The organism is Olleya sp. 1-3 (assembly GCF_002836085.1).
Lineage (GTDB): Bacteria > Bacteroidota > Bacteroidia > Flavobacteriales > Flavobacteriaceae > Olleya > Olleya namhaensis.
In genome coordinates this window covers 1-57,671 of sequence record NZ_PJBW01000011.1, presented here as the reverse complement: position 1 = coordinate 57,671, position 57,671 = coordinate 1, and the positions used below count along the sequence as shown (strand labels likewise).

Annotated in this window: 50 protein-coding genes and 2 tRNA genes (1 of these 52 running past the window's edge); 16 read left to right on the top strand and 36 right to left on the bottom strand. The window is 32.4% G+C overall.

Going from position 1 to position 57,671, the window contains the following annotated elements:
• From CXF54_RS11745 to CXF54_RS11665, 17 genes are all read right to left on the bottom strand, one after another.
• Positions 1-140: the 5' end (the start) of a DMT family transporter gene (locus tag CXF54_RS11745; RefSeq protein WP_232782612.1), read on the bottom strand. Its footprint begins 700 nt before the window's first position; 140 of the gene's 840 nt are visible here — the first part of the coding sequence; its start codon is at positions 138-140; the stop codon falls past the left edge of the window.
• Between the two features lie 67 nt (positions 141-207).
• Positions 208-873: a bifunctional 4-hydroxy-2-oxoglutarate aldolase/2-dehydro-3-deoxy-phosphogluconate aldolase gene (locus CXF54_RS11740; RefSeq protein ID WP_090841888.1), complete on the bottom strand. Its 666-nt coding sequence runs from the start codon at positions 871-873 to the stop codon at positions 208-210.
• A gap of 10 nt (positions 874-883) precedes the next feature.
• Entirely contained in the window at positions 884-1,906 is a 1,023-nt protein-coding gene (locus CXF54_RS11735) for a sugar kinase (RefSeq protein WP_090841886.1), read from the bottom strand.
• 214 nt (positions 1,907-2,120) lie between these two features.
• Positions 2,121-2,885, bottom strand: a complete 765-nt coding sequence (locus CXF54_RS11730) for an SDR family NAD(P)-dependent oxidoreductase (protein WP_090841884.1) — start codon at positions 2,883-2,885, stop codon at positions 2,121-2,123.
• 64 nt (positions 2,886-2,949) lie between these two features.
• The gene (locus CXF54_RS11725) at positions 2,950-4,251 is read right to left on the bottom strand and encodes an MFS transporter (RefSeq protein ID WP_090841882.1); all 1,302 of its coding nucleotides are present in this window, start codon (positions 4,249-4,251) and stop codon (positions 2,950-2,952) included.
• A 142-nt stretch (positions 4,252-4,393) separates the two neighbouring features.
• A complete protein-coding gene (locus CXF54_RS11720) occupies positions 4,394-5,095 on the bottom strand; it encodes a FadR/GntR family transcriptional regulator (protein ID WP_101203681.1) in 702 nt (233 codons plus the stop codon).
• Between the two features lie 147 nt (positions 5,096-5,242).
• The gene (locus CXF54_RS11715) at positions 5,243-6,148 is read right to left on the bottom strand and encodes a polysaccharide lyase family 7 protein (protein ID WP_101203680.1); all 906 of its coding nucleotides are present in this window, start codon (positions 6,146-6,148) and stop codon (positions 5,243-5,245) included.
• A gap of 32 nt (positions 6,149-6,180) precedes the next feature.
• Positions 6,181-7,053 (bottom strand): PKD domain-containing protein, encoded by an 873-nt coding sequence (locus CXF54_RS11710; RefSeq protein WP_101203679.1) that lies wholly within the window; start codon positions 7,051-7,053, stop codon positions 6,181-6,183.
• A gap of 18 nt (positions 7,054-7,071) precedes the next feature.
• The gene (locus CXF54_RS11705) at positions 7,072-8,499 is read right to left on the bottom strand and encodes a RagB/SusD family nutrient uptake outer membrane protein (protein WP_101203678.1); all 1,428 of its coding nucleotides are present in this window, start codon (positions 8,497-8,499) and stop codon (positions 7,072-7,074) included.
• A gap of 17 nt (positions 8,500-8,516) precedes the next feature.
• Positions 8,517-11,579 carry a SusC/RagA family TonB-linked outer membrane protein gene (locus tag CXF54_RS11700; RefSeq protein WP_101203677.1) on the bottom strand — a complete coding sequence of 1,021 codons (3,063 nt, stop codon included), beginning with the start codon at positions 11,577-11,579 and terminating at the stop codon, positions 8,517-8,519.
• 378 nt (positions 11,580-11,957) lie between these two features.
• Complete coding sequence (locus CXF54_RS11695; protein ID WP_090841869.1) at positions 11,958-12,329, bottom strand: cupin domain-containing protein; 372 nt, start codon at positions 12,327-12,329, stop codon at positions 11,958-11,960.
• 60 nt (positions 12,330-12,389) lie between these two features.
• Positions 12,390-14,669, bottom strand: a complete 2,280-nt coding sequence (locus CXF54_RS11690) for an alginate lyase family protein (RefSeq protein WP_101203676.1) — start codon at positions 14,667-14,669, stop codon at positions 12,390-12,392.
• Positions 14,670-14,938: 269 nt separating this feature from the next.
• Positions 14,939-16,213, bottom strand: coding sequence for an Nramp family divalent metal transporter (locus tag CXF54_RS11685; protein ID WP_101203675.1), 1,275 nt, complete (start codon positions 16,211-16,213; stop codon positions 14,939-14,941).
• 37 nt (positions 16,214-16,250) lie between these two features.
• Positions 16,251-18,134 (bottom strand): NADP-dependent phosphogluconate dehydrogenase, encoded by a 1,884-nt coding sequence (gndA, locus tag CXF54_RS11680; RefSeq protein ID WP_101203674.1) that lies wholly within the window; start codon positions 18,132-18,134, stop codon positions 16,251-16,253.
• 178 nt (positions 18,135-18,312) lie between these two features.
• Complete coding sequence (locus tag CXF54_RS11675; RefSeq protein WP_101203673.1) at positions 18,313-19,332, bottom strand: polysaccharide lyase family 7 protein; 1,020 nt, start codon at positions 19,330-19,332, stop codon at positions 18,313-18,315.
• 26 nt (positions 19,333-19,358) lie between these two features.
• The gene (locus tag CXF54_RS11670; protein ID WP_101203672.1) at positions 19,359-21,665 is read right to left on the bottom strand and encodes a chondroitinase-B domain-containing protein; all 2,307 of its coding nucleotides are present in this window, start codon (positions 21,663-21,665) and stop codon (positions 19,359-19,361) included.
• 79 nt (positions 21,666-21,744) lie between these two features.
• Positions 21,745-22,674, bottom strand: a complete 930-nt coding sequence (locus CXF54_RS11665) for a polysaccharide lyase family 7 protein (protein WP_101203671.1) — start codon at positions 22,672-22,674, stop codon at positions 21,745-21,747.
• Positions 22,675-23,082: 408 nt separating this feature from the next.
• Between CXF54_RS11665 and CXF54_RS11660 the strand changes: the two genes are divergently transcribed.
• Complete coding sequence (locus tag CXF54_RS11660) at positions 23,083-23,505, top strand: hypothetical protein (RefSeq protein WP_198551063.1); 423 nt, start codon at positions 23,083-23,085, stop codon at positions 23,503-23,505.
• A gap of 176 nt (positions 23,506-23,681) precedes the next feature.
• Here the strand turns inward: CXF54_RS11660 and CXF54_RS11655 are convergent.
• The 3 genes from CXF54_RS11655 to mutS form a co-directional block, all read right to left on the bottom strand.
• Positions 23,682-23,765, bottom strand: a tRNA-Leu gene (locus CXF54_RS11655).
• A 27-nt stretch (positions 23,766-23,792) separates the two neighbouring features.
• Positions 23,793-23,864 (bottom strand) — tRNA-Gly (locus CXF54_RS11650).
• 95 nt (positions 23,865-23,959) lie between these two features.
• Positions 23,960-26,572: a DNA mismatch repair protein MutS gene (gene mutS / locus CXF54_RS11645; RefSeq protein WP_101203670.1), complete on the bottom strand. Its 2,613-nt coding sequence runs from the start codon at positions 26,570-26,572 to the stop codon at positions 23,960-23,962.
• A gap of 99 nt (positions 26,573-26,671) precedes the next feature.
• On the opposite strand from mutS, the gene CXF54_RS11640 reads away from it, so the two are divergent.
• Positions 26,672-27,208 carry an RNA methyltransferase gene (locus CXF54_RS11640; RefSeq protein WP_090841853.1) on the top strand — a complete coding sequence of 179 codons (537 nt, stop codon included), beginning with the start codon at positions 26,672-26,674 and terminating at the stop codon, positions 27,206-27,208.
• Between the two features lie 78 nt (positions 27,209-27,286).
• On the opposite strand, the gene CXF54_RS11635 is transcribed toward CXF54_RS11640, so the two are convergent.
• Both CXF54_RS11635 and folK read right to left on the bottom strand, forming a co-directional pair.
• The gene (locus CXF54_RS11635) at positions 27,287-27,769 is read right to left on the bottom strand and encodes a GyrI-like domain-containing protein (RefSeq protein WP_101203669.1); all 483 of its coding nucleotides are present in this window, start codon (positions 27,767-27,769) and stop codon (positions 27,287-27,289) included.
• The gene (folK, locus tag CXF54_RS11630) at positions 27,759-28,895 is read right to left on the bottom strand and encodes a 2-amino-4-hydroxy-6-hydroxymethyldihydropteridine diphosphokinase (protein WP_090841849.1); all 1,137 of its coding nucleotides are present in this window, start codon (positions 28,893-28,895) and stop codon (positions 27,759-27,761) included. The genes CXF54_RS11635 and folK overlap by 11 nt, the downstream gene beginning before the upstream one ends.
• Positions 28,896-28,967: 72 nt before the next feature.
• Between folK and CXF54_RS11625 the strand changes: the two genes are divergently transcribed.
• From CXF54_RS11625 to rpsU, 4 genes are all read left to right on the top strand, one after another.
• The gene (locus CXF54_RS11625; protein ID WP_101203668.1) at positions 28,968-29,672 is read left to right on the top strand and encodes a queuosine precursor transporter; all 705 of its coding nucleotides are present in this window, start codon (positions 28,968-28,970) and stop codon (positions 29,670-29,672) included.
• 89 nt (positions 29,673-29,761) lie between these two features.
• Positions 29,762-32,425, top strand: coding sequence for an AsmA-like C-terminal region-containing protein (locus CXF54_RS11620; protein ID WP_101203667.1), 2,664 nt, complete (start codon positions 29,762-29,764; stop codon positions 32,423-32,425).
• Positions 32,426-32,586: 161 nt separating this feature from the next.
• Positions 32,587-33,450, top strand: a complete 864-nt coding sequence (locus CXF54_RS11615) for an RNA polymerase sigma factor RpoD/SigA (protein WP_090841843.1) — start codon at positions 32,587-32,589, stop codon at positions 33,448-33,450.
• Between the two features lie 103 nt (positions 33,451-33,553).
• Positions 33,554-33,748 (top strand): 30S ribosomal protein S21, encoded by a 195-nt coding sequence (gene rpsU / locus CXF54_RS11610; protein WP_090841842.1) that lies wholly within the window; start codon positions 33,554-33,556, stop codon positions 33,746-33,748.
• Between the two features lie 208 nt (positions 33,749-33,956).
• Here the strand turns inward: rpsU and murI are convergent, their stop codons facing one another.
• The 8 genes from murI to CXF54_RS11570 form a co-directional block, all read right to left on the bottom strand.
• Positions 33,957-34,736 (bottom strand): glutamate racemase, encoded by a 780-nt coding sequence (murI, locus tag CXF54_RS11605; RefSeq protein WP_101203666.1) that lies wholly within the window; start codon positions 34,734-34,736, stop codon positions 33,957-33,959.
• A gap of 66 nt (positions 34,737-34,802) precedes the next feature.
• Positions 34,803-35,312: an OmpH family outer membrane protein gene (locus tag CXF54_RS11600; RefSeq protein WP_101203665.1), complete on the bottom strand. Its 510-nt coding sequence runs from the start codon at positions 35,310-35,312 to the stop codon at positions 34,803-34,805.
• Positions 35,313-35,355: 43 nt separating this feature from the next.
• A complete protein-coding gene (locus CXF54_RS11595) occupies positions 35,356-36,363 on the bottom strand; it encodes an OmpH family outer membrane protein (protein WP_101203664.1) in 1,008 nt (335 codons plus the stop codon).
• Positions 36,364-36,595: 232 nt separating this feature from the next.
• A complete protein-coding gene (locus tag CXF54_RS11590; RefSeq protein ID WP_101203663.1) occupies positions 36,596-39,250 on the bottom strand; it encodes an outer membrane protein assembly factor in 2,655 nt (884 codons plus the stop codon).
• On the bottom strand, positions 39,183-39,866 hold the full coding sequence (locus CXF54_RS11585) for an isoprenyl transferase (RefSeq protein WP_394364791.1): 684 nt from the start codon (positions 39,864-39,866) through the stop codon (positions 39,183-39,185). The genes CXF54_RS11590 and CXF54_RS11585 overlap by 68 nt, the downstream gene beginning before the upstream one ends.
• A gap of 58 nt (positions 39,867-39,924) precedes the next feature.
• Positions 39,925-40,614 carry a DUF6089 family protein gene (locus CXF54_RS11580; protein ID WP_101203662.1) on the bottom strand — a complete coding sequence of 230 codons (690 nt, stop codon included), beginning with the start codon at positions 40,612-40,614 and terminating at the stop codon, positions 39,925-39,927.
• 98 nt (positions 40,615-40,712) lie between these two features.
• The gene (locus CXF54_RS11575; protein WP_232782613.1) at positions 40,713-41,582 is read right to left on the bottom strand and encodes an NAD kinase; all 870 of its coding nucleotides are present in this window, start codon (positions 41,580-41,582) and stop codon (positions 40,713-40,715) included.
• Between the two features lie 2 nt (positions 41,583-41,584).
• Positions 41,585-42,244, bottom strand: a complete 660-nt coding sequence (locus CXF54_RS11570) for a CBS domain-containing protein (RefSeq protein ID WP_090841829.1) — start codon at positions 42,242-42,244, stop codon at positions 41,585-41,587.
• Positions 42,245-42,337: 93 nt separating this feature from the next.
• On the opposite strand from CXF54_RS11570, the gene CXF54_RS11565 reads away from it, so the two are divergent.
• The 6 genes from CXF54_RS11565 to clpX all read left to right on the top strand — a co-directional run bounded on the left by CXF54_RS11565 (position 42,338) and on the right by clpX (position 47,779).
• A complete protein-coding gene (locus CXF54_RS11565; protein WP_101203661.1) occupies positions 42,338-43,051 on the top strand; it encodes a pyridoxine 5'-phosphate synthase in 714 nt (237 codons plus the stop codon).
• A gap of 6 nt (positions 43,052-43,057) precedes the next feature.
• On the top strand, positions 43,058-43,819 hold the full coding sequence (locus CXF54_RS11560; RefSeq protein ID WP_101203660.1) for an alpha/beta fold hydrolase: 762 nt from the start codon (positions 43,058-43,060) through the stop codon (positions 43,817-43,819).
• Between the two features lie 24 nt (positions 43,820-43,843).
• The gene (locus CXF54_RS11555) at positions 43,844-44,197 is read left to right on the top strand and encodes a phage holin family protein (protein ID WP_090841823.1); all 354 of its coding nucleotides are present in this window, start codon (positions 43,844-43,846) and stop codon (positions 44,195-44,197) included.
• 131 nt (positions 44,198-44,328) lie between these two features.
• A complete protein-coding gene (tig, locus tag CXF54_RS11550; RefSeq protein ID WP_090841821.1) occupies positions 44,329-45,657 on the top strand; it encodes a trigger factor in 1,329 nt (442 codons plus the stop codon).
• 140 nt (positions 45,658-45,797) lie between these two features.
• Positions 45,798-46,472, top strand: a complete 675-nt coding sequence (gene clpP, locus CXF54_RS11545) for an ATP-dependent Clp endopeptidase proteolytic subunit ClpP (RefSeq protein WP_090841819.1) — start codon at positions 45,798-45,800, stop codon at positions 46,470-46,472.
• A 74-nt stretch (positions 46,473-46,546) separates the two neighbouring features.
• Complete coding sequence (gene clpX / locus CXF54_RS11540) at positions 46,547-47,779, top strand: ATP-dependent Clp protease ATP-binding subunit ClpX (protein WP_090841817.1); 1,233 nt, start codon at positions 46,547-46,549, stop codon at positions 47,777-47,779.
• Between the two features lie 80 nt (positions 47,780-47,859).
• On the opposite strand, the gene CXF54_RS11535 is transcribed toward clpX, so the two are convergent.
• The gene (locus CXF54_RS11535; protein ID WP_157823440.1) at positions 47,860-48,453 is read right to left on the bottom strand and encodes a hypothetical protein; all 594 of its coding nucleotides are present in this window, start codon (positions 48,451-48,453) and stop codon (positions 47,860-47,862) included.
• A 274-nt stretch (positions 48,454-48,727) separates the two neighbouring features.
• Positions 48,728-50,242 carry a GH3 auxin-responsive promoter family protein gene (locus CXF54_RS11530; RefSeq protein ID WP_101203658.1) on the bottom strand — a complete coding sequence of 505 codons (1,515 nt, stop codon included), beginning with the start codon at positions 50,240-50,242 and terminating at the stop codon, positions 48,728-48,730.
• 42 nt (positions 50,243-50,284) lie between these two features.
• Here CXF54_RS11530 and CXF54_RS11525 point away from each other — a divergent pair, with 42 nt between their 5' ends.
• A complete protein-coding gene (locus tag CXF54_RS11525; protein WP_090841811.1) occupies positions 50,285-51,079 on the top strand; it encodes a DUF2797 domain-containing protein in 795 nt (264 codons plus the stop codon).
• A gap of 30 nt (positions 51,080-51,109) precedes the next feature.
• A complete protein-coding gene (locus tag CXF54_RS11520; RefSeq protein ID WP_090841809.1) occupies positions 51,110-51,475 on the top strand; it encodes a hypothetical protein in 366 nt (121 codons plus the stop codon).
• Between the two features lie 111 nt (positions 51,476-51,586).
• On the opposite strand, the gene CXF54_RS11515 is transcribed toward CXF54_RS11520, so the two are convergent.
• From CXF54_RS11515 to CXF54_RS11500, 4 genes are all read right to left on the bottom strand, one after another.
• Positions 51,587-52,102: a gamma carbonic anhydrase family protein gene (locus CXF54_RS11515; protein WP_090841807.1), complete on the bottom strand. Its 516-nt coding sequence runs from the start codon at positions 52,100-52,102 to the stop codon at positions 51,587-51,589.
• Between the two features lie 70 nt (positions 52,103-52,172).
• A complete protein-coding gene (locus CXF54_RS11510; protein ID WP_101203657.1) occupies positions 52,173-52,907 on the bottom strand; it encodes a LytR/AlgR family response regulator transcription factor in 735 nt (244 codons plus the stop codon).
• 2 nt (positions 52,908-52,909) lie between these two features.
• Entirely contained in the window at positions 52,910-55,072 is a 2,163-nt protein-coding gene (locus CXF54_RS11505) for a histidine kinase (RefSeq protein WP_101203656.1), read from the bottom strand.
• Positions 55,073-55,314: 242 nt separating this feature from the next.
• Positions 55,315-56,325, bottom strand: coding sequence for a type IX secretion system membrane protein PorP/SprF (locus tag CXF54_RS11500; protein WP_090841799.1), 1,011 nt, complete (start codon positions 56,323-56,325; stop codon positions 55,315-55,317).
• 257 nt (positions 56,326-56,582) lie between these two features.
• Here CXF54_RS11500 and CXF54_RS11495 point away from each other — a divergent pair, with 257 nt between their 5' ends.
• Together CXF54_RS11495 and CXF54_RS11490 are read left to right on the top strand one after the other, a co-directional pair.
• A complete protein-coding gene (locus CXF54_RS11495; protein WP_090841797.1) occupies positions 56,583-57,485 on the top strand; it encodes a NifU family protein in 903 nt (300 codons plus the stop codon).
• A gap of 122 nt (positions 57,486-57,607) precedes the next feature.
• On the top strand, positions 57,608-57,671 hold a 64-nt coding region (locus CXF54_RS11490; RefSeq protein WP_198551065.1), incomplete at its 3' end, for a dodecin domain-containing protein.

Sequence of the window (57,671 nt, the reverse complement as noted above, 5' to 3'; positions counted from 1 at the left end):
GTAAAAGCTAATGTACCGATGGCTCTAAAAAAAACAATTTGATACACACCAAACCCATTTAGATATTTGACTAACAAATTCATAAGTGCAAAAGCTAATGCACTTACAACCATAAATATGATGGACTTATTATAATTCATTTTCAAGTAAAAAATCCCTTCAATAAAAAATATTGAAGGGATATATTTAATAGCGCTAAATAACGTATTATTTTAACGAATCTATAATTTTTAAAGTACTTTCTGTTGTAGATTTTATTTTATCTAAATCATAACTACCATCAGCACCCTTTGCGATAAGCTTAGAACCTATCCCTACGCAAGTTACACCTGCCTTAAACCAAGCTTCTAAACTATCTCTAGTTGGAGAGACACCACCTGTAGGCATTATACTTGTCCATGGTTGCGGACCTTTAATAGCTTTTACAAAATCAGCACCGTATGTTCCACCCGGAAACAGTTTTACTATCTCACAACCTAACTCTTCAGCACGACAAATCTCAGTCAAAGTTCCACAACCCGGAGACCACATCACTTTACGTCTATTACAAACCAATGCTATGTCTTCTCTTAAAACTGGGGTAACAATAAAATTAGCTCCTAAAGCCATATATCTAGATGCTGAAGCAGCGTCTGTAACAGACCCAACTCCCATTATCATTCCTGGTAATTCTTTTGCTACATACTTACTTAAAGCGTCAAAAACTTCGTGAGCAAAATCGCCACGAGCTGTAAACTCTAATAAACGTGCACCACCATCATAAACAGCTTTTACGACTGATTTACTAATTTCTATATCGTCATTATAAAACAAAGGAACTAATCCTGTTTGCTTCATAACTTCTGCTACTTGTATTCTTGTAAAATTTGCCATTTTGTATTTTTTATCTGGAAACTTTCCCTGAGGAATCTCCACTTAATAATTTTTCGATATCAGCTAGTGTTATTAAATTACAATCACCAGAAATGGTGTGTTTTAAGCAACAAGCTGCTACTGCAATATTTAAAGCACGCTGTTTATCGTTATCATTGTTTACTAATCCGTAAATTAATCCTCCCATAAAAGCATCTCCACTACCAACTCTATCCACTACCGGTGTCACTTCTTTAACATCTGCATTATACACAGATTTTCCGTCATACAAGATACCACCAATACGCTGGTGAGATGCACTAACAGAATACCTTAAGGTCGTCGCTACTGTTTTTAGATTAGGACACGATTTAAATATTTGATCGTATAAGATGGGTAATGATTTTTCATTTTGGTAATTAGGATTAACCTTATCTTTACCTAGCATGAAAAATGCTGTATCAATATCTCCTAAAATAATATTACTATATTTTAAAAGCTCTGGCATTATTTGATTTGGTTCTTTACCATATTGCCATAATTTAGATCTATAATTTAAATCTGAAGAAATAGTAATCCCTAATTTATGAGCAACTTTTATAGCCTCTAGACATTCGTCAGCAGCAGATTGAGAAATTGCAGGGGTAATCCCACTCCAATGAAACCATGTTGCATCTTTTAAGACGTCTTCCCAGTTTATAGCGCCTTTAGTAATTGTTGACATAGAACTATGTGCTCTATCATAAACTACATTACTACCACGTGTACCAGCTCCCGTTTCTAGATAATAAATACCTAATCGGTCACCACCATAAATCACGTTTTTGGACTCTACATTAAATTTACGCATTTCTTTTAACGCGCAAGCGCCAATTTCGTTATCAGGTAACCTGGTAACAAACTCGGCAGGAATACCATAATTTGCTAATGATACTGCTACATTAAACTCTCCACCACCATAGGAAGCAGCGAATTTATTTGCTTGAGAAAATCTTAAGTGACGCTCTGTCGAGAGCCTTAACATAATTTCTCCGAATGTGACAATTTTACTCATTTTATAAATTTGATTACTATTCTATTTAAAAAAACCAAATAGTTTTATTTTTTAAAACCTTTTTTTAACAATCAATAGACGTTAAAAAAAAATGGTACAAAAAATAAAACTATCCAGTTTACTATAACTTATAACATTAGTTAGTTAAATCTATTATCTCATTACTTGTAATAATGAACTAAGTCTGATTTATTTCTAACTAAGATACTTAAAATTAAATTCCTAAAGCTTGACCACCACCAATTTGGATCGTTTCAGCTGTAATGAAAGACGCATCCTTACTTGCTAAGAATGAGATTACTCCAGCAACATCTTCTGGCTGACCTAATCTACCTAACATAATATTGTTTGCCCAAGAAGCAAAAACCTCTGGCTTAGTTGCTTTAATCTGTGCATGGAAAGGTGTATCAATAGTCCCTGGAGACACTGCATTAACTCTAATACCATATTCAGCTAAATCTTTAGCTAAAGCTCTAGTAATTGCGTGTACACCTGCTTTAGACGTACCGTAAATACCTGCACCTGGTCCACCTGCAGTCCATCCTGCATTAGATGTATAGTTAATTATTGAAGGGTGCTCTCCTTTTTTAAGGAAAGGGATAGCTGCTCTTGAAGCAAAAAATACTGAATCTAAGTTTAAAGCCATTACATTTCTGTAAAACTCAGTTGTCATTTCTTCAAATCTAGATCGACCACCTAATCCACCTGCATTATTTACAAGCACATCAATTCTACCATATTTTTCACCAATCTTAACGATGTTAGCTGTTACTTGCTCTTCGCTAGTTACATCAAAACCGTAATATTCTGCAGTGATCCCATCAGCTTTTAATTGCGCTAATTTTTCAGCTCCAGCTTTATCATCAATACCGTTTAAAACTACAGTATATCCATCTTTTCCTAATCTTTTTGCTACTTCAAAACCGATTCCTCCTGTGGCACCTGTTACTATAGCTACTTTTCCGTTTGTATTACTCATTTTTATATGTGTTTAATTTTAATTTATTCTTGTTTTAATATTGAACTAGATTAACTATTCTTATTTAATTTCTAGGTTTTAATGGTTCGATTTTAGGACATAATACCCAAACCGATAATAACGCAATTATTGCTAATGCTCCTCCTATTAAAAATGCAGGTGTATAATTACCTCCTGTAGTAATAAACGTCACTAAAAGAGTTAATCCTGCTGCACCAAGCTTAGCTGCCATACCTGCAAAACCAGATAGCGTACCAACTATTTTTCCTCCAAAAAGATCACTAGGTAGTGTCTGTATGTTACCAATAGCAATTTGGAAACCAAAAAGCAATACTGCCATAATAATAACTGCTGTTGTTGCTGATCCAGGTGCTTTTAATAAAAAGAAACAAGGAATCATAATTAAACACCCTAAAGTAATAACCATTTTTCTTGTCTTATCTACTGACCAACCAGCCGTAAGTCTATTTTGTGCAATAAGCCCTCCTGCCCATGCACCAATCATAGCTCCAACATAAGGTAACCATGCAGAAAATGCAATCTCTTTAACATTTAAACCAAATACTTCAGACAAGTAGATTGGTATCCAAACTATAAATAACCACCAAATAGGATCTAATGCTGCAGAAGCAATAATAACTCCCCAACTTTCTTTATGTTTTAATAACTCAGTTGTAGTAGGTACATATCCGTCATCATAATTACCATCTTCATCAATATCTTGATTTTTTTGTCCAGAAAGAATATACTTTCTTTCATCATCCGATAACCAAGGATGTGTTTTTGGTCCTGATTTCACAATATATAACCAAGGTAATAACCATAATAATCCTAGCGCTCCCACAACTATAAAAATAGCTTTCCACTCTAAATAAGCAGATAGTAATCCAATAACTGGATACGCTACTATACCTCCAATTGCTGCTCCAGAATTAAAAACACCTTGTGCAAGTGCTCTTTCTTTTGTTGGAAACCACTCTGCATTAGCTTTAGCAGCTCCAGGCCAATTACCTGCCTCTGCTAAACCTAATATTGATCTGAAAATTGAAAAACTTAACATTCCCTGAGCAAAGGCATGCAACATCGTTGCAATAGACCACACACCAATAGAAAGTGCAAAACCCATTCTTGTACCAATCCAATCAAATATTTTTCCAAAAAGCGCTTGACCACCAGCATACGATAGTATAAAAACTGTAGATATGGTTCCAAAAATAACTTTATGTCCATCTTTATCCATCTCTGGAAATAAGTCATTTGCAATGTCAGGCCATAGTGCTCCAAAAGCTTGTCTATCTATGTAATTAACAACTGCAGCCAAAGCCACAAGTCCTACTACCCACCATCTTAATCCTTTTGTTTTCATATCCTTTTTTTAAAAATTTTAAAATAGAAATTCTAAGCCTATAGATAGTAAAACACTAACTATAAGTCTAATAGACTATTTTTCTAAAATTTTGATTTATTGTAATTTAAGTCCTTATATCTTAAATTATTATTTGTTTTTTCTATAAATTATAACAGTATTTGTATAATTCGTTAAAATGGTTTTTCATTGCTTTTTTAGCTTCAACCGGATCTTGTTTTTTTATAGCCTCAAAAATTAATTGATGCTCTGTAATTGCACTTGCTGATAACCCTTTATGACAAACATGATATTTTTCAAAATTTGTTATAATTTCTGGCGTAATAATTAGCATGAACGTATTCATAGAACTATTACCACTTGCTCTTGCTATTGCCAGATGAAATAATAAATCTTCTTGAACAGCATCCTCTTTGTTTTTTACTTTATTACTATAAGCATCTAAAGCTTCTTTCAATTTTATTAAATCTTCTTCTGTACGTCTTAAAGCAGCTAATTTTACTGTTTTAAGTTCTAAAAGAATTCTGGTTTCTACTAACGATTTAAATTCAGGATCTTCTAATCTTAAAATATCTTCGATCATTCCATTTAATGCAATAACCCCAATATTTGCGACAAACGTCCCACTTTGAGGAATAGACTTTAATAACCCATAAAATTCTAATTTTTGAATTGCTTCCCTTACACTACTTCTAGAAACTTCAAATTTTTCTGACAGTACACGTTCCGCTGGTAATTTATCCCCTGGCTCAAGATTCTTAACATTTATTAAATCTCTTATCTTGGCAATAATCTGCTTCTGTATACTAAAATTTTCGTTTTTTGTAAGGACCTCTAACTTCATATAAATTATATATTTTAAGTATCATTTATCATTGGTAAATTTACTAAAAACTTAACAATATTCTTTTAATAATTATTAAGCTAAACTTCAAGGTCTATTAAAGACCTCTAAAGCTTAACTTAATTAAAAAGACTAATCAAAATATTATTAATGTTTTACTTCTAGATCGTAATATCGAACCTTAGCAAACGCACCTTCATCTCTGGTTTGTAAATAGTTTCCTGCTTTAAAATAGTTTTCAAAAATGCCCCACTTTTTCATATGGATATTATCATATACTTTAAACTCATTTTTATTTAAAACAACAACCATTTTACCATCCGAAACTTCTACTTCTAATGTAAATTTCCTAAAACCAACTTCCTGTTCAAAATTAAAACCTTCATCATCTCCCCATGCGTCTTCATGTAACATTTGTTCTGGCGTAGCATTTAGATTTTTAAGCACCTTAGTTTTAACTCTAATTTTACCTTTATCCCAATAAATTTTAAGCATTGGAGGTGCATTATTATCTTTTTCACCTACTAAATCTCGCTGTTCATTGGTTAATCTACCATGAATTTGCATGATTATGACACGGTGATATTTACCTTTACTATCTTTTGATATATCATCAATAGCTAATTTTCCTTTCATGTAACCACCTTCTTTAAATGTCCAATTAACATTATTCTCCCCAGACACCATTTGTTCTCTAAGCTCTGATCTAGAATATTTTGTATTGGCAGTAGTTGCTTTACTAGGAAAAGCATAAAAAACGATAGCTCCTCTTGTAGAATCATTATACATATAAGGCTTTAAAGCTTCATTAGTGGCATAATCCATTATCTCTGGAGGAGAAACCTCTTGAGGTTTTTTTCCATCACCCGCAGGTGTCGTTACTTTCCAGTGTGTTAAATCTATTTCCGGAAGTTTAAACTTCTTCTTTTTTTTCTTCTTCTTTTTAGTTTTAGTTTCTGCATTATCTTCTGTAACAACCTTACTAGATTGACAGTTAGCATTTAAAACTGAAACAAACACAAACAAGACAATTAATTTAAGTTTTATACGCATATGTTTCAGTCTTTAAATGTTTTATTAAATTATTAGTTTGCCATGATAGCAAAATTATCAATTCTAGCTTCTTCTCCTTGATTTGTTACAAGAATTGAAATTGTAGAATTTGCTCCTGAATTAAACATAACATTCGCAGCAACATAGTCATTAGAACTTGTTTGATCTGAACCTTCGAAATCTTCAATAGTTGCAGCTAATGCAGTTGTTAAATCTGTATGACCACCTCCTGCTAAAACTGAAACAGTTATAGAACCAGGGTTATTAGTCTTTAAAGTATAAAAATACGTTAAAGTGTAATCTGAGTTAGGTGATACTGTTAATTCTTGGTAAGCAATACGATCACCTGCTGAAGGAAACTTAGCTGCTTGAGAACCTTCGTGAACAGGGCTTGAAGTAATCTGAATAACACCTCCTAAATCACTATTTCTCCAACAATCACGTCCGTCTGCAGCAGTACCACAAGCGTCACTTCCATCTTCGAAACCTTGTTCTCCGATAGTAGGTACTATAGCTAAAGGCACTTCTGGTTCAACTACTTCAATTGTTTCTGTAAATGTACTTGAAACTCCTAAATCATCTGAAGCAGTTAAAGTAACAGTATACATACCTTCTGCTGGATAAACTGTTGTTGGTTCAAACTCTGTTGATGTTGTTCCGTTTCCTAAATCCCAACTATATGTTGTTGAGCTAGCAGATAAATTTCCGAAAGAATAATTCATCCATTCATCTCCATTTGTACCTTCTCCTTGCGAATAAGAAAAACTAGCTGTAGGAGGTGTAGCATCTGCAATAGAGTTAGCACCTATAGGCTCAAATTTTTCAAATTCGTCACATGATTGGATTGACGCAGCCATTACTATAGAGGTTGCAATCCAAATTATTTTTTTTACTTGTTTTTTCATCTTACAATATTTTTAAAATTAATAACCAGGATTTTGCCCTAAAGCACCTTGACTTAAGTTTATTTCTCTTTGTGGGATTGGTAATAACAAATCTGAAACACTAAAATTATAACCGTTATTATCTGAAAAAGTAGAAAGTACATCTTGAGCTACATTAAAACGAACTAAATCGAAAAAACGTTGATTTTCAAAAGCTAACTCTACACGTCTTTCATCTAGTAATTCTTGTTTAGTAATTGTACCATCCGCATCACCAACTAATCCTGCACGCAATCTTACTTCTTCAAAAGAATCTAAAGCTGCTTGTGCTGATGTTGATTGCTGTCCTGCCATAATAGCCTCAACATGCATAAGTAAAACATCTGCATACCTAAGTACTATTAAATCATTACCTGCTAACGTTGGATTACTTGAAGTCGCTGCAATACCTAATGTATCATCTCCATTTGGTATAAATTTAGCTACCTGAAATTGAGATAATAATAAAGGATCTTGTCTATAAGAATATAATGTTCTGTCTCCTCCTAGAGCATCTAATGCATCTCTAACTTCTTGAGTTGTATAATTAACACCTGCTGTTCTTCCTACTGCATTTAACCATTCTGCAGAAAAGTTTTGACTATCTGCTGAAGAATCACCTACATAGTCTATAGCGAAAATAATCTCGTTATTTAATTCAGAATAAAACACATCTTTAAAATTTGGTTCTAAAACAAACCCTTCACCCATTACAGACTCACATAATGTTTGTGCTAAACCATAATTAGTACCTGTTGTTAAATACACTTTAGCTAATAAAGCTTGCGCTGCAGCTTTAGACGCTCTAGTTTTATACGTATTATCTAAACCAGCAACTGCTGTTGTTAAGTCATCAATAATTACATCGTAAATTAAATCAGAATCTACTCTTGTAAATTGGATTGCTGTATCAGCAATACCAATTACACTTGTTACTAAAGGCACATCTCCAAATGAACGTACTAAATTAAAGTAAGCATATGCTCTAACAAATTTAGCTTCTGCTTCAAATCTAGAAGCAGCACTACCAGCTACACTTAAGTTTTCTAAAACAACATTAGCTCTATAAATAGTTTGATAATTACTTCTATAATAATCATCTACAATACCATTTGTTGCTTCTACAGTAAAGCTTTCAAATTGAGCAGACTCTCCTTCTCCTCCTACATTCTTTGATCTTGTATTATCGCTTAACATTTCTTGAACGTAAAAATCAACCTGCGCACCGTGATTGTCATTTGTTGATGTAGAGTTTACTCCTTGCATAGCATCATACAATGCTATTGCTGCCAGTTCTAAATCAGCTTCAGACTCAAAAAATGTTTCTGCATTTGATACAGATGTTGGTTCTGGTGATAAAAAATCTTCACAAGAAGAGGCTAATAAAACGACCAATAAAACCGTCGATATTTTTATATATTTTTTCATTTTATCTTTTTTTAAAATTAAAATTCTAGGTTTAATCCAACAGAAATTGTTCTTTGAATAGGAGAACCTCCTCTTTGATAACCGTAAGTAGTAGCCGACGTATTATCTACAGACTCTGGGTTAAAACCTGTATAATCACTTGCTGTTACATACAATAAGTTTTGCCCTGTAGCATAAACTCTTGCTTTAGAAAATAATGTTTTATCTAATAATTTATCAGTAAAATCATACCCAATACTTACAGTTCTTAAAGCTACGTATGAAGCGTCTTGAATAATATCATCAGTAAATATTTTCTGCTTTATAAATTGTTGGTTTGGTGTTGAAGAAATAAAATCTTGAGAAGAATTAAAATGGTTAAATAAATATTGATCTCCCATATTTCTCACCTCTGCACCATGACTACCTTGAAACATAAAGCTTAAATCCACATCTCCAAATTGGAAATCGTTTGTAAAACTCCATACAATATCCGGGTAAGGATCTCCTAATTTAGTTTTATCATCATCATCAATTACACCATCACCATTTAAATCTTTTACATAAACATCTTGTGCTTCCCCTCCGATTGGATGGTATGGATTAGCGATATACTCTAATGGAATATCAGACTCAACTACCCAACCGTAAAATGAAGATATTGGCTGACCAACTTGATTTATCCATTCTGCAGCTCTTTTAGAATCTACATTTAAAATTTGACCATTAGAATCTGCAAAGTCAATTAACTCATTTTTATTTCTAGAAGCCAACATTGTTGATGTCCATTTAAAATCCTGAGTATTAACATTCTTAGTTCTAAGTTCTAATTCAATACCTCTGTTTTCCACTTTACCAATATTTACTAAAGCTTCACTAAATCCAGTTGTGTTAGATATAGGGTTAGATAATAATAATTGATCACTTGTACGCTTGTACACATCTACAGAACCTGTAATTCTATTATTAAAAAGACCAAAATCAATACCTGGATTTATTTCGACAGAACGTTCCCATTTTAAATCAGGGTTAGCAATATTAATTGCACTTATAGCCGAATCTCCTGCATAACTAAAATTAGACGCTAAAGATAATGATGGGTAATAGTTAATTAATGCATTGTTATCTAACACAGAGTTAGAAGCTATTCTTAGTGCATTGTTACCTGTAACACCATAACTTACTCTAAATTTAAGATTATTAACTACTTCGCTTTCAGACAAAAAGTCTTCTTTAGAAATATTCCAACCTAAAGATGCTGCTGGAAATGTTCCATATTTATTGTCTTCTCCAAAAACAGAACTTCCATCACGTCTTAAACTGATTGATGCTAAATACTTATCATCATATGCGTAGTTTACTCTTAAAAAATAAGAAAACAAAGCTTGCTTATATTCAAATTGGTTACCAGCTCCAACAGTTGTAGTACCACCTAAAGTACCTTCTAACTCAGAGTTGTAACCTGTTAATCTAGTTGCTTTATACTCTCCTTTTTGTAATTCTGAAGACGCCCCTAATACTGCAGAAACATCATGATTACCAAATCCTTTATTATATGATAAGAAATTATCAGAAACTAATCTAGATACGTTAAGTACTTCTTCATCATATTGAACTGCAGACTCACCATTACGACTAGCTAAAGGACCTTGATTTCTTTCTCTAACTGTATTTTGGTAATCTCCTCCAATTGTACTTTTAAATGATAAATTATCATTAAAGTCATATTTACCATATAAACTAGCTCTTAATTTAAGCTTGTACTCGTTTCTTTGACGCTCTAAAACTTTTGCAGCTGGATTTGTATTAGACGTATTACTAATATCTACTAATGTACTACCGTCTCCATATAAATCATAATTATCAAAATGACGTTGTGTTGCGTAATCACCAACTTGAACATCAGGATAAGTCCCTCTGTCTACAAATCTAATTGTGTTTTCATCATGATAAACAGGTAACCAAGAGGTCTGTCTTAAAATATCATGAGTTGATCCATCAAAACGTCTTTTATCATTAAAAGAAGGGTTAAGATTAATCCCCATAGAAAGCTTATCTGTTAACTTAGTATCTAATCTTAATTTGTAACTATAGTTTTTAACTTCATCAGTTAATAATACACCTTCATCATGAATATACCCTAAAGATGTACTAAATTTAGTTTTATCATCTCCACCTCTAGCACTAAATGAGTGTGTAGTAATAACTCCACCATCAAAAATAATATTTTGCCAGTCGTTATCAATACCTATTAACTGCTTGTATTTTGTTCTATCAGACAATGTTCCAGTTGCAGCTAATTCTGCAGCAGCAGTTTCTGCTACTGAAAAATAGTAATCTTCACTTTGTCTTGCTTCTTTAAAACCTGTTAACGTATTATATGTGAATTTTGTTTTTCCTGATTTACCTTCTTTAGTTGTAATCATGATAACTCCATTACCTCCACGAGAACCATAAATAGCAGCAGAAGCTGCATCTTTAAGCACCTCAAAAGAAGCAACATCATTCATATTTAACGACCCTAAGTAATCATTATCAACAACAAGACCATCAACAACAATTAATGGATCAGAACTACCAGATACAGAACCTGTACCTCTAATTCTAATCGTAGGAGCAGAACCCGCTTCCCCTTGTGTTGCTGCGATATTTACACCAGAAACTTGTCCTACTAAAGCATCATCTACTCTAGAAACAGCAATCTGATCTAAATCTTCGTTTGTCACTTTAGATATAGAACCTGTTAAATGACTTTTCTTTTGTGTTCCATACCCCACAATCACTACTTCTTCCAAAGTATTAGCATCTACACCTAGAGCTACATTAACGGTTGTTTGAGCACCAACAATAACGGTCTTTGCAGTATATCCAATATATGAGAATTGTATAACATCTCCTTTTTTGGCTTGTATTTGATAGTTACCATCAAAATCTGTACTTGCCCCAGTACTAGTTCCTACAATAATAACATTTACATTAGGTAATGGCATGCTGTACTCTGCATCAACCACTGCTCCTTTTATTGTTACACTGTCTTGCGCAAAAGCAGCAATACACATGAAGAGCATTGCAAATAGTGCCGATTTAGCTTTTAAATTCATAATTAATTTTTAAGTTATTAGTTAATTAATTTGTTTTACTAAAAACACAATTATTAGGCAAGTATCAATATGTTTGTTACTTTTGTAATGTTATGTTTTTAACATAATTACTTCCCGTCGAAGAAGTATTTTTATTAAAAGGGTAGGCTTTAAAACCTATCCTTTTTTTGTGGTTAAACACCTGATAGGAATTGGTTTACCAATCTGGTTTACCAAATATATGTAAAATTTTGTTAATTACAACGTTTTCGTAATTTTTAAATGTTAAAATAGAGGATATTGGTGTTAAAATAGCAAACATTAGTGCGTTGTATTGCTGATTTACTAGTATTTAGTAACATCTAGACTAGAAAACAATAAAACAACTAAATGCTTTATTTATTTATCTGCAAAATAAGATGGCCCAACGCCAGTTAAAAAGTCTTCTCTTACAGGACTAAATGTATCTATTAACTGTCCTTCTTCTAAACAAACCGCACTATGTAGTAAATTAGGCTCAATATAAACACCATCTCCGGCTTCTACTATTTGCTTTACACCATCAATTTCAAATTCAAATTTACCTGACACGCAATAAGTAGCTTGCGTATGAAAATGTTGATGTGGCGCTCCTAAAGCTCCTTTATCAAATTTAACACTCACCATCATTATTTGATTATCGTAACCTAAAAATTTTCTTGATACTCCTCCACCAAGCACTTCCCATTCCATGTCTTTTGTTACTATGTACTTTTCGCTAAATCTTTTCATAATATTTATATTTAATTTTTTTGAGCACTTCAACTGTACTCAGTCTGACATTTATTTTATTTATTCAAAATAATAAGAACCTGACCACTCATAATTCTTATCATTAATTTTTACATTATGTTTTACTTTTTTAGAATCTTCTTCATTTGAAGTTATAAACAGTTTTACATTGCCTTTTATAGTCGTAATCTGCACTGCCGTATAATCTGCAGAATCTAAAACCACTTTTAATTCTTTTATGTTACTGTTTGAATTTATTGCAGATTCTGTAACTGGACTATAACTTCCGTGCGCTTCAATAGTAGATACAAAAATTGTGTTTTTAGAATCTTTACGTCTCAACATTAATGCTGCCTCTCTTCTTAAATTAAATTCTGGATCGTTTGCTCCAATTCTAGTAAAAAGCAATTGATCTTTATCATTAGTTACAGATGTTAAAGTGTAAAACTCACCTTTATTTAACCATGATAATTTACTATTATCGCTAGATGCTTTTGCAGTCCCTTCTACAAATAGATGTTGATATCCGTTTTTATCCCCTAAAGTAGTTAACACCTTAGGTACGCTATACTTAAAATTTGTTTGCACTACTTGTCCTAAAAAGTAATATGGAAAATCATACTTATTAGCTTTATCCGAAGTCACCTTCATAATATCTAACACATATGGTTTTTCAAAATCTTCGTCTTTAATAATTGCCATAGTACGCAGCATTTCCGTCCCTGGATAAGCATTAACTTCTTTAGCACTTGCAACTTGCACATTTTGATTTTCTGAAGAAAAATAGTTTAACACCGAGTGATGCTTACTACCTATTTCATATTTGGCATTAAAATGAGATGTTTCATTTTGTGTTACCGTATTGTGTGCAATAGTTTGTTTTGCCCAAGTCTTGTTTTCCTTTAGGTAATTACCACCTCCTTTTTGTTCGATATTAACAAAACGCGCTAAACCATAATCTTGAATAACTTCTTCTCCTTTTTCGTATAAAGAATACGACAACTTATCATAATGCCCGTGACTTGACCCTTGAGCAGCATACTTAAATACCAACTCTACATCGTCGTTTCTCAAAATAGCAACACCTCCTTGTGTTCCTTTTGGTCCATCAGACAGGTTAATAGATTTTTTATTGAAAGGTTCCGATTTACCATTCTTAATACCTAATGCAACTGCCAACCCTGAATCGTCTAATAATACACGATCTTGTTTAGCCGCTATTGATAATAATCCTGCATCTTGAGTTCCAAAATGATACGAAATATCAACTGCTGTAACTAAAGCACTTGTATAATAAGACATTCCCTTTTGACCATCATTAAGTGGGAAAAAATCTCCATCTGCATCAGACAAATTCAATAATGCATTTATAGATTTAAGTAAAACCCCTTCTTTATATTCAAATATTTTCAATTCTGGTTTAACGTTATGCAAACCTTCAGCAAAAATTAAAAAAGGATACATCGCGTAGCGCTGGTAATATGGCCCTTCATTATAATAACCGTCTGGAGAAAAAGGCTCCTCGATATTTGCTAAGAATCCTGCTTTACCATCTTTATTTAAAAAACCACCATCATCATCTTTTTCTTTTGTATCTAATTTTAAATCTTTAATACCGTACAAAGCGCGGTCTATCAACTCTTCATCACCCATAACTAAACCAATCATTCCAACCGCAGCATTACCCCAAGTACTATGATTGTGTACTCTTTGATAAAACTGAGGACTATCTATTGAAATATGATCTGCAAATGGTTTGAATAAATTAGTTTCTAATTTGATACGTTCGTCTTCAGACAAATAATTGTAAACACAGTCATAAGCCTGACTCACATACACTAACCAATTAGAATCATTTAAACATTGCCAGAATAGTTTACCTCTAGCGTAAGATCTTGTTTTAGGGTGTAATGGTAATGTTTTGTACAACGCCTCATATTGCATCAACATGTCTTTTACATATTTAGCATATTTTTCGTCGTCTAAAATTTGGTATAACACTCCAGCCTTTTGCATAACTATCATATTACGCTTATGACGTACATGCGTATATCCACCAGAATAATCTACAGGTATTGGCGTATCAATTCCTAGTGCAATTTCAGCATCTATTTCTTCTTTAACAGCTTCTAAAGTCGCATCAAAAATTGGAATATTACCCAATTGCGCTCTAATATCTTTAACACCTTGCGCTGTTAAAATAAGCTTAGGATGTGCTTGATCTGTTTGTGTCGTAGCATTATTTTTGGATACAGTATTAGTTTCTTTTTTACATGAATACATCGTAAAAACAAGTGCAACTGTAGCAAACTTTAAAATAATATTTTGTGTTAACTTCATAATTAGTTATTAGTAATAATTCCTATGCATTAATTGTTGACTCAGGTTAAAGCCGCGTCGTTAAAATTATAATTGTAAATATTCTTAACATCCTTTTAGAAAAACCCTTGTGTACTAGATAAGTACTATGACAAATCACACCACTAATTAAAATTGGTTTACCAAACTGGTTTACCAATATACGAGGTTTTTACTGTTAACCAAAAAAACATATTGACATTTAACTCTAATCTATACTATTTTGATAATAAAACAAACGACTGGCTATCTTAAAAGTACTCTGTTAGTGCAACAATTCCGTTATAAGAAATAACTAAAGAAAAAAGTAAAGCCGCAAACAAACCAATGTTTACAAAAAGACTTGTCTTGTAAGACTTCATAATTTTTTTGTTGTTTACCATCATTATAATTCCAACAATTACTAGTGGTAGCACAAACACATTAAAGACTTGAGACAGTATTTGAATCTCAATAGGATTAGCTCCAAAAGCAGGACCTATTAAAGCTACCAAACATGCTACAGCAGTAATTATTCTAAACTGACGGGAATTGGTATCTAATTCTCCAGACTGATAATCTGCAACTAATAATGGCGCAATTAACAAACATGGAAAAATAGAAGATAAACCTGCACTTAAAGCCCCAAAAAAGAAGATTGTCACAGCCCATTTACCAGCAACTGGCTCTAAAGTATTTGCCATATCTAAGACATGTGTTACTTCTCTACCTTGATAAAACAAAGCACCTGCAGCAACAGCCATTATCACACCACTAATTATAAAAATTAAAATTGCAGCAGTAATAGCATCCTTTTTTTGTTGATCTAAATTTTTAATTGTCCATCCTTTACCTTTCACAAAAAGAGGGCGCGATAAAAATGTAGCCGAAGCCATAGTTGTACCAACAAAAGCAGCAACCAACATTTTACCACCAACAACATCTGGTATTGTAGGTATCAACCCTTTTACAACATCCAATGGAAGCGGCTGTACAAAGCATAAAGATAACACAAAAGATAGCCCCATTAAGGTTACAAAAATCACAAGTATTTTTTCAAAGAAGGTATACTTACCAACTAACATTAATAGGTAAAAAGTAACGATAATCACTATAGCTGTAATTAAAACGGTTTCATATTTATAAGCAGCCAAGCCTTCAAAGTTTACGGATAAAATTTCAAAAATAATATTAGAAGAAATTCCCAAGATCCCCATTAAGGAGTTCCATTGCCCAAACGTAATACCTACTATAATTAGAATCGCTAATATTTTACCATATTTAAAATGTTTTTTAAATCCGTAAAGTGCAGTTTCACCCGTTAACAAAGCATAATTACCATATGCAAACATTAAAATACCCGAAAACAAGCAACTTAATAATAACACCCAAAGTAATTGCATATTAAACTTACTTCCCGCAACAATCATAGAGGTAACACTACCTGTTCCAATAGTGTAACCTATTGCAAAAATTCCAGGACCAAAGCCCAATACTAGTGCTATGATTTTTTTGATTAGTGATTTATTTGGCGTTGTTGCATCCATAATATGTAGTTAGCTTAAGGGTTGGTTAGTTTGTTTTTTAATTCCAATTGGTATGATGACTCTTGACTCCATCATCATCAATTCTTTTGTAAGTATGCGCTCCAAAATAATCGCGTTGTGCTTGGATTATATTTGCTGAAGAATTTACAGTAGTTATTCCGTTTAAAAATTGAATAGATTCACATAAACAAGATGCCGTAACATCATTTAGTACACATTGCGAAACCACTTTTTTAGCAGAAGCCTTGTACTTTTTTATTGAAGTAATAACTTCTGGATTGGTTAAAATGTTTGTTGTTTCTTTAAAGACCGCAACTAATGTTTCCATTAGCGTTGATCTAATAATGCAACCATTTGTCCAGATTCTAGCAATTTCACTTAAATTTAAATCCCATGAGAATTTATTTGAAGCTTCATTAATTAGCTTAAATCCCTGATAATGATTTATAATCCTAGCAAATTGATATGCTTCTAAAATTTCGGTTGTAGACAGATTTAAATCTGAAGTAGTTTCAGTTTTAAAATTATTATTTAACTGAATACGTTCGTCTTTATAAAACGACGTATATCTAGCAAATAAAGCTGAAGCAATTAATGTACTTGGTACACCAAGTTCCGCGGAAGCTATAGTTGTCCAGTTTCCTGTACCTTTATTACCTGCTTTATCTAATATCTTTTTTACCAACCAATCGTTGCCTTCTTTTTTTCTAAGAATATCTATAGTGATTTCTAACAAATAGCTATCTGCAGTGGTTTTCCAAGTGTCTAAAACATCCGCTATCTGATCTAAATTTTGACCAGAAGCCTCTAAAATGGTAACAACCTCTGCCAATAATTGCATTTCTACATACTCCACACCATTGTGTACCATTTTTATAAAATGACCACTACCTTCCGGACCAACATACGTGCAACAGGGCAAATTATTTTTATCCTTTGCCGAAATTTTTTCCAGAAAAGGCTTCACATTATTGTATGCATCTAAATCGCCACTTGGCATTATCGATGGTCCTTTTAAAGCCCCTTCTTCGCCTCCTGAAACTCCGGTACCAATAAAATGAATGCCTTTCGTTTTTAAATAATCACAACGTTCTTTCGTTTTTAAATAATTAGAATTTCCGCCATCAATTAAAATATCGTTTTTTGATAAATGAGGTAACAAATCTTCAATAACAAAGTCTATTGTTTTTCCTGCATTCACCATCAACATTATTTTTCTAGGTGTTTGTAAAGATGCTACAAAAGCAGAAATATCATCAAAAGCAGATGCTTCAGATAATTCCAGATAGTTAGTTTTAAAATTTTTAGCTACATCAACTTCAACACCATCAACATGCCTATTAAACATTGCTATTTTAAATCCGTTGTTAGCTAAATTTCGGCATAGGCTTTTACCCATGACACCTAAACCAAATAATCCAAATTCCGAAGTATTCATTAATTCGTGTTTTATCGTTTTTATAATGTTTTCTGGAGTCAAGCCAATATCTACTCTTAAAGCATCTTTTGGTTCTTCCAATGTATCAAACTGTGATTTTAATAACTCTGATGGCATAAAATGGTTATCACGACTATTTAATCTTTCAAATATCTGATCAAAATACCCTGACAAATACACCCATTTTGTTTCGGTTTTAATATGTAAACTTAAAGTATCTCTGTATTTCTGCTTTAAAGCAGAACATACAATTACACAGCTATTTTTAGTTAATTGCTGTTTAGCTAAATCATTTAGTGTTTCTAACCAACCTTGTCTGTCATCATCATTTAAAGGTTGTCCGTTAGACATCTTTTTTATGTTAGCTTCTGGATGAAAATCGTCTCCATCAAAAAAAGGAATATCTAATTCTTGAGCCAATAATTTCCCGACTGTGCTTTTTCCACACCCCGAGACTCCCATTATGAATATAACTTTTTTCATCTGCTTATACTTATTGTTTTTAATTTTCAGATGTAACACCTTTACAAACACTGCACTGTCCGACTAATTTACAATTATGGACAAGTCAATATTTTATTGCGGAATTTGTGCTTCAAAAAGTGCCGCTTCAACCGCGCCCAACCAGACATTTATTATGCTAAATTGCGCAATGCAGTTTCTATTTAGGCTCTGTAGATGCGCCTAATGTTGCTTCTTTAAACCAAACCTCAGCATAACTTCCGTTTGCATACTGTTTTACAATGTCTCCACCATAAGTTTCAGACTTTGTTGATTTTCCGTTTGCCTGATTATAAGCGCCTTGTTTAAAATAGTTGATCTCGCCAGCATAAGCAATTTCTCGTTCCACGCCTACCGCTCTTCTTGATGCATATACATCAATAATTTGTTGCGGGATTTGCGCTTTGGTTGCAAATTCTGATTTAATTAAGCTTTTTGTAAATTTTATAGTTTCGTGTCCTTTACTTGTAAACGTTAAATACATAATACCTTTATGCACGTTTACTTCGTAGCTAAACTCTTCACCTAAAGCAATACCATCTTTTGGTTCTGCCGGACTAGTTGTTTCATCAGATCCTTTAACCGAAAAATCATAACCCCAAACTGGCGTTGAGTAATCAAATCGTCCAGAGTTATCACCTTCTGTATTGATTTCGTAATTCCAAAACACAGAGCCTTTTGTATGACCCGGGAATTTTTTATAAAAGATTTTTAAGGGTTCATTCTCATGACCTTCGTCGCTATGAATTTGCCCAACAACTACCGAGTAAGACGATGCAACATTAGCGTGCCCTGTTGTAGACACATGCTGCACTTTTAATGTTCCAGTTAACTTACCTCCTTCTTCAGGAATCCAATGTTTTTTTTCACCTAACTCTGTTCTAGTATTACTAGATGTTCTTGACGTAATACCAGAATTTGGTGTTTTATACACTACCCAATCCGTTTTACCATCGTTTTCCACATAAAAGAAATCGTCTTTCTGGAAGCCTACTAAGTTATCTTGATAAGTTCCGTCTCCTAAAAGGATTTTCCACTGGTCCATAAATGGAATAACGTCACTTGGATATTTTACTGGTGCATCAGTTTCAACTTGAGCTTTTGTTTCTGTCTTTTTTGCTTCGTCTTTACAAGATATAAGCGTTAAAAGTATAACGAAGGTGTATAGCGATTTCTTCATCTAATAATAAATTTAAAGTGATTGAATTAATACATTAGTGTCATAACTAAATTTTCTTCAGTCTTAATCTGTCCTGAATTAGTTACTGTGTTTTCTGATTCTACATTATTTTTTGCTCCCCAAAGAATAGAAACAAACTTTACATTATTGTTTTTAAATGTGTTATTGTTAATGTTCACATTTACAATTCCGTTATGGTTTAGTAATCTTTTGTTTTTCTCTTTTGCACCACAATTAGTAAAAGTGCTATTTGTAATTAAAAGATTCCCTCCAATGGTAGACTCGTCATAACCACCTCTATAATAATCGACAACATTTTGTTTTACATTATCAAAATTACAGTTATTAATTGATAAATACTCTGTATTGTAATCTCCTCTGTCGTTGGTTTCTTCAGATAATTCGATACCATTTTCACAGTTTGAAATAGCTGTGTTTTTGAAAGTGATTTCTTCAGAATAGGCTTGCTTATAAACCCTTAAAGCATAATTAAAATTACTGATTTCAGAATCCACAACTTCTAAACCAAAATGATTAGACATGTTTTCTTTTAAACTAGCAAACGCATAATTAGAACCATTACCTTTTAATTTGATGTTTTTTACAGTTAATTTTCCGTAAGGATTTAACGAGAATGCTGGTGTATTAGCTGCTCCTTCAAATATAATTTCTGAATTTCCTTTAGATTGAATTGTGATTGTTTTGTCAACAACTAAAGATTCTGAAATATTAAAAACACCATCAGTTAAAGCTATAATATCACCACTTTCTGCAGCTTTAAGTTTGGCTACTAATTCTGAAGTATTAGCCACCGTATGTGTCGTAGGATCTTTAGCGCCAACTACATTTGAATACCAATCCGTACCATATTTTGATTTATCCAAAAGGTCTAAATTAACACTTCCTGAATTTACTATTGCTCCAATTTGATTTGATTTACTTCTTGAATTTCCTAATAAATCTTCCGTTATTGTTTTAAAATCAAAACCATTATAAATTTCTACATCATCATATCCAGACGTTGGAACAGAAAGATCTGTACCGATATCTGTTAACGTTAATTCTTTAGAAATTAAACCATGACTGTTTTCAATTTTAACGCTGTTATTGTAAATAATATTACTTTTAAAAGTAACACCATCCGCTTTATCATGCTCTATAATTGGGTTTGCATCACCAACAGAATTATAAATTACATTATTTACAACCTCTGTTCTTAACGGTCTTGCAGATCTAATTTCTGACTTTGGCAATACATCTGCTTGTGCGATATTGGTACCAACTCCAAATTGCCAAGGCGAATCTGAATCTACAAACGTATTGTAAGCAACTACAACATCTGTAACTTGGTTGTATCTGTTTAATGGTGATTTTGGAATTCCATTCATTATAGCAATTGGACTTCTAAAGTTTTTCCCTTTGATTTTGTAAAACAAGTTGTTTATTACCCAATGTCCTGTGTTAATAATTCTAATACCACCATATTGGTCGTTTACACCATCTCCAATAAAATAATTACCATCAACAGTAACGTAGTTTCCGTGACGTGTAACTACAGACCCTTCACTTTTATAAAACACATTATTTTTAATAATATTGAAATTAGTTTTACTAGAAATAATTTCAACTTCACCATTACACTCTTCAAATAAGTTGTTAGCAATAGTCGTATTACTTGGGCTCATAGATGTAAAACTACTTCCTAATTGAATAGTTTCTCCTCTAGCACCACCTTTACGTGGTCTTGGTCCGAAGTGGTTATTTACAATTTTATGAAAGTTTCTTATACTTTGATTTCCTTTTAAATCTACTCTAACCGTTGGACCACCATTTGTTTTTCCAGCGATATAACAATTACTTAACTCGTTATGTTTTCCATAAAACTGCACCCAAAGGTTGTCTTGATCGCGCTCTAAGTTATTAAAATCTAAAATCACACAATTTGTAACTTTACTGTAATTTGCAACGTCCTTCGCACTTGTTCTAAATGCGATTACATTGGTTTTAGGAGAATGTCCGTTTCTAAAAAACAAACCACTAACCTCTAAATAATCTCCACTAATTTCTAAACTAGATTCTCCTTCTATAAACACTTTTCCAGCAGTTTCAGCTTTAAGGGTTATAGGCTTGTCCTCTGTTCCTTCTCCTGTAAACTTAATCTCAAAATCTTTGTATGTTCCGTTTGCTAAAACAATATTATCTCCTGGCTTAGCATCTTTTATAGCTGTGTTTAGCTCTTCTATATTAGAGACGGTGTTTAAACTAGCAATTTCTGTTTTACCACAAGCAACTAGTAACAGGGATAAGATTACAATGGATACTATTTTTTTCATAAAAGAATAATTAATGCGTTGTTATTTATTTTTAATACAAAAAAGCCTTTTGTATTAAAAGGCCTTAAATTTTTATAGCTTAATGTGTGACATTTAAATTGTAGTATTTAACATAAGAAAATGCATCTGCATCTGTAGTTGTTAAATAATTACCTGCTTTAAAGTAGTTTTGATAAGGCCATTTGTCTAAACTAATATCTTCATAGATATGAGGTGTATTTGTATTTAATTGAACCTCAATTTTAGCATCACTTGCTGTAATTCTAAAATCAAAAGCATCATTACCCACGTAACCTAAATTTACTTTAATATCTGCCCACGTATTATTTGATGTTTCTAACAAATCATCACCAGAAGTGGCTTCATCTATTAGTGATTTTTTATGAGACCAAACATAACCATCTTTCCAATAAATTTTAATTAAGGGCGGTCCATTATTGGATGAAAAACCATGAACACTCATATCTTCCGGAGAAATAATACCATGAATTTGCATGACTATTACTTTATGATAATCATCACTAGATTGTGTGTTTTCTGATACAGACGTGACTTTTAAACGCCCTACCATTTCCCCTCCTTCTAGCAACGTCCAATTATCACTAGAACTATCAGGATTAATAAGCTCTCTTAATTCTGTTCTTGAAAAAGAGCTATTTGATGTTGAAATATCTGGAAATGTATAAAACATTAATGACGCATCAGATTCGTCATCATACATATAAGGCATTACAGGTGCTAAAGTTTGGTATCCAAAATTGACTAATTGAGACGGTTGGTATTCATCCGGACTCCCATTATTGTTTTCATCTATAGGTAAAGTTACTTTCCAGTTAGTAAAATTGATGTCTGCATAGGTTGTAGCGTCGACGTCTGAATCAGTATCTTCAGGCTCATTATCATTAACTAATGTTGGCTGCGACATCGTATCAGTAGACAGTGATTGCTCATCACTGCTACAGGCGCAAAAAACTAACATTAACAACAAATGAATCTGTAATTTCTTCATAATATAGTAATTGGTTTACCAATCTGGTTTACCAAATATAGGGTATTTTATAACACCAATAAAACAATAAACTCAATAAATAGTATACAAAACTAATTATTCCTCAATAAGTCGCCTGAAAAAGATGTCAAAACCTCACTTTTAAGCAAAAATAAGTAGTAGTTCTTTAATCGTTATTAGATTGAACTAATTAGGCTGTTGCAACGTTTTTACTTGACATAAAGATTCACTAAAGCCATGTATTTAACAACAGATAACGCAACAAAGCCAAACTATCCATTCTGAAAGCCACCTAAACACCTCTAAAACGGGCATTAAATGACCAAATGTTAAAATTTTGTTATAAATAGAATAGTATTTTACAATTAACTTGTTAATTTTGACATTATAACACTAAAATAAGAAACAATGAAAAAAGTATTATTAAGTGCAGTTCTTGTTACTGCTGTATTATTCACTTCTTGTAGAGAAGTAAAAGAGAATGCTGAGAAAGCAGGAAACACATTAGAAAACGCTGCTAACGCAACTGGTGACGCTGTAAAAGACGCTGCTAATGCAACAGGTGATGCTTTAGGTGATGCTGCTAACGCTACTGGAGACGCTGTAAAAGATGCGGCTAACGCAACAGGAGACGCTGTAAAGGATGCTGCTAACGCAACAGGTGATGCAGTAAAGAACACAGCTGAAGGTGCTAAAAAATTAGCTACTGATGCAGTTGATGGTGCAAAACAAATGGGTACTGATGCTGCCAATGCAACAAAAGAAGCTGCTGCTAAAACAGGAAGCGCTGTTGAACAAGCAGGAAAAGACCTAAAAACTAAAATGAACTAAGACCGTTTTAAATAACAGTCTTGTTTTACAAGCAAAAAAAACCTTATCAAATATTTGATAAGGTTTTTTTTATGGCTTTACTTAAAAAATATAAGCAACTAAATCACGCCTATTAAAAGGTTAAGTTTATTGCATAAAAAAACCTCTTGAAAATCTATGATTAACAAGAGGTCTAGTACTGAAGACGGGACTTGAACCCGTACGTCCTAATGGACATTGGATTTTAAGTCCAACGTGTCTACCAATTCCACCACTTCAGCATTGGTATATTATAAAGAAAGTCTCAGAGCGAAAGACGGGATTTGAACCCGCGACCCCCACCTTGGCAAGGTGATGCTCTACCCCTGAGCTACTTTCGCAGTCTTTGTATGAACGTGCAATATCGTATTGCGGTTGCAAATTTAGAACTTTTATACGAAGTACAAAGCTTTTTTTGAAAAAATTTTAAAATAATTTATACTTGCTTCTTTTTCACCAACATACGTTTGATCTCATTTAGCTTCATCAAGGCTTCAACCGGTGTTAAGGTGTCAATATCGATATGTAAGATCTCTTCTTTTATGTTTTCAAGTAATGGATCGTCCAAATTAAAGAAACTTAATTGCATTTCATCTTGCATAGATTTTACTTTATCTGTCAATTCTTCGCTTGAATGACTTTTCTCTAGCTTTTTCAGGATCTGATTTGCGCGTCTTAATACCTGTTGTGGCATTCCTGCCATTTTTGCGACATGTATACCAAAACTATGTTCGCTACCTCCTTCGACAAGCTTACGTAAAAACAGCACATTATCTTTTAACTCTTTTACAGACACATTAAAGTTTTTAATACGCTCAAAGGTCTCCGTCATTTCATTTAACTCATGATAGTGAGTTGCAAATAACGTTTTAGGCTTTGCTGGGTGCTCATGAAGGTACTCGCTAATAGCCCAAGCAATAGATATTCCGTCATAAGTACTTGTCCCTCTTCCAATTTCATCTAACAAGACTAAACTACGGTCTGAGATGTTATTTAAGATCGATGCGGTTTCATTCATCTCTACCATAAACGTAGACTCTCCCATCGATATGTTATCACTAGCACCAACACGTGTAAATATTTTATCTACCACACCTATTCTAGCTGCTTTTGCGGGTACAAAACTTCCTATTTGAGCCAACAGTACTATTAAAGCTGTTTGACGCAAAATAGCTGACTTACCAGACATGTTTGGCCCCGTAATCATAATCACTTGTTGCGCTTCTCTATCCAAAAATACATTATTAGCAATATATGGCTCGCCTATTGGTAATTGCTTTTCAATTACCGGGTGGCGTCCGTCCACAATATCTAAATCGTGAGACTCATCCAAAGTAGGATACACATAATTATTATCTGATGCTAATTGTGCAAAACCACATAAGCAATCTACTTTAGCAATTAAATATGCGTTTTGTTGTACGGGCTTTATGTACTGATTCATCCATTGTACCAAATCAGCAAATAACTTTTGCTCGATTGCCATGATACGCTCTTCTGCGCCTAAAATCTTAGCTTCGTATTCTTTTAGCTCTTCCGTAATATAACGCTCTGCGTTTACTAAGGTCTGTTTACGGATCCACTCTTCCGGAACTTTATCTTTATGTGTATTTCTTACTTCTATATAATACCCAAAAACATTATTAGATGCAATTTTTAAGGACGTAATCCCTGTACACTCACTTTCGCGTTGTAGCATTTTATCTAAATAATCTTTTCCTGAGGTAGACAATGCTCTAAGCTCATCCAACTCTGCAGAAAAGCCTGCAGCAATAGAACTTCCTTTTAAAATATTTACAGGAGCTTCCTCGTTCAAAGTTTCTTTAATTTTTTCGCGAAGCACATCACAGCTCTGTAAATTATCCCCAATAACTTTAAGCGATTCATTCTCGCAATTAGAAGATAATTCCTTTATTGGAAGTATAGCTTCTAAAGAGTTTTTAAGTTGAATTACTTCTCTCGGACTTACTTTTTGCGTTGCTATTTTAGAAATCAAACGTTCTAAATCGCCTATTAATTTAATATGATGCTGAATCTTATCCAATACGACTCCATCCGTTTTTAAATATGACACCACCTCATGACGCTGTTTGATTTGATCAATCTGCTTTAAAGGTAGCGCCAACCAACGTTTTAAAAGACGCCCTCCCATTGGAGAAATAGTTTTATCTATAATATTTAACAATGTCACTGCATTGTTATTAGTAGAATTGTAAAGCTCTAAGTTTCGGATTGTAAAACGGTCCATCCAAACATAATCGTCCTCTGCAATACGAGAAATTGACGATATATGTTCTAGTTTGTTATGCTGTGTTTCGCCTAAATAATGAAGTATAGAGCCCGAAGCAATAATACCTTCTTTTAAATTTTCTATCCCAAATCCTTTTAAAGACTTAGTATCAAAATGTTTTAACAACGTCTCATTAGCATAATCCGTTTGATATACCCAATCTTCTAAATTAAAGGTATGAAAATCAGCTCCAAAATAATCTGTAAATGTGTTACGTTTTGGTTTTGCTACTAAAACTTCACTTGGACTAAAATTTTGAAGCAGCTTATCTATATACTCTTGATTTCCTTGTGATGTTAAAAACTCTCCTGTTGAAATATCTAAAAACGAAATCCCAATATTGACTTTACCAAAGTATACAGAACATAAAAAGTTATTGGTTTTAGAGTGCAGCACTTCGTCATTTAAAGCTACTCCTGGTGTTACCAATTCTGTCACACCACGTTTTACAATAGTTTTGGTCTGCTTTGGATCTTCTAGCTGGTCACAGATTGCAACACGCTCTCCCGCCTTAACTAACTTAGGTAGATAGGTGTTTATAGAATGATGCGGAAAACCTGCTAGTTCTATTTCGCTTTCACTACCTGCGCCTCTTTTAGTAAGTGTTATTCCTAAAATTCCAGCTGCTTTTATAGCATCTTTACCAAAGGTCTCATAAAAATCCCCTACTCTAAATAATAACATTGCATCAGGATACTTAGCCTTGATGGCATTGTATTGCTTCATTAACGGAGTGACTTTTTTGCTTTTTGTTGCCAAAGGATATACGTTTTTATTAAGTTTGCAATGTAACTAAATATTGATTTTTTAAGAAGTCTATTTAAGTTTAGTTATTGATAATTATTCACAATTATTTTGATGAGAAAACTAAAAAATAGCGAATTAGACCGATTAAGTGTTGATGACTTTAAATCTGCCGAAAAAACACCAATAATTATTGTTTTAGACAACATTAGAAGTTTAAATAATATTGGGAGTGTCTTTAGGACTAGTGATGCTTTTTTAGTCGAAAAAATTTATCTCTGCGGAATTACTGCTACGCCGCCACATAAAGACATACACAAAACAGCTTTAGGCAGCACTGACACCGTAGCTTGGGAATATGTTGAAAATACGATGGATTTAGTCGAAAAACTAAAATCTGAAAATGTCACTATTTGCGCTATTGAGCAAGCTGAAAACGCAACAATGTTAGACGATTTTAAAGTTGAAGACAATACAAAATACGCTTTAGTTTTTGGTAATGAAGTAAAAGGTGTAGCTCAAGATGTTGTTACAGCAAGCGATGTTGTTATTGAAATCCCTCAATTTGGAACTAAACACTCACTAAACATAAGTGTTAGTTGTGGTGTTGTTACTTGGGATTTGTTTAGTAAACTGAAAGCTAAAGCATAAAAAGCCGCCTACCTAATCAATCCCTTTTCCTTATTTGTGATAGATTACAAAACCGAAACAACCTTAACATTTTAAAAACTAGTCTTTAATTGGCACCCAAATTTCCTCTTTTACAAAAGCATTAGAGGGATGGTAATCTTCTGGAAGTTTTTCAAAATGAGGTTTATCGTCTAATTTATATCCTGAATTTGGCAACCAACCAGTATGTATAGCCTGCCAAGTCTTTAGAAACTCTTCTGGCTTTCCTTCAAAATTAAAAACAGCATACTTAGCTGCATTTATAGTTAATGTTTCCAAACCCTCTGGAATAGATTTAAAATCAGACACCGCTACTCCCACCCACTTTTCGTAAACCGTATTTGGAGACATTGTCTTTAAATCAAATTGATTGTAAATCTGAATTGAAAACTTATCAGTCCCAACACGATTTAAAATCTGATTACGTTTAGGCATAAATTGTCTAGCCAAATTACCTGTACCTTGAGCATTAGTCATAAAAGACAAGTCTGCTTTTAAACCAACAATCAAAATAGCTTCGGATACAATTATTTTAGGCGTCATCACTACAAATTTGATCTAATAACCATAAATAATCCGCTCTATATTTCACAAAATCTTTGTCAGAAATATCAATTATTTTGACGTTAAAATCGGTTTGACTTTTAAGAAAATCTAAGTAACCCGCATTAATTTTATCTAAATACTCGTCCTCGATATCACTTTCGTATTTACGTCCACGTTTTTTAATATTAGCCTGCAAACGCTCTGTGTTTTGATATAAATACACATATAAATCTGGCTTTGCAATGTCCTTATACATTAAGTAAAACAGCTTACGATACAACTTAAACTCGTCTGGCTGCAGTGTTATTTTAGAAAAAATCAAGGATTTAAACACATCATAATCACTGACAATAAAATCCTTAAACAAATCCAATTGCCCTAAGTCGTCAGTAATTTGCTGATATCGATCTGCAAGAAAAGACATCTCTAAAGTAAACGCGTATCGTTGCGGCTCCTTATAAAATTTTGGCAAAAACGGATTATCTGCAAAACGCTCTAACACAAGTTTAGCATTAAAGTCTTTAGAAATCTGAGTAGTTAAACTTGTTTTTCCTGCACCAATATTACCTTCGATAGCAATATAATTATGTTTGGAAAAATCAAATTGCTTATTAGGATTCTTTAACCAAATCTTAATCTGCTCCAATGCAACTGTATCCTCACAATTAGCTAACAGATCAGAAACTGATAACTCTAATTCTGGATGCATAACATCTCCTGCAATTAATTGAAGAGGCTCTAAAACAAAACGTCTTTTATGCGCTTCAGGATGTGGAATAATTAGATTTTTTTCTGCTATAATTTCATCTTCAAAAAAGATAATATCAAGATCTATTACTCTAGACTCATACCCTTCGGACTGTTTTGGAGTTCTTCCTAATTTTTTTTCAATTTGCAACAATACACTCAATACCTTTTTAGGTTTTAGTAAAGTGCTTACCGCAATACATGTATTTAAAAAATCATCACCTTCAAAACCACTAGCTTTGCTTTGATACACCTTAGCAATACTAACTATGTTACCTATTTCCGCAAATATAGCATCCACAGCGTTTTGCAAGTTTTTAAACTTATCGCCTTTATTACTTCCTAGTGCTATGTGTACGGTTTTGATCTCTTGCATAATTTCTTCAGCAAAATAACTAAAAGAAATTCACTTAGTTCTTATCTTTATCAAATCTGTTAATAAGTTTTTATGACCTTAAAAGACAAATTACTTGCTCAAAAAATCTATCTGCTTCTAGGTGCGCTTTTTATAACCTCTCTAGTCGTTTCTAACCTTATATTTCAAAAGTTTTTTTATTGGTACCCATTGGATATTAACATTTTTGGCGCTAAACTATTTGAGATTTCCGTTGGAATACTACCTTACCCAATCACTTTTTTAATTACCGATTTAATAAGCGAGATTTATGGTAAAAAACGCGCCAACCAAATTGTAATTGGTGGCATATTTGCTTCTATTTTTTCTCTTTTAATTGTGTACACCGCCAATGCCGTATCCGCCACAAGCTGGTCTCCCGTTGGCGACAATTTATTCTCAACTGTTTTTGGAAACACCATGATTGCTGTTTTTGCTAGCATGATGGCGTATCTCCTTGCACAATTAGTAGACATTCAGATATATCATTTTTGGAAACGGATCACTAAAGGCAAACACCTTTGGCTACGTAATAACTTCTCAACCTTTTTATCTCAATTTGTAGACACGTTTTCTGTACTATTTTTACTGTGTTCGTTTGGAGAGATTGGCTGGGACAGATTTGCCGGTTTATTAATTAGCGGTTTTATTTTTAAAGTACTAATAGCCATACTAGATACTCCGTTTTTATATTTAGGTGTTTACCTTTTTAGAAAACGTTTCAAGCTTAAAACAAACGAAGAAATACAACTGGTTTAACAAATGCTAAACTTTTATTAAATACTTTTGTTTGGGCAACTATTTAGCTAGATTAAGCGTAAATAAATTGTAAACAAACAGATAATTTGATGAAGAAAAAACTTAAAATAGTAGGTATATCATTACTAATACTAATAGCATTATTAATTGCAAGTCCATTTATTTTCCAAAACCAAATCAAGGAAATGGTGCGCACTTACATTAATCAAAATGTTAATGCTACCGTCACTTTTGACGATGTAAATTTAAGTTTTATTAGTAGCTTTCCGCAAGCTAACGTCACATTAGACAACCTTACTATAACGACTTTCGAGCCTTTTAAAAATGATACTTTAGCAAAAATCGATTTTTTATCTTTAGACATGTCCATTAAGGAATTGTTTAAAAAAATGGATGAAGAACCATTAATTGTAAACGCTATAGCTATTGACAATGCACTTGTAAATCTAAAAACAAATGCAGTTGGCGCTGTAAATTGGGACATAGCTAAACCAAACAACACCAAAACTAGTACTACAAATGCAGATAGCACTGGTTTTGCTTTTGACATCGAAAGCTATAAGATTACTAATAGCGCTTTTAATTATTTAGACGAAAGCACTACAACTATTTTAAAAATCGCAAATTTAAACCACTCTGGAAAAGGAATCTTTTCAGGAAATTTATCAGAACTAGATACAAATACAGAAGCCAACGTTTCTTTTAGCATGGATGGCACAGAGTACTTAAGCAATAATAGCTTAAAACTTGATGCTTTAATTGACTTAGATCTAGCAAACAGCAAATATACTTTTAAAGAAAATAAAGCCTTAATTAATGATTTACCTTTAGAATTTAAAGGATTTGTTCAATTAATAGAAGCTGGTCAAAATATTGATATTTCTTTTGAAAACCCAGGCTCTACTTTCAAAGATTTTTTGGCAGTTATACCTAAAAGTTATGCTAAAAACTTAGACAATGTAGATACTACCGGAAATTTTAAAATCAATGGAGTAATTAAAGGAGAAGTTACAGAAACTAAAATACCAAGCTTAGATATCAATATCCTTTCTAATAATGCGTCTTTCAAGTTTGACGACCTTCCAAAACGTGTCGAGAATATTAGTATTAATGTTGAAATTAAAAACGAAACAGGTATTACGGATGATACGTACGTTAAAATAAATACTTTAAATTTTAAAATAGATGAAGACGAATTCAAAAGTTCTGCAACTATTAAAAATTTAACCAAAAACATGTTAGTAGACGCGCATTTAGATGGTGTTTTAAATCTAGGTAACTTGACAAAAGCGTACCCTATAGAGTTAACCAATAAACTAGAAGGTATTTTAAAAGCAGATCTTAATACTAATTTTGATATGAATGCAATCGAAACAAATGCATACACACGTATTAAAAACAATGGTGCTATAAGTGTTTCTGATTTTGTGTTTTCATCAGCAGATATCGTTAACCCAATAAACATAACAAAAGCAGCAGTAAATTTTAATCCGGGCACGATTACCTTAGACCAATTTATAGCTACAACAGGAGATACTGACCTAAATGCAACTGGGACTATAAATAACTTACTAGGATTTTTATTAAGTGATAAAAAACTACAAGGAGACTTTAACGTAAAATCTAATGTATTTAAAATAAGTGATTTTATGGTAGAAGGTGGTAGCGACGCCCCAGTAAATCAAAGTACAGAACCTGCAACTGCATTAAAAATACCCGCTTTTTTAGACTGCAGCATAACAGCAGATGCAAAAACAGTTTATTATGATAATCTAATATTAAAAGATGTCAAAGGAGATCTTAAAATAGCAGACGAAAAAGCACAACTAAAAAACGTTACCTCTAGAATATTTAACGGAAACCTAACCCTAGAAGGACTTGTGGATACTAAAAGCACAAAACCAACTTTTAATATGAATGTTGGTGCTAAAAACTTTGATATCGCTCAATCGTTTAATGACTTAAGTTTACTAAAAGCATTAGCTCCGATAACCAAAATATTAGAAGGTAAATTAAACAGTACAATTAATTTATCAGGAAGCTTAGGTGATGATTTCACACCGTTATTAAACAGTATAACAGGTGACGCTTTCGCGGAATTACTTACAACTAAAATTGAACCTAAAAATGAACAACTATTTTCTATGTTAGAAAGTAAGCTTAACTTTTTAGATTTTAGTAAACTGGATTTAAAAGACCTGCAAACCAAATTGTCATTTGATAACGGACAAGTAACAGTTAAGCCATTTGATATAAAATATAAAGATATTAAAATGACGGTTGGCGGATCACATACGTTTAGCAACACCATGAATTACCAAATAGTATTTGATGTTCCTGCAAAATATTTAGGTAGCGATGTAAACAACCTGATAAATAAAATTAATGACCCTGCTGTAAATACCTTAACCATCCCCGTAACTGCTTCTATTTCTGGTAATACATTAAAACCACAGGTAACTACAGATTTAACCAGCGGAGTTAAAAATTTAACCACGCAATTAATAGAAATTGAAAAACAAAAATTAATTAATAAAGGCAAAGACAAACTCACAGATGTTGTTGGAGGCATACTTGGAGGAAACACACCAAAAGACAGCACAAGCACTCAAACCAACACTGTAGTTAACGATGTTTTAGGAGGAATTCTAAATAATAACAAACCTAAAGATAGTACATCAACAGATTCCATTAAACCAAAAACACAAGTAAAAGACGTTATAAAAGGACTATTTGGTAAAAAGAAAGAGTAAAACGTTAGATTTTGAAATTTTAACAATTATTTGTCGCTACTATGTTTTTTTTTTCAGAATTTTAATCGTTTGAGCTTTTATTTCAAAAGAATATGTTAATTATTTGGAAATGTCAATAAAAGCATTACATTGTACCTATAACATTAAATAATCCGGACTGAATGAGGCAATTAAAAATTACCAAGCAAGTTACCAACCGTGAGTCAAAATCACTAGATAAATACCTACAAGATATAAGCAAACTTCCCATGATTACCGCTGAGGAGGAAGTTGAATTGGCACAGAAGATTAGAGAAGGGTGTCAAAAATCTTTGGATTTATTAACCACTGCTAACTTACGTTTCGTAGTCTCTGTTGCAAAGCAATACCAAAACCAGGGTTTAACATTACCAGATTTAATTAACGAAGGTAATGCTGGATTAGTAAAAGCAGCAAAGCGATTTGACGAAACCAGAGGTTTTAAATTTATATCCTATGCAGTATGGTGGATTAGACAAGCAATTTTATCTGCTTTAGCAGAACAATCTAGAATTGTAAGACTTCCATTAAACAAAATTGGATCAATAAACAAAATAAGAAAAGTAACCTCTCACTTAGAGCAAGTCAATCAAAGACCTCCAAGTGCATCTGAGATTGCAAAAGAATTAGATTTAACAATTAGTGATGTTAAGCAATCTATGAAAATCTCTAGTAGACACGTCTCTATGGATGCGCCTTTAAAAGAAGGTGAAGATTATAGCTTATATGACTTAGTTAGCTCTAACGAGTCTCCAAACCCTGATAACAACTTAATGCGCGAATCTTTAAACACTGAGATTGATAGAGCATTAGAAACACTAACTCCTAGAGAAAGTGATGTTATTAGACTTAACTTTGGATTGAGCGATCAACCAGCAATGACATTAGACGAAATAGGTCGTACTTTTGACTTAACACGTGAGCGTGTAAGACAAATTAGAGAAAAAGGAATCAGACGTTTACGTCAAACTTCTAAGAGTAAAATACTAAAAACGTATTTAGGATAAACCTAAATAACACTTTAGTCTATTAAATAACAAAAAAAGTGCATTATTAATTTGAATTATATTTTAATTTAATTGATATTTGCACCAGATTTAAAATTTAGATATGTTAAGAATTGAAATTAAAGAAGGTGAAAACATAGAACGTGCTCTAAAACGTTACAAACGTAAGCACAGAAATGTAAAAGTTATGCAAAACTTAAGAGACAAGCAATACTTTACAAAACCATCTGTAAAGAACAGACGTCAGATTCAAAAAGCTAGTTATATTCAAGGTCTTAGAGACGCAGAGAATATATAAATAACTTTTCTTTTATATAAAAAAACCACGCATTTTAAAATGTCGTGGTTTTTTTGTTGTTTAAAACATATTACATTAATTGTTTTCTTAACTAGTCATTGTAACATAAAGTTACCTCAGGCGATTAATAAAAACAACTGATATAAATAAGTTGTGCCTAAAATTTAGAATTAACAATCAAAACATACAGTCACATTTTGATTGGATTTTAGAACTTAAGATAGTCTACTTTATATGGATCTCCCAATAAACTCTCCATTACTAATGGATTACCATTAGAGTAAAACTGTAACACAGACTTGCTATCACTTAAATTTAATAAGTTATGTTGCTCTAAAACTGCTTTTGTTTGTTTTGCTACAGCTTCTCCTGAATCGATGATTTTTACATGAGAAGGCAATAATGACAATAGTTGCAAAATTAGATATGGATAATGCGTACAGCCCAGGACTAGATAATCTATATTAGCTGCTAACATTGGTTTTAAATAGGTTTTAAGAAGCATTGTCATTTGATCAGAGTCAATGTGACCACTTTCTATCAACTGTACAATACCTTCTCCTTCTTGCTCTATAATCTTAATACCATTACTATACAACTGTGCTGTATCACAAAACAATTGACTAGTTAGCGTCCCTCTTGTAGCTAAGACGCCTATCGCTTTTGTTTTAGTTTGTAAAGCAGCTGGTTTTATAGCAGGCTCTATGCCAATAAAAGGCACATCATACTTTTGCCTTAAGTAGCTAATAGCATTAGTTGTAGCCGTATTACAAGCCACTACAATCAACTTACAGTTCTGATTAAGTAAATACTCAGTATTTTTTTCCGAGAGCGCTAAAATAGCCTCCTTACCTTTTGGTCCATAAGGCGCATTTGCACTGTCTGCTAAATAGATTGTATTCTCCTTTGAAAGCAATGCATGTATCGCCTTCCATATAGAAGTCCCTCCTACTCCAGAATCAAAAATACCTATAGGTTGTTTATTCATATAATTAAGCATAAAAAAAGCTGCCTAAATTTAGGCAGCTTAATTTTAATTTAAAAGGAATTCTAATTAAAATCCTAATTCTTTTTGTACATCAGATAATAAATCTTTACCAGAAGCCATAATTACACCTGAACTTTCAGAAGAATCTAAAACATAGTTAAAACCTTGTGCTGTTCCAACTTTTAAAATAGCTGCTTTCGCTTTTTCAGTAATTGGCTTTAATAAGTCAAATTCTTTTTTCTGTAATTGTGTTTGTGCGTCTGCCTGATACTGACGGATACTTTGTTGCATTCCTTGTAACTCTTCACCACGAGCTTGATTTTGCTCGTTAGTTTTTGTAGCTGCTTCTGCTTCGTATAATTTTGCTTTAGCTTGATATTCTTTTACCATTTCTTGGATATCTGCTTCAAATGTCTTTCCCATTTTGTCCATTTCTGCTTTAGCAGCTGTCATTGCTGGCATAGACGCAACAAGTTTTTGTGTGTCAACATGTGCTACTTTAGTCTGAGCGTTAGTAAAACTTGTCGCTCCAATAAATAAGGCTGCTGCAAATAAAAGTGTCTTGAATTGTTTCATTTTTAAAATAGTATTTGTGTGTTATAAATTATTTGTATTAGTCTTAGTTGTCTTCGTCTTCTCCGCTCTGATTTTCTTCTTTAGCTTTCTTACGGTCCTCTAAGATTTTTTGTTTTCTAGCTTCTAATTCAGCTTTTCTTGCTTCTCTATCCGCTAGTCTTTTTAATCTTTTTTCTTCAAGAATATCAGCACTTGACTTAGCTGCTGCTTCTTGGCTATCTTTTTGGGTATCATCAGCAACACTTGGCTTATCTGTTTCTGTTTGATCACCACTTCTTTCTTTTAACTTATCTTCTCTTGCTTTTGCACGTTCTTCTAAAATCTTAGCTCTTCTGTCAGCAGCTTCTTTTTTCTTAGCTTCTCTAGCATCTAAAATTTCTTTCTTTCTTAATTCAGCTGCAGTTGCACGCTCTGCATTCTTCTCGTCTATTGCTTTTTGACGTGATTCCTTTTCTTCGTTAATCTCAACTACTACATCTTCAGCCTTTGCATTTTTACGTTCCGCCTTATTTTTAGCCTGGGTACGTTTTGATGCTCTAGAGATTGTTCTAATAATTAACTCACTCATATCAAAACGTTCTGCAGAATATAACATAACTACGTCTGCTGACTTATCAAAAACAAAATCATATTTCTTTGCTTTTGCAATATCTTGTACTGCCTGAAAAATCTGATCTTGCACAGGCTGCATTAATTGTCTTTTCTGAAGCATTAAATCTCCATTAGGACCAAAACGTTTTTGCTGATAATCTAAGATTTCTTTTTCTTCAAAAACAATATCTTCTTCACGTTCTTCAATTAACTCTTTTGTCAATAATGCTTTTTCATTATTTAAAGACTCACGTTTTAATTTTACTTCGTTAAGCTTTGTTTCAATTTCAGCTTTCCACTTCTGAACTTTGTTCTCTAATTGACCTGTAGCTTCTGTATATTCTGGAATGTTTTCTAAAATATACTCAGTATCTATATAACCAATTCTAACTCCACGTTGAGCATTAGCAGAAAAACCTGCTGCTAACATAACCAATACAATAAGAACTTTTAATTTCATTTTGGATGTTGTTTAAATATTTCTTTAGTATAAACTCAAATTAATTACAAACATTATAATACCAATGTCATTTTTTGAGTTAATTTTTTCAAAATAACGAATTTAATTCTAAAAAAAATTAATTCTTTAATCAAATCCTTGTAATGTTATTAGAAAATATCGTGCCAAAAATAAAAAAATAAAGAAACGATGTTTGTAATTTACTGGTTTTATTGGGCTAAACTATAATTAATTAAAATTGTTGACCAATTATAAAGTGTGTTTCCCATCCATGTTTAGAAGTCTCTCCTGGCTGTGGATCAAACCCATGACCAAAGTCGATACCTAATAAACCAAATGCTGGCATGAAGATTCTTAAACCTAAACCTGCAGATCTTTTAAGTGCAAATGGATCGTAATCATTAAAATTATCATAAGATCCCCCTGCTTCTAAAAACCCTAGCGCATAAATCTTAGCAGATTGCTTTAAGGTAATAGGGTAACGTAACTCTAAAGAAAATTTATTATAAATAGTACCACCATCAGCAGATGATAATGCTTGATTTGAATATCCACGTAAGGCAACAGCTTCTCTACCATCTAAACTATAACTTCCTAGACCATCCCCTCCAACAAAGAAACGCTCAAAAGGAATAACACCTCTATCTTGGTTATAAGCACCTAAGAAACCAAATTCTATACTAGGACGTAATACTAATTTACCAACTAGTCTAGTGTACCAATCTCCTTTAAATTTGATTTTATAAAACTCCAACCACTTATAACGCTCTTGATCAATTTCACTTACCCTATTAGCTGCTGCTGTTCTTAAAATAGTATTAGCATCTGCATCATTAGCTATAGCTTCATTAGTATCTCTTTCTGATTTTAAAGCACTATAATCTGTACTATTAAAAATTGAATATGGTAACGAGAACTTTGCTGTTGCAGAAAAACTAGACCCTCCCATTGGGAAAATTGGATCGTTAAACGTATTGTTTCTACTTAACCCTAACGTATAAGACAAGTTATTTGAATACCCATCTCCAAAAGTAAATAGTCCTGTATTATAGTTTTTTAAATTGTAATGTTGAAAACTTATCGCTTGAGACAATGTAAAGAAATCATCCGGAATTGATAAACGCTTAGCTAAACCAAATGTGATACCAGTAATATTAAAACGACTGTCCTTATCCGCATTACCAGTTGTTGCATCATATAAAAATTGCTTTGTTTGAGAAATAGATGTAGAAAACTGTACTGGTTTTTTACCTCCTAACCATGGCTCTGAAAATGAGAAGCTATATGTTTGGAAAAATCTACTTGCTTGTAAACGTAATGCTAATTTTTGACCATCTCCTGTTGGTATTGGCTTATAAGCATCTTTTTTAAAGATATCTTTAATAGAAAAGTTATTAAAAGACAATCCTAAAGTACCAATAAAACCACCTCCACCGTAACCTCCTTGAAGTTCGATCTGACTAGATCCAGCTTCTACAACAGCATACTCCATGTCTATTGTACCTTCTTCTGGATTTGGATTTTTAAAATTTGGTGTTAATTGCTCTGCATCAAAGAATCCTAACTGACTTAATTCTCTAATTGTTCTTACAACATTTTCTTTACTATATAAATCACCAGGTCTTGTTCTAATTTCTCTATAGATAACATGATCGTTAGTTTTTTGGTTACCAACAACTGTTACTCTGTCAAAATACACTGGCTTACCTTCAGAAATTCTAATTTCCATATCAATAACATTACCATCTGCATTAATTTCTACTGGGTTAATAGTAGAAAATAAATACCCGTTGTTTTGATATAAGTTAGTTAAATCATCTCCGTCAGGTTTAGTATCATCAGCAATACGCTTTTGAAGTTCTACACCATTATATGTATCTCCTTTTACAATTCTTAACTTTCGTCTTAAAGCCTCATCCGAATAAACAGTGTTACCAATAAAAGTCATGTCTCCAAAAGTGTACTTCTCTCCTTCTTCAACCTTAATTTTTAGAGATACTGTTTTATCATTGTTGTCAATTAGAGAATCAGAAATTACTCTTGCATCTCTATATCCTATTTCTTTATACTTATTTACTACACTAGTAAGATCTTCTTTAAAATCTGCTTCAATAAATTTTGAACGCTTTAAAACTCTAATTGGATTTTTCTTCTTAGTGTTTTTCATAGCTTTTCTAAGGTTTTTATCACTTAAAACGCTATTCCCTTCAAAATCTATGTTTTTAATTTTTACCTTATCACCTTTGTTAATAGCAACAATCATGTTAACTATAGGCTTTTCTATAGAGTCATTTACAACTTCGATAGTATTTACATTAACATTAGCATTAAGAAAACCATTTTTCTTGTACTTGCTTTCTAAATAGTTTTCTGTAGTTGTAATTAAGTTTTCAGTAACCTTTGTTCCTCTTAAAAGTTTATTTTCTTTTAAAATAGTTTCGTGTTTACCTTTTTTAACACCAGTAATAACAATCTCTTTAAGCTCTGGCAAATCTGACAATCTTATTTCTAAAAAAGCACTATCACCTTCTACCTTTAGTAAATACATTTCTATATCACTAAATAAATTAGATTTCCATAATTTTTTTATGGCATCACTAATTTCTTCACCAGGAACCATAATTTCTGTTCCTTTTTTTAAACCGGAATAGGCAATTATAGTCTGCTCACTAAAGCTAGTATTTCCTTTAACTGTTATTTCTGCTAGATTATATTTCTTACCGTCTTCGTAACTTAAATCCTGTGCGCTTATTGTTAACGTACTTAAAAAAGTAATCACTAACAAAGTGTAGTTTAATATTGTTTTCAATGGTAATTGTTTAGCTAATTTGTTCACTGGTTTTCCCAAATCGTCGTTCTCTTTTTTGATATTCAATAATAGCTTCATATAAATGTTGCTTTGTAAAGTCTGGCCAAAGTACTGGTGTAAAATATAACTCTGCGTAGGCTATTTGCCATAGCAGAAAATTACTAATACGTTGCTCTCCACTTGTCCTTATAAGTAAATCAACATCAGGTAAACTCTGCGTGTAAAGATGTGCATTAAATACCGATTCGTCAATACTTTCTGTAGAAATTATATTATTTTTAACTTTAGTACTGATTTCTTTAACAGCATTTAATAGCTCTTCTCTAGACCCATAGCTTAGTGCTAAAGTCAGATCCATGTGCGTATTTTCCTTAGTTAATTCAATAACTTCTTGTAATTCTTTATATACTTTTTTTGGCAATGATTTTAAATTACCAATAGCTTTTAATTTAATATTATTGTCCTTAAAGGTCTTTATCTCTTTTTTAAGTGAAGACACTAATAATCGCATTAACGTATCCACTTCTAACTTAGGTCGGTTCCAATTTTCTGTAGAAAACGCGTATAAAGTCAAATGTTTAATACCTAATTCTGCACAAGCCTCAACTGTTTGACGCACAGATTTAGTTCCATTTTCATGGCCAAAAGCGCGTAACATTCCTTTTTGCTTTGCCCAACGCCCATTACCATCCATGATTATGGCGATATGCTTTGGCAAATTTTGCTTGTGTATGTGATCTTCTATATTCAAATTAATATCCGCAATAACATGGGTTCTTTCCAAAAGTATACGTTAATGTTACTCCTGTAAATGTATACCAATCATTATTATTTAAATTTCCAAAACTTCTATCAGCTAATTCTTTTGAGTCTGGTGCACTACCATCTAGATTATCCGAAAACGTATAACGTGCTCCAACCTCTAAAGCCAAGACAATATTAGGTGTAACCAGAGCTTTAAACCCCACAACCATAGGTATACCAATAGCAATACTGCTAGAGTCCTCCGTTTGCACGTCTCCTAAACTATCATAATATAAGTTATCGTGTTGTATTGCACTTACACCAGAAAACAAGTAAGGTGTGTATATAAATCCGCCTTGATGCAAATTAAAATCAAAAAAAGTAAACTCGACACCTGCGGTCAATTCTATGATTTGATTATTAAACTCAAGACCTCTTATTTCTCTACTTGGATCATCAGAATTTGTATCAATCCCTTCCAAGTCAGCAAAAGTTAAAGACACTCTGTAAGAATGTCTTGGGCTTCTATTCCATTTATAGATCGCTCCAATAGCTAATTGATTGGGTGCAATATAATCTGTAGCTCCAACATCTCCTATAAAATTGGCACCACCCAAATACAACCCAAACTCGTTGATTTGTGCACTACTAAAATGTATGCTTAAAAATGTTAGTATGACTAAGGTAAACTGCTTCATAAATCTTCAAAGTTTGCAAATATAATAAATAAGACTACTCTATAACAATTTGATTGAAATAGTTACACTTAAAAACACATTTAACAAGATTTTATTGTTTAATTACGCTTGTCTTCTCCCCAAAGCAGTTTTTTTCGGAGTGTATCCAAGAAAGTTTCGTTGTTTAAAACGATCATTTTGATAGTAAACGGGGCTTTTTTTATGGTAATTGTTGTTTTGTTAGTTAAGGTCGCAATTCTAGAATCCATAGACACTAAATGCTCCTTTTCTCTACCATTTACTTTTAAAGTTATTACTGTAGAGTCTTCAATAACTAACGGTCTTGCACTTAAATTATGCGGTGCAATTGGCGTTAAAACTAAACTTGCTGCGTTAGGCGTAATTACGGGACCACCACAACTTAAAGAATACCCTGTGGATCCTGTTGGTGTAGATATAATCAATCCATCACTCCAATACGACGTTAAATACTCGCCATTTAATTCGGTTTCAACCGTAATCATAGAAGTTGTATTTTTTCTACTAACAGCTATTTCGTTTAAAGCAAAATTACAAGTATTAATTTCGGCATTATCCTCAGAACTTTTAATAGTAAGTAAGCTGCGTTCTGAGATTGAATAGTTTTTATCTAAAATATTTTGGATCGCGTCTTCAATCTCTTCATGTTGGATAGTAGCTAAAAATCCTAAACGACCGGTATTAACACCAACAATCGGGATATTTAAATCTCCAACTAAAGTTATTGCTCTTAAAATAGTACCATCGCCACCAATACTAACCAGAAAGTCAAAACTGTTATCTAACGTTATAAATGTAGCATAATCGGCTTCAATCTTTGGCGACACACCTTTATAAAAAGCAGCTTCAATAACCACCTCTATATTCTTTTTTTGAAACACATCTAATAACACTTCTAGTGATGCTAATGGTTTCTTTTTCTGAAATTGACTATAAACAGCAACTTTCACCATTACATATTAAGGTATTTATTAAGGTAATCTGATCGTTCTTTCAAACCATCAAGATAACTATCTTCCTCATGACCTGACACTATATTATAGCTATAACGTCTAAAGGTTTGTACCATTTCGCTTAAACCAACATTTCCTATTTTTAGAGTAATTTGCGCAATATCGTTTTCAATTTTAGAAATAAAAGCGCCATATAACTTACCATCATTGCTTTCTACAATTTGACTAATTTCGCTAAACGAATAATCTATCAATCCTTTTTCTATGATTAAAACCGCTCCGTTCTCCGCAAAAAAAGGTGTTTCGTTAAACAAACCAATAATATCATTAAGCTCATAATACCCTAAATACTTATTACTGCTATCTAAAACAGGCATAATATTAGTGGAGTTTTGGGCAAACGCCTCTAAAACATCTAACCAATTAGTATCGTTTCTTACAAAAAAACCTTCGGTAGCATATCCACAATCAGAAATAACCTCAACTTTTTGAAAACAATGTGCGTCATTCTCTGAGATACATCCTAAATAAACTCCCGCTTCATTTTCAATAGGAATATGAGAGTAGGTTAATTGGTTAAACAACAGTTGCAAATCACTAACTAAGCCCGTGTTTAGCAATGGTTTTATATCATTTATTACGTAGTCTGAAAGGTTCATTTTATAAAAACTTTTGTTTTGCAAATTAATTAAAAATTAGCACAAAAAGCCTCTTATACTTTGTATTTTTGTGTTTTAAATTATAGTATAGTTATGACAAAATTAAGCGTAAACATCAATAAGATTGCTACTTTAAGAAATTCTCGTGGCGGTAACACCCCAAACGTGGTTCAGTTTGCAAAAGACGTACAACGTTTTGGAGCGGAAGGCGTAACCATACATCCTAGACCGGACGAACGTCATATTACCTATCAAGATGCCTATGATTTAAAACCGGTAGTACATACGGAGTATAATATAGAAGGTAATCCAATTCCAAAGTTTATGGATATGGTTTTAGAGTTACAACCTACACAAGTCACGTTAGTACCAGATAGTATTGATACATTAACTAGTAATGCAGGTTGGGATACTCTTAAAAATAAAGGGTTTTTAACCGAAGTCATTGCTGAGTTTAAGAAAAAAGGTATCAGGACATCCATATTTGTAGATCCTGATTTAGCACAAATCGAAGGAGCAAAAGCAACAGGAACAGATAGAATTGAATTATACACAGAAGCATTTGCGCATGAGTATAGTTTAGGTAATCAAAACGCTATACAACCTTATACGGCTTGTGCCGAATTAGCAAATAGTTTAGGACTTGGTGTTAATGCCGGACATGATTTATCTTTGGATAACATTCAGTTTTTTAAACAAAATATGCCAGGTCTTTTAGAAGTCTCTATAGGACATGCTTTGGTTTCTGAAAGTTTATATCTAGGTATCGAAAATGTGATTAATATGTACAAGAATAAATTACAATAAAAACGTATGGTGTTACATTCAAATATTATAGGTGAAGGAAAACCGTTTGTGATTCTTCATGGTTTTTTAGGCATGAGTGATAATTGGAAAACATTAGGTAATCAGTTTGCTGAGCATTTTCAAGTACATTTGGTAGACCAGCGCAATCACGGTCGTAGTTTTCATGATGATGCTTTTTATTATGAAGCACTAGCCGAAGATTTAAAAAATTACTTTGACACACATCAAATAAAGGACGCCATACTTTTAGGGCATTCCATGGGCGGAAAAACAGCCATGTTATTTGCAACACTATATCCAGAATTAGTAAGCAAATTAATAATAGCTGACATTTCTCCACGTTTTTACCCAATCCATCATGATGCCATATTGGACGGTCTAAACAGCTTAGATTTTGACACTTTAAAAAGTCGTGGTCAAGCAGAAAAACAACTTGCAAATTATGTAACAGATGCAGGTACACGCATGTTTTTACTAAAAAATCTATATTGGATCGAAAAAGGAAAACTAGCCTTAAGAATAAACTTAGATGTGTTAACAGAAAATGTTTCTGAAGTTGGAGAAGCACTTCCATTACACGCTAAATTTGACGGAGATACTTTATTTTTGCGAGGTGACAAAAGTGAATACATAGGTAATCAAGATGAAACCCTGATTAAAAATCATTTTCCTGAAGCTAAGATTATAACTATTGCCAATGCAGGACATTGGTTACATGCAGAAAACCCAAAAGATTTTTATCAAGCTGTAACAAATTTTGTAAATTAAAGTCTATTAACTAAACCCTAGTTTATGAAACTTATTATAAGATTACTACTAAACGCTATAGCTGTATTTGCTATAGCCAATATATTAAACGGTGTATCCATAGATAATTACACAACCGCTATAATTGTGGCTGCTGTACTTTCTTTGTTAAATCTATTGGTCAAACCCATATTAATATTACTAACATTACCCATTACAATTTTAACACTTGGCTTGTTTTTATTTGTAGTCAATGGGCTAATTATTTTACTAGCAGACAACTTTATAGATGGCTTTGCTGTATCCAGTATATGGACCGCTATTTTATTTAGTATTTTACTATCCCTATTACAATGGTTACTGCAATCGTTTTTAAAAACAGATAAAGATTCAAATTAAATCTTAAAAATAGTCTGTAACACAACATGTTAAAAACTTTGTAATACTATAAAAAAGTAGTACTTTTGCACACCTTTTTAATTAAAAAAAACTAGTGTTAATGCCCATTTTAGGGCTTTATATCATTTATAATGAATATTACAAGAGAAAACATTGATGCATTAAATGCTGTAGTAAAAATAGATATCGCTAAAGAAGATTATAGCGCTAAAGTTGAAAAAATATTAGTAGACTACAGAAAAACAGCTAACATCCCAGGATTTAGAAAAGGTCAAGTACCAATGGGAATGGTAAAAAAACAATACGGTAAATCTGTATTAGCTGACGAAGTAAACAAAATACTTCAAGAAGCATTAAGCAAATATTTAGCTGAAGAAAAATTAGATGTGTTAGGGCAACCATTACCTAAACAACAAGACGAAATAAACTGGGATTCAGATTCTTTTTCATTTGAATTTGAATTAGGTCTTTCTCCAGAATTCAGTGTGGATTTAACAAGTAAAAAAGCCATTACACATTATAACATCGTTGCTGATGATAAAATGATTGATGAGCAAGTTGAACGCATCCAAAAACAATACGGAAAAATTACTCCTGAAACTGAAGTTAAAAAGGATAGCGAAATTACTGGAACCTTCAAAAACGAAGAAAAAGAAATAGACAATACGCTAACTGTAACTTTAGATCAATTTAAAGGTAAAGCAACTGAAAAGAAATTTATCGGTGCTAAAGTTGGTGATGTTATTACATTAAAAACTAAAGGATTATACGCAGATGATCATGAGTTAATGAATGCTTTAAAAGTACCACATGATGATGCACATGGATTAGACATCGAGGTAACTTTTACAATTAACGAAATTAATAGTCGTGCGTTAGCAGATTTAGACCAAGAGTTATTTGACAAATTATTTGGTAAAGATGGTGTAAAATCTGTATCAGAATTAAAAGCGAAGATTAAGGAAGATGCTGAAAAGCAATTTGTACAACAATCTGACCAAAAATTATTAAACGACGTTACAGAATACTTAGTAGACAATACTAAATTTGATTTACCAGCAGCATTCCTTACAAAATGGATGCAAGTAGCAGGTGAAAAGGAAATGGATGAAGCGACTGCAAAAGAAGAATACGAAAAGTCAGAAAAAAGCTTACGTTACCAACTTATCGAAGGTAAATTAATGGCAGACAATGATCTTAAAGTAGACTTTGAAGACGTAAAAACTAATGCTAAAGACATGATCAAAATGCAAATGGCACAGTTTGGACAACTTAATCCTTCTGATAAAGAATTAGATGATATTGCTGCACGTGTATTAGGTAATCAAGACGAAGTAAGACGTATTTCTGAACAAGTTGTAAGTCAAAAATTACTTAATCTTTACAAAGAAAAAGCAAACATCAAGGCTAAAGAAATGTCTTATGAAGCTTTTGTAAAAGAAGTTTACGGTGACAAATAATAAACCTCACTTTTTGTTTTTATCATTTTGATAAGATTCTATTAGTACAGGTTTAACAAAATAATCATTATCTTTAGGCGTTGTTTAGCAAGACTAAACAACGCCTAATTTTTTCAATAAAAATAACACTTATTCAAACTATGGATTACGGAAAAGAATTCGAAAAATTCGCTATAAAGGATCAAGGTATAAGTAGTACATATTACAATAAAATTATTAGTAGTATGTATCCTACTAACTTAACGCCTAACATTATTGAAGAGCGTCAAATGAACATCGCTATTTTTGATGTGTTTTCGCGTTTAATGATGGACAGGATTATATTTTTAGGAACAGGAATTAATGATCAAGTAGCAAATATTATTCAAGCACAATTATTGTTCTTAGAAAGTACAGATGCTAATAAAGACATTCAGATATACATTAACTCTCCAGGAGGAAGTGTTTACGCTGGATTAGGTATCTATGACACAATGCAATTTATCAAACCAGATGTAGCTACTATTTGTACAGGTATGGCTGCCTCAATGGGTGCTGTTTTATTATGTGCTGGAGCTAAAGGTAAACGTAGTGGTTTAACGCACTCTCGTGTTATGATTCACCAACCTTTAGGTGGTGCTCAAGGACAAGCTAGTGATATAGAAATTACTGCACGTGAGATCTTAATATTAAAAGAAGAACTTTATAACATTATTAGTAAGCATTCTGGTCAAGATTACGACAAAGTATACGAAGATAGTGATAGAGATTACTGGATGAAAGCTGATAAAGCTAAGGAGTACGGAATGATTGACGAGATTTTAGCTCGTAAGTAAAAATTATATAATAGTGAGCTATAAGTTTTTGTAAAACACAGAAACTTATAACTAATCACTTATAACTATAAAAGATGGCAAAGGAAGAATTAGAATGTTCATTTTGTGGTAGAAAAAAACCAGAAACCAGCTTATTAATAGCCGGTTTAGATGCGCATATATGTGATAGATGCATACAACAAGCTCATGGAATTGTTTTAGAAGAATCTAAGGAAGAAGACTCCAAAGATCTTTCAGCAGAAATGATGCTTAAAAAGCCTAAAAAGATTAAATCATTCTTAGACGAATATATTATTGGTCAAGAATACACTAAAAAAGTAATGTCTGTAGCAGTTTATAACCACTACAAACGTTTACTACAGCCACCAACTACAGATGATATAGAGATTCAAAAATCTAACATCATAATGGTTGGACAAACAGGAACAGGAAAAACATTAATGGCTAAAACCATTGCAAAAATGTTAAATGTCCCGTTAGCAATTGTTGATGCAACAGTATTAACAGAGGCTGGTTATGTTGGTGAAGATGTAGAAAGTATTTTAACACGTCTTTTACAAGCTGCCGATTATAGTTTAGAAAAAGCAGAAAAAGGAATTGTTTTTATTGACGAAATAGACAAGATTGCACGTAAAAGTGATAATCCATCTATAACAAGAGACGTTTCTGGAGAAGGTGTACAACAGGCCTTATTAAAACTTTTAGAAGGAACTGTAGTTAACGTTCCGCCAAAAGGAGGACGTAAGCACCCAGACCAAAAATTTATAGAAGTTAATACAGAAAACATCTTATTTATTGCAGGAGGTGCTTTTGATGGTATAGAACGTGTTATTTCTAAACGTTTAAACATGCAAGCAGTTGGATATAGCGCTTCTATTAAAGAAGATGTTGTAGATCATGACAACCTGTTACAATATATTATCCCAAAAGATTTAAAAGATTTTGGTTTAATACCTGAAATAATTGGACGTCTTCCCGTTTTAACTTACATGGATCCTTTAGATGGTAAAACATTAAGAGCGATACTTACTGAGCCTAAAAACGCCATCATCAAACAGTATAAAAAACTGTTTCAAATGGATGATATTGAATTAAGTATTACAGATGGTGCTTTAGAGTTTATAGTAGGAAAAGCTATCGAGTATAAACTTGGTGCACGTGGACTGCGTAGTTTATGTGAAGAAATACTAACTGACGCTATGTTTGAGCTTCCTGGAGGCGATATTAAAAAACTTAATGTTACAAAAGCATACGCAGAGCAAAGGCTTAGTAAAACAACAATTAAAAAACTTAAAGCAGTTTCTTAATTAAAGAGTATACAAACAATAAAAAACCACTTTAGACAAATGTTTAAAGTGGTTTTTTATTGTTAAATATAACTGTCCAGTTATAAAGTTTCAGTTTTAGAACAATTACTATTTGTTATTTTACAATCTGTACAATAACCATCTCCTGCACTATCACGTTTAGGATTACAACCTCTTCTGCATCCATTACAAACAATACTAGAGATTGGATCTTGCACTCTTAAACTGTAACCGTCTTTTAATTTTAAAACATCTATTCCTATAGTTAAAGGTTCTTTAGTTTGATTACAATACCCTTTGGCTATCAACATAGGAAACCCGTTATTGTCAATTGCTTTTAACAAACTAAAATCCGATATAACTACATCGTAACCAGTAAGTAAACCAATACGCTTTGTTTTAAAAATAACTAATTGTTTTTTAATATCATCTTTAAAAATAAAACCATCTTTTTCTTTTCCAATAATTAAATCATCACTTAGCTCTATATTATTAATTTTCTTAAAATTTTCAAAGTTAGCATCTAATTCCTTCAATGCTTCTCTAAATAAGAATTTAGATTGAATCTCTACACTATCAATAGGACTCTCATTTTCTTGGTTTTGATTTTCATCAGAACAAGCAAAAAACATACTGATTATGAATAGGTAAGTGATTTTTTTAAATAATGACATAATGTTTAAAATTTATAATTATAAACTCCAAGTTAAAGTTAAACAAATTTATTTTACAATATTTTAAATAAAAACAATAAAAAACCACTTTAGACAAATGTTTAAAGTGGTTTTTTTGATTAAACTCAATGTGACCTTCCCTTAAGTCAGATTAATAGCAAGCCTAAATTAATATTTATTTAACTGATAACCAAATAAATAGCAAGTTATTTTAATAATCGAAAGAATCGCTTTACAAAAAATAATTCGCTCCCTTTATTTAAATGTTACTCTATTATTTATTTAATATTAAAAGTTCGTCTATATATTGACGTGAATTAGATAACCTTGGTACTTTATGTTGCCCTCCTAATTTATTGTTTTGTTTTAACCAATCATAAAACAACTGCGTTCTAGCAACATGTATTTTTGGTTTGTTTAAGGTCATATTATTATAACGCTTCGCTTCATAATCTGAATTTAAACTTTTAAGTGCATTATCAAACAACTCATTAAAGTAATCAATGTCCTTAGGCGGTGTTTTAAACTCGATTAACCACTCATGCGCGCCTTTCTCTTTACCATCCATAAATATGGGAGCAGCAGTGTAGTCTACAATCTCTGATTTTGTTTTTTTACAGACCTTTTTTAAGGCATCTTCTGCATTTTCAATAATCAACTCTTCTCCAAAAACATTAATATGGTGTTTTGTACGACCTGATACTTTTATACGATACGGACTAATAGACACAAATCTAACTGTGTCCCCTATTTTATAGCGCCAAAGACCAGCATTAGTTGTAATAACTACCGCATAGTTTTTATTAACCTCTACCTCACTTAAAGGAATAACTTTTTGATCTAATGTCCCATAATTATCCATTGGAATAAATTCGTAAAAAATACCATAGTCCAACATTAATAATAAATCACCTGAGTAGTTTTGATCCTGAATAGCAAAAAAGCCTTCCGATGCGTTATAGGTTTCGTAGTATTTAAAATCTTTTTTAGGTAAAATGTTTCGGTATTGCTCTATGTATGGATTAAAGCTAACCCCACCATGAAAATAAACTTCCAGGTTTGGCCAAACATCAAACAAACTTGTTTTATCTGTTTTGTCTAATACATTATTTAATAGCACCAACATCCAACTAGGCACACCAGCCAAACTGGTCACATTTTCATTAATGGTTTCATTTACCACAGCAGCCATTTTAGTTTCCCAATCACTCATTAAACTAACCTTACTACTTGGTGTACTACTAAACTCTGCCCAAAAAGGCATGTTATCTATTAAAATAGCACTTAAATCTCCAAAAACGGTACCGTTTTCTTTATACAATTCTTTACTTCCACCTAACCGTAAACTTTTACCTGTAAATAATTGGGAGTCTTCATTGTTATTTAAATACATGCAAAGCAAATCTTTACTTGCTGCATAATGACAATCCTCCAAACTATCTGTGCTTACTGGAATAAATTTACTTTTAGCATTGGTAGTTCCACTAGATTTTGCAAACCACTTAATTGGTTTAGGCCAGAAAATATTATTTTCGCCTTGTCTAGAGCGCTCTATCTTATCTTGGAAATCTTCGTAAGTTGTGATGGGTACACGTTGGGCAAACGTCGCGTAGTTTTTTATTGAAGCAAACTCGTGTTGCTTACCAACTTCAGTATCTTTTGCTATGTCCAATAAGCTAAATAGCAACTCTTGCTGCACCTCATTTGGATACTTTAAAAACAACTCTATTTGATGAAAACGCTTCTTTAAAAACCATGAAGCAATAGAATTAACAAGAGGAATTGACATAGTTATTTGTATCTTTAAGTTTTAAAAATAATACTTTTTTTTATGACCTACCAAGGTGTATTGACAAAAATGCAAACGGAGTTTACTAAACCCATTAATTACTATCTAGTATTTAAAAATGACTTTATAAACCTTAATCAATTATTAAACAAAACCTTAGAATTTAGTTTTGTAAAATACGAGTGTTTAAACTGCCATTTAGACAAGCCTATTTATCGTCAAGGGTTTTGTAAAAGTTGCTTTTTTGAGATCCCACAAGCAGCAGATTGGATCATGAAACCCGAATTAAGTAAAGCACATTTAGGTATTGAAGAGCGTGATTTGGACTACGAAAAGCAGGTCCAACTAAAACCACATATTGTGTATTTAGCTAATTCTAGCAATGTAAAAGTTGGAGTGACAAGAAAAGGACAAGTCCCTACACGATGGATAGACCAAGGCGCGCATGAAGCTATAGAAATTGTAGAAGTCCCTAACAGATATCTTGCTGGTATTACTGAAGTTGCTTTAAAAGATTATGTTGGTGACAAAACCAATTGGCGCACGATGTTAAAAAATGAGATTAAAGATGAAAATTTAATTGAATGGCGTGATAAACTGAAACAATACATTCCTGACGAAGCCCAACAGTATTATATTGAAGATAATGAAGAGACCAATATTGAATTTCCGGTATTGCGCTACCCAACAAAACCGAAGTCTTTAAATTTTACAAAAACAGCACATTACACTGGTGTTTTAAAAGGAATTAAAGGTCAATATTTGATTTTTGAGGATGATACTGTTTGTAATATTAGAAGTAATGAAGGACTTGTTGTTAACATAACTATTTTGTAATTATTACAATTGTGTAACGACTTAATGTATATGAATACATTAATTTTTGTTTACAATGCTGACTCTGGAATTAAAAATCTGGCAATAGATATTGCGCACAAATTATTTAGCCCAAAAACATATGCTTGTAATTTATGCGCATTAACTTTTAATACATTTTCTGAAAATACGATTTGGAAAGATTTTAGAAATAGAACCAATTTAAATATTGTGTTTTTACATACGGACGAGTTTAAAACCAAACACCCCAATCACGCTTTTGAATACCCGATTATTTTAAGCAAAAACAACAGTACTCTTGACGTCTTTTTATCTAAAGATGACATCAATGCACTATCCACAGTTGAAGAACTAATCCTTAATATTGAATCTAAATCTTGCGACATGCTGCGTTAGCGGTAGTAATGGCATCCTTTTTTTGCTGCCATATATGGCAAAAAAAGATAGAGTGGATGACGCGACCCTTGTGGTAACGCCCAACTTTAGCAAGCTAAATGCGGAAAAAAACTACTCTTTAAACCATCCGGAGTATTTGACGTAATTATCAGCAATACGGTTTATCTCACCATTGATTAACTCTTGACTAATATCTTTGACTTTTTTTGCTGGCACGCCTGCGTAAATACTTCCTGACTCTACGGTTGTATTTTGAGTGACAACTGCTCCGGCTGCGACAATACTATTACTTTCTACAACGCAATTATCCATTACAATACTTCCCATACCTATCAAAACATTGTCATGAATTGTACATCCATGGACAATAGCATTGTGACCAATGGACACGTTATTACCTATTATCGTAGGGTATTTTTGATACGTACAGTGTACAACTGCACCATCTTGTACATTAACTTTATCTCCTAATTTTATGTAATTAACATCACCGCGTAATACGGCATTAAACCAAATACTACATTGCTTACCTATTTGGACATCTCCAACAATGGTTGCATTTTCTGCGATGTAACAATCTTCTGTTATTTGTGGTGCTTTACCGTTTACTGGTTTTATAATTGGCATGTGTTATTTATTTTATTGTTCTCGATACTTTTATTTGTTCTTCTCAAAACACTAAAACTAGTGTCTTGGGTTATTTAAAGTAAGATAATAGGTCTGATTTTTTAGAGGCAGACACCATAATTTCTTTTCCGTTGCTTAAAACAACACTTCCGCCTTTTCCTTTTATGTATTTAACAACCTCGCCCACGTTAACAAGGTAACTTTTGTGGACACGTGCAAATCCTGATGGCGTTAATGCGTCTTCAAAATATTTTAGTGTCTTACTAACTACTTTCTTTTTATTGTTGTTTAAATAGATCTCTGTGTAATTATCGTCTGCTTTACAATACAATATGTCTTTGGTGTTTAATACTTCAAATCCGTCTTGTTGTGGAATGGTTATTTTGCCCGCTACGGTATTGGTTTTTGGGATTAGGACCTGGTCCTGCAAAGCATCTTCCTTTGACTTAATCTCGGAAACATAGTCTACAGCTTTAATCAACTCGTCAATATCAATAGGTTTCATTAAATAATACGAAGCGTGTGCATTTAAGGCATCCATTGCATAATTATTGTAAGCGGTTACAAATACTGTTTCGAAATCACGATCACCAACCTTGTCCAATAAATCAAATGCATTACCATAAGGCATCTCTACATCTAGAAATACTAAATCCAAATCTAATGTACGAATCAACTCCAAAGCCTCATTAATATTAGCTGCTTCGCCTAGAATATTGACTTTTGGACAGTATTTGGCTAAGTAGTTTTTTAGTATTGCTCTACTTTGGGCTTCGTCTTCTACTAGTATTGCGTTTAGTGTCATGTTTAGTCTTTTTTTATTGTTACTACCACCTTAGTTCCCACATCTCCTTCAGTCCCATTATCGTCTAAAATTACATCTACTTTGTCTTTATACATCTGATTTAAAATAGATACTCGTTTTTTAATATTACCTAAGCCTTTAGAGTTGTGCTTTTGTTGATTTTCGGTCTTTAAACTTTTAGACTTTTTACGTCCAATACCATTATCTGCAATAGTAATTGCAATAACACCTTTTTGCTTTTTGGTTATCGAAATATGTAATAACCCCATGTCTTCTTTATAACGTAGTCCATGCCAGACTGCATTTTCTATATAAGGCTGAAGTAACATAGGCGGAATCTGATATGCTTCGATATCTATAGTTTTATCAACGTCTATTGTATATTCAAACTTATCCTTAAACCTAAAGTGTTCTAGTTTGGTATATAATTCTATCAATTCGATTTCTTTTTGAAGCGGAATAAAATCTTCTTCAGAATTCTCTAAAACAGCGCGCATTAATTTTGAAAAATCTGAGAGGTATTTATTTGCTGTACGCTCGTCATTAGTAGAAATAAAACTGTTTACCGAGTTTAATGCATTGAAGATAAAATGCGGATTCATTTGACTTCTTAAAGACTTTAAGGCTAATAAATTGTTAGCTAATTTTTGCTGTTTAATATACTTGTACATTAAATACGCAGTTAAAGCTAGTAAGAATAAACCACCTATTAAAGAATAAATAATTAACTGTTGTCTTTTGTTTTTTTCTTCGGATAACTCGACTTGACTTAGCGTTAATTTACGATCGGTTTCTAGTGTTGTAATTCGGTTTTGCTTTTCTGTAATGCTTTTATTAAAGCGCGCTGCTTGAGATATTTCCTGTTCCTTTTTAATATAAAGTTGATCAACCGTTTTTACATATTCGTCAAAGGTTTTTTTAGCTTCACTAAAATTACCGGATTCCACATAGGCATCAGTCAACTTTTTAGTTGCATCCTTTTTAACTGTTAGATCTTCTTTTTTATCCGCTTCTTCTATACTTTTTTCTAAATACGGAATCGCTTCTTTATAGTCTTTTTGCAAAAAATAAGCATTCCCAATTTTATAGTTTTGCTTTTGTTTGGTAATACTACTTTCATTAGCAATAATAGAATCCTTTTCTATGACATCTATATCTTTAATAATTTCTTTTCTAGTTGCAATTTCCTCATCATAAGATTGATTTACATTTTGGAAATCTGCAAACTTAACTTTCTGTTCTACTTCTCTAGTTTTATTTTCCTGAGCAGCCATAACAACAGAGTTTTCCAATAACACTTCTGCTTTTCTCTTTTCACCTTCCGTATTATAAACGGTACCTAATTTAGAATTTAAATCGGTTATTTTGAATTGAATTTTATTGGTTGTTGCTATTTTTAAACCTTCAGTATAGGCTTTTGTAGCTTTACTGTTTTCGTTAATCATAGCATAGACATCTCCTAAACCTTCGTAGCGTATTACCTTTTGATTTTCGGATAAATTATTAGTCTTTAATTGATCATATATTACTAAACTTTCTTGATGGTTGTTATTATAAAAATAAGCTTTTGCTAGTTTTAAATTAACATCAGTAGTGCTTACATTATTTAAGCTAATTCTATAATTGGTAATTGCCAAATCGTATTGTTTCCAATACATATAAACATCTCCTAAAACCTGAAAAGCTTCTGCGTTTTGTTGTACCGAATTACTTTTTGGGAGACCATCAGCTATAAATTGAATACTTTTTTCAGCTGAAATTTTCTTATAATATAAAGCTGAGTCTATTGCTGTTTTAAAACTACTTTCTTTAATTGCTATTTTGGAAGACACAGAATAATCACCAACCGCTTCCACCTCTACCCTAATATCATCATTGCTTTTTACAGTATAGTAAATGGTTTGAAAGTCTTTATGACTTATCATGATTTCGTCTTCATATTTAACCTTAATCTTAAACCGACCACTTATAGTTGTACTAGTATAAGCACCTCCGTTAACTTGCACATTAACACCAGATATAGGATTAAAACTATTACTTTCTACCACGACCCCTTTCACCTCAAAAGAGGCACCTAAGGGCTTACCCAACTCTTGTTGTGCAACTACTCCCAACTGAGATATAAGACCTAGTAAAAGCGCAAGTAATAACTTAAGGTTTTTCATTTAATATATTTATAAAACATAAACTTACGCACTTTAAATCATTAAATAAAATGCGTTTTTCTGATACAACCGTCAAATAGAACTAAATAGTAGACTTAACTCATTTACATTCCAAACTGACTCATTTATCATACCCATTCACTCATTATAGATTGTTAGCAAAAAAATAAAAAGCATGCTTAACTTTTGGGCATAAAAAAAGCCTCGATACAATCGAGGCTTTTTTTTTTATAAGAATTATACTAGTTGATCGCAGGACAATCACAACTGTATCTTGCTTTACCACAATTAAAATTATACCCCAATGTTAATTGATGGAAACCACCATTATTAAATACTACTGAGTTAGATTGGTAGCTATAAGTATATGCAAACATAAAGTTATTAACCTCTACACCTAAAATTGGTGTAATGTATTGTAATTTTTGACTACTAATTCCTGATCCATCAACAAATTCAGCACCATCTAAAGAACGTCTGTAAGACAATCCTCCCCAAACTTTACCAAAATCCATTGGCTTGTATGCTTTTACGTTTAAATCAAAAGAAGATTCTTCTGTAGCATCTCTATACATAAACATTGCAGACGGTTCAAAACTCCAATCGCTACCTGCCAATTGAAACGTATTACCAACAGATACAATGTACGTTCTTAAATTATCGTAGCTTAATCCTTGCTCGTTAAAATTAACACCTTCATTTTTCAAAAGGTTTTTAACAGTTGCATGCGCATAAAAGTTATATAAGAAATAAGAAAATCCTAAGTCTACATTAAAATTAGTTGCAGATTGCTCTATTCCAGAAATTATTGGATCAAATCCATCAGCTAAAAAGCTAGTTTCGTCTAATTTATATTGTATTGCTCCCGCACTTAAACCAAAAGATAATTGGTTTAAATCCGTCGTACTTCTAGAAAACATTAAATGGTGTGCGTACGTAAAGTATGCTCCCGTTTGCGAGTGGTACCCATTTTTATCGCTATAAACAATAGCTCCAATTCCTGATTGTGTATCACCAATCCTACCGTTAACACTAGCTGTAACAAGTTTAGGAGCATCATCATCTCCAAACCACTGCTGTCTACCCGTTATTCTAATTTTGGCGCAATTTGCTGCACCAGCCATAGAAGGGTGAATTAAATAGTAATTATCCGTTAAATAATCAGAGTAGATAGGTAATCCCTCTTGGGCTGTGGAAAATTGACTGCTAAATAAAGCAACAATTGCTATTAAAAATACATTTTTTAATCTCATAATTCTTATTTCGAGGTCGGTCGGTCAATAAATAGCAATGCTATTATGGTTATAACTCATTTTTAACTTAAAAAGTACAAATCAGTCTCAAATATATAAATTTACTGCTTAAATCGTCACTCCTAAAAGTTAAAGGTTCAAGATAAAAATGTTTTCTTAAATAAACTATAAAAATTTTAAAAATTGACAGTTCTATAAAATTCAAATATAGTAGACACCTACACTTTTCTTTAGTATTTTTGCAAAAAAAAGTTACTATGAGCAATTTCAAAGTTTCAATTCAAGAAACCTCAAATCCAACTATAATTAAATTTGAACTTAATCAGTTTATAACTAAACATCAAAGTTTTGAATTTAACAACATTGACGAAGCAAAGGATTCTCCTTTAGCCCAACAACTGTTTTATTTACCATTTGTAAAAAAAGTATATATCTCTAGTAATTTTATTGCTATTGAACGCTTTAATATCGTGGAATGGGATGCAGTTAAAAATGAAGTATCAGAACAAATAGAATCTTATTTAAATGAAGGCGGATCGGTTGTGTCTGATTCTGCTGAAACTAAAAAAGTTGCGGTTACCGTTTACACGGAAAGCACGCCAAACCCTTCAGTATTAAAATTTGTGGCTAACAAAAAATTAGTTACTGCATCTTACGAATTTACATCTATCGAAACTGCGAAACCATCACCAATGGCAACTGCTTTGTTTCATTTCCCGTTTGTAAAAAGCGTGTTTTTTGATGAAAACTTTGTATCCATTACAAAATATGATATCGCTGAATGGAGTGATATCTCTTTTGAACTAAGAGAATTTATAAGAACTTATATAGAAGATGCAAAAGAAATTGTTTCTCCAGACGCTCCTGAAGTTGTAGAAAAATCTATTGAAAAAGTTGAAGCACATTTTGAAACACTTGATGACACCTCTAAAGAGATCATTAACATTTTAGAAGAGTATGTTAAGCCTGCAGTTGCTAGTGACGGAGGAAATATTCAATTTGAATCTTATGATGAAGCAACAAAAACTGTGAAAGTAATTTTACAAGGTGCTTGTAGTGGTTGTCCATCATCTACTTATACTTTAAAAAGCGGAATCGAAAACATGCTAAAAGAAATGTTAGCAGGTAAAGTTGATTCGGTTGTTGCTATAAATGGTTAATTTCAACCTATAAAACAAACTGTTTATCTATTGTTTTAAATTATTATCCCACACAAATTATTGATAATTGTATTAATATTTGTAATTTTAAGGAAGAATCAATAATTTAAAAAAACAATATCATGGCAGTATTAAAAGTAATTGAAGTATTATCAAACTCAGAAAAAAGCTGGGAAGACGCAACTA

Bases quoted from the DNA above. Each gene is read 5' to 3' on its own strand.
- CXF54_RS11505 (WP_101203656.1), bottom strand. From the start codon at position 55,072: ATGAAAAACCTTAAGTTATTACTTGCGCTTTTACTAGGTCTTATATCT.
- CXF54_RS11570 (WP_090841829.1), bottom strand. From the start codon at position 42,244: ATGAACCTTTCAGACTACGTAATAAATGATATAAAACCATTGCTAAAC.
- CXF54_RS11725 (WP_090841882.1), bottom strand. From the start codon at position 4,251: ATGAAAACAAAAGGATTAAGATGGTGGGTAGTAGGACTTGTGGCTTTG.
- CXF54_RS11515 (WP_090841807.1), bottom strand. From the start codon at position 52,102: ATGCCAATTATAAAACCAGTAAACGGTAAAGCACCACAAATAACAGAA.
- gndA (WP_101203674.1), bottom strand. From the start codon at position 18,134: ATGAAAAAAGTTATATTCATAATGGGAGTCTCGGGGTGTGGAAAAAGC.
- CXF54_RS11730 (WP_090841884.1), bottom strand. From the start codon at position 2,885: ATGAGTAATACAAACGGAAAAGTAGCTATAGTAACAGGTGCCACAGGA.
- CXF54_RS11600 (WP_101203665.1), bottom strand. From the start codon at position 35,312: ATGAAACAATTCAAGACACTTTTATTTGCAGCAGCCTTATTTATTGGA.
- folK (WP_090841849.1), bottom strand. From the start codon at position 28,895: ATGCAAGAGATCAAAACCGTACACATAGCACTAGGAAGTAATAAAGGC.
- CXF54_RS11700 (WP_101203677.1), bottom strand. From the start codon at position 11,579: ATGAATTTAAAAGCTAAATCGGCACTATTTGCAATGCTCTTCATGTGT.
- CXF54_RS11565 (WP_101203661.1), top strand. From the start codon at position 42,338: ATGACAAAATTAAGCGTAAACATCAATAAGATTGCTACTTTAAGAAAT.
- CXF54_RS11580 (WP_101203662.1), bottom strand. From the start codon at position 40,614: ATGAAGCAGTTTACCTTAGTCATACTAACATTTTTAAGCATACATTTT.
- CXF54_RS11660 (WP_198551063.1), top strand. From the start codon at position 23,083: ATGAAAAAAGTATTATTAAGTGCAGTTCTTGTTACTGCTGTATTATTC.
- CXF54_RS11665 (WP_101203671.1), bottom strand. From the start codon at position 22,674: ATGAAGAAATTACAGATTCATTTGTTGTTAATGTTAGTTTTTTGCGCC.
- CXF54_RS11685 (WP_101203675.1), bottom strand. From the start codon at position 16,213: ATGGATGCAACAACGCCAAATAAATCACTAATCAAAAAAATCATAGCA.
- rpsU (WP_090841842.1), top strand. From the start codon at position 33,554: ATGTTAAGAATTGAAATTAAAGAAGGTGAAAACATAGAACGTGCTCTA.
- CXF54_RS11555 (WP_090841823.1), top strand. From the start codon at position 43,844: ATGAAACTTATTATAAGATTACTACTAAACGCTATAGCTGTATTTGCT.
- CXF54_RS11670 (WP_101203672.1), bottom strand. From the start codon at position 21,665: ATGAAAAAAATAGTATCCATTGTAATCTTATCCCTGTTACTAGTTGCT.
- murI (WP_101203666.1), bottom strand. From the start codon at position 34,736: ATGAATAAACAACCTATAGGTATTTTTGATTCTGGAGTAGGAGGGACT.
- CXF54_RS11530 (WP_101203658.1), bottom strand. From the start codon at position 50,242: ATGTCAATTCCTCTTGTTAATTCTATTGCTTCATGGTTTTTAAAGAAG.
- CXF54_RS11640 (WP_090841853.1), top strand. From the start codon at position 26,672: ATGAGAAAACTAAAAAATAGCGAATTAGACCGATTAAGTGTTGATGAC.
- CXF54_RS11710 (WP_101203679.1), bottom strand. From the start codon at position 7,053: ATGAAAAAACAAGTAAAAAAAATAATTTGGATTGCAACCTCTATAGTA.
- CXF54_RS11585 (WP_394364791.1), bottom strand. From the start codon at position 39,866: ATGGATGGTAATGGGCGTTGGGCAAAGCAAAAAGGAATGTTACGCGCT.
- clpX (WP_090841817.1), top strand. From the start codon at position 46,547: ATGGCAAAGGAAGAATTAGAATGTTCATTTTGTGGTAGAAAAAAACCA.
- CXF54_RS11690 (WP_101203676.1), bottom strand. From the start codon at position 14,669: ATGAAGTTAACACAAAATATTATTTTAAAGTTTGCTACAGTTGCACTT.
- CXF54_RS11625 (WP_101203668.1), top strand. From the start codon at position 28,968: ATGACCTTAAAAGACAAATTACTTGCTCAAAAAATCTATCTGCTTCTA.
- CXF54_RS11635 (WP_101203669.1), bottom strand. From the start codon at position 27,769: ATGACGCCTAAAATAATTGTATCCGAAGCTATTTTGATTGTTGGTTTA.
- CXF54_RS11590 (WP_101203663.1), bottom strand. From the start codon at position 39,250: ATGAAGCTATTATTGAATATCAAAAAAGAGAACGACGATTTGGGAAAA.
- tig (WP_090841821.1), top strand. From the start codon at position 44,329: ATGAATATTACAAGAGAAAACATTGATGCATTAAATGCTGTAGTAAAA.
- clpP (WP_090841819.1), top strand. From the start codon at position 45,798: ATGGATTACGGAAAAGAATTCGAAAAATTCGCTATAAAGGATCAAGGT.
- CXF54_RS11740 (WP_090841888.1), bottom strand. From the start codon at position 873: ATGGCAAATTTTACAAGAATACAAGTAGCAGAAGTTATGAAGCAAACA.
- CXF54_RS11620 (WP_101203667.1), top strand. From the start codon at position 29,762: ATGAAGAAAAAACTTAAAATAGTAGGTATATCATTACTAATACTAATA.
- CXF54_RS11675 (WP_101203673.1), bottom strand. From the start codon at position 19,332: ATGAAGAAATCGCTATACACCTTCGTTATACTTTTAACGCTTATATCT.
- CXF54_RS11720 (WP_101203681.1), bottom strand. From the start codon at position 5,095: ATGAAGTTAGAGGTCCTTACAAAAAACGAAAATTTTAGTATACAGAAG.
- CXF54_RS11735 (WP_090841886.1), bottom strand. From the start codon at position 1,906: ATGAGTAAAATTGTCACATTCGGAGAAATTATGTTAAGGCTCTCGACA.
- CXF54_RS11695 (WP_090841869.1), bottom strand. From the start codon at position 12,329: ATGAAAAGATTTAGCGAAAAGTACATAGTAACAAAAGACATGGAATGG.
- CXF54_RS11535 (WP_157823440.1), bottom strand. From the start codon at position 48,453: ATGTCATTATTTAAAAAAATCACTTACCTATTCATAATCAGTATGTTT.
- CXF54_RS11705 (WP_101203678.1), bottom strand. From the start codon at position 8,499: ATGAAAAAATATATAAAAATATCGACGGTTTTATTGGTCGTTTTATTA.
- CXF54_RS11715 (WP_101203680.1), bottom strand. From the start codon at position 6,148: ATGCGTATAAAACTTAAATTAATTGTCTTGTTTGTGTTTGTTTCAGTT.
- CXF54_RS11510 (WP_101203657.1), bottom strand. From the start codon at position 52,907: ATGACACTAAACGCAATACTAGTAGAAGACGAAGCCCAAAGTAGAGCA.
- CXF54_RS11615 (WP_090841843.1), top strand. From the start codon at position 32,587: ATGAGGCAATTAAAAATTACCAAGCAAGTTACCAACCGTGAGTCAAAA.
- CXF54_RS11560 (WP_101203660.1), top strand. From the start codon at position 43,058: ATGGTGTTACATTCAAATATTATAGGTGAAGGAAAACCGTTTGTGATT.
- CXF54_RS11525 (WP_090841811.1), top strand. From the start codon at position 50,285: ATGACCTACCAAGGTGTATTGACAAAAATGCAAACGGAGTTTACTAAA.
- CXF54_RS11520 (WP_090841809.1), top strand. From the start codon at position 51,110: ATGAATACATTAATTTTTGTTTACAATGCTGACTCTGGAATTAAAAAT.
- CXF54_RS11500 (WP_090841799.1), bottom strand. From the start codon at position 56,325: ATGAGATTAAAAAATGTATTTTTAATAGCAATTGTTGCTTTATTTAGC.
- CXF54_RS11595 (WP_101203664.1), bottom strand. From the start codon at position 36,363: ATGAAATTAAAAGTTCTTATTGTATTGGTTATGTTAGCAGCAGGTTTT.
- CXF54_RS11495 (WP_090841797.1), top strand. From the start codon at position 56,583: ATGAGCAATTTCAAAGTTTCAATTCAAGAAACCTCAAATCCAACTATA.